Raw genomic sequence first — 57,671 nt, forward strand, 5'->3', positions numbered from 1 at the left:
CAGTTCACCTGGATGAGCCCGTTTATCGGGACGGCGATGATCGTCGCACCGATGAACACCCGCAGCAGTCTGCGCGGCGCCAACCAGCCGATGCGACGCATCAGCGGATCCAAGAGCCTGTCGTGCAGCTTCAAGAACCCCAGACCGTTCAGCAGATAGTAGGCGGCGTAGCCGCCCAGGAACGCCAGCGCCGGTTCGAGATTCGGTGAGATGTTCACGTACGGCCAGGACAGCGGGAAGTGCAACATGCGCGGATCGAATATCGCGAACGTCGCCCAGTTCGCCAGTGGATCCAGCACTCCGGTGATCAGGCCGGCGAACGCGATGATGACCGCCCAGTGCACCTTTCGCTGCCGCCACGACAACCACACCAGGACGGTGATCAGACCGATCGCCAACGGGATCGAGCTGATGGAGACGGCCAGCGGCCAGTTGTCGAAGCCGAGGAGCGGCGGATACGGGTCGGGGCCGGGATTCGGGTTCGCTTTCTTCGGGTCCCCGTGCAGACCTGTCTGAATGTTCGCGATGGTCACGATGGCGAACGCCAGGTATGCGATGAAGAACAGCGACCACCCAATCCTGGCGGGCCACGGGGAGAAGTGGGCTTCAGCCGGCTCTGCCGAAGCGGAGTTCGGCGTCCAATCAACGGTATTGGTCACCTCACACCGCCACGGGAAGCGTGGACCACCCTCTGACGCTGGAGGTGTGAGCGCGTTTGGCCGCAGCGTAATCGACCTCCCAGTCGGGCCATCGCTTCAGCACCTCCTCGAGCGCGACCCGCGCTTGCATCCGCGCGAGCGCGGCGCCGAGGCAGAAGTGAATGCCGCGACCGAATGACAAATGAGAGGCCTGCCGGTGGATGTCGAACCGGTCCGCGTCCGGGTACTGTCGCTCGTCCCGGTTCGCTGAACCGTTGATCAGCAGCATCACCGAGCCCTCGGCGACCGTCTGACCATGGAATTCGACATCACGAGCGACGTGTCGTGCCTGCACGGGCGATGGCGCCTCGAAGCGCAGCACCTCCTCGATCGCCGTGGGAATCAGGCTGAAATCGGCCGCCAGTTCGCGGCGTTGGTCGGGGTGATCCGACAGCAGTTGTCCGGCAAAGCCGATCAGCCGCGTCGTCGTTTCGTTTCCTGCGCCGACGAGCGTGCCGGCGTAGGTCAACACCTCTCCGCGAGTCAACCGCCTGCGGCTACCGTCACGTTCCTCGATCTCGGCGTTGACCAGTTCGGTCATCAGATCGTCTGATGGGTGGTCGTATCGCCAATCGATGAACTCCTCCAGCATCGAGCCTTGTCGCGTCAGCATGTCATCGGCCGCATCGACAAGTTCGCCGTCTTTGAGTTCGAGAAGCCGGTCGGTGTTCTGACGGATGGCGATCTGCTTGTCCTCCGGTATGCCCAACAGATATCCGATGGTGCGCATCGGCATCCATGCTCCGAGGTCGGCGATGAAGTCGAACGTCTCGGCGTTCTCGAGTGGCTCCAAGGCGCGCCGGCAGAACTCTCGCGCCAACGGTTCGATGGCAGCCATGCGCCGTGGCGTGAACACACCCGACAACAAGCTGCGATGAAAGTCGTGGATCGGAGGGTCCTCGAACAGGATGATGCCCGGCGGTACCTCGACGCCGTTGAGGATGATGTCGATGGTGGTGCCTTTGCCCGAGCGATAATCCTGCCAGTTGGCCAGCTCTCGGGCGACGTCGGTGTGCCTGCTCAGCGCGTAGAAACCGTATTTGTCGTTGCGGTAGAGCGGCGCTTCGTCGCGCAGCCTCTTCCATACGGGGTAGGGATCGTCGTCGATGTCGAAGTCGAACGGGTCGTAATACGGCTCAACCTTCACCCTGTAGGTCACACCGTGAGAATAGGCTTTATCGGTCGCCGTTTTGGCGGATTTCTCCCGGCTCGGCCTCCCGGTGGGCACCGCCGAGCACCCGCGTCATGGCCGCCTACCGCCACAAACGCCCGTATGAGAATATGAATTCTCGCATCGCGTGACGTTGGGTGCACCTGCTTAGAACGGGATCGAAGGAGGCGGCAATGGCTCCAGCCGCCGTACGCAGCTTCATCTTCGCCGTCGAGTTCCGGATCGCCGAATCCGAGCGCGTGGGACCGGTGCTCGCGCAGCACGAAGAAAGTCTTCGCGATCTCGGCGCGCGGTATGCGTTCGTGTACGAGTCGGTGGTCGACCCCGGGAAGGTCCTGGTCGTCATCGGGATCCGAACCGAGCGGCCGCTGCTCGACCTCCTCCGCTCCCCGTACTTCTTCGACTGGTTCGACGCGGTCGGCATCGACGACCTTCCCGCCGTCTTCGCCGGTGAGGTCGTCGAACGATTCGACCTCGGCGAGCCCCCCGAGCCGGGTACCGAGGTGGTGGTTGCCGCCGTCACCCGGGTCCAGAACGTCGAGGTCTTCATGGCTCGCGTGCGCGAATCACTCGCCGACTTCGCCCGCGAAGGAATCCGCCGAACACTCGTGTACCGCGCCTTCGACACCCCTCGCGAAGTGCTCTTTCTTCATCAGCTTGCGTCGGCCCGTACCGCGTTGCAGTGGATCGCGGACTCCGACATCGCTTCGGAGTGGCTGACCTCCGCCGGCGTCGGCGCCTATCCGCCCGTCTTCGTCGGGCGGTTCGTCCATGCGATGCGGCTGGCCGAGACGGCCGGGACGGATCTGCACTGATGTATGTCTGCTTGTGTCTGGGCATAACGATCGAGGCGGTCTCCGATGCCGTCGCCTCAGGAGCCAGGACGTCGCGTCAGGTGTCCGACGCGTGCGGTGCCGGATCGGACTGTGGCAGGTGCCGACGAACGATCCGCTCGATCATCAAATCCGCGGAAGCGGAAACTCAAGTCAGGTAGGAGAAGCACGGCATGAGCGATCGACACTCCAATATCGAGGGCACGAGGATGCTCGTGATCGGCGCATCCTCGGGCATCGGTCACGCGCTTGCGCGGGCGGCTCACACCAGGGGCGCCCGTGTCGCGCTCGCGGCCAGACGGGTCGAGCTCCTGTCCGGTCTGGCCGAAGAGCTCGACGGTTCCGCGCACGAGCTCGACGTCTCCGATCCACGCGCGATCGAGCGGGTCGTCGACGAGGTGGCCACGACGTTCGGTCAGCTCGACGCGGTGGTATTCACCAGCGCCGTGGTGCCGTTCGCGTTGATCGAGGAGACCGACGTCACGACGTGGTTGCACGCCTACGCCGTCAACGCGGTAGGCGCATCGCATGTGCTGCGTGCAGCGCTCCCCCACCTCGCCGACGACGCGGTCGCGCTCGTCGCGTCCAGTCACGATGTCGGTAGGCCACGCGCGGGCGTCGCGGCCTACCACGCCAGCAAGGCCGCGCTGGACGAGATCCTGCGATCATGGCGGGCCGAGCATCCGGAACTGGCCGTCATCCGTGTCAGCGTCGGCCCGACGGAGGGCACCGAGATTCTCCGCGGGGCGGACCGGGATCTACTGGCCGATCTCTACCGGGCCTGGGCACAGGAGGGTCAGATTCCGGCGAAGATGTCCGCCGTCAATGACGTGGCCAACGCCATGCTGTCGTTGATCGCCATGTCCCGCGCCAATCCCACGGTCGTGAGCGACATCGTGAACCTGGCCCCCCGCCTGAGCGCCGGCCGATAGATATTGCCAGTCAGGGGATTTGGATCCGTCGGCTGGGCTCCATCAGGGCGCTCAGCTGTTCTTCGACATCTCTGCGGCTGCCGTGTCGGCCCACTGCGCGTGATGCCTGCCCATCGTCATGGCGCCGTTCCACCCGCCGTCGGTCCACAGCACCTCACCGCCGACATAACTGAACCGCGGGCTGCCGAGACAGACCAGCGGCCAGGCTTGTTCCTCGGCAGTCGAATAGCGTCCGACCGGTCCGACCGCCTCATCGACGGTCTCCTTGCCCATCAGGTTCTGGAAGGCCGGCATCATCGCCGTCTCGGTCGGGCCGGGGTTGATGCAGTTGATGCGGATGCCGCGGCGGCCGAGTTCGGGATACCACCAGCCCACCCACGCATCGATGATGTACTTCGAGTAGGCATAGCCGCTCCACGACCACAACTTTTCGTTGGCGGTGAGCCATTCGACGGCGGACTCGAACCCCTTGGTTTCGAGCAGGCCTGTGATGACCTTGATGTGGTCCTGCCAGCCGATCGCGGCCGACGACGAGATCACGCTGATCGCCGACCCTTCGGGCATCTTCGGCACGAGCTGCTCGGCCAGGTGACGTGCCCCGACGAAGTTGACCAGAATCGTGTCCCATTCGCTGAACGGCGGACCGGGCAGCCCCGCACAGCTGAAGAGCCCGTCGACGGGGCCGTCGATGGACGCAGCGACCTCTTCGATGCTCTTGGCGTCGCGCAGATCGATCTGTAGCGCGCGGGCAACGGGAACGGTCGTCGGTTGGATGTCCAGGGCGGTGACCGTCGCACCGAGATCGGCGAGGATTTGCGCGGTCGCCTGGCCCATGCCCGACGCCGCACCCGTTACAACCACCGACTTGCCCCGGTACCTCAGCACATCGTCCACGGCGCGCTCCTGTAGAGAATTTCATTTACCGATTGTGAGAACCTACGTTATCACCGGTGTACTGTCGCACTGTGACGGTTTCGAACGGGGCCGCCCCATGACCGCCGGCAGCCGCCCACTGCGGATCATTCAATGGGCCACCGGCGCTGTCGGCTCCGAAATGATCACCACCATCCTCGATCACCGCCCCGACCTCGAGTTGGTCGGAGCCCGCGTGTATTCCGACGCCAAGAACGGGGTCGACATCGGGACCCTGGTCAACAGAGCCCCCATCGGCGTCACCGCCACCACTGATGTCGCCGCAATCCTCGAGTTGGACGCCGACCTCGTCTTGTACGCACCGTCTTTCACCGACCTCGACGATGTCTGTGCGTTGCTCGAGAGCGGAAAGAACGTGGCAACGCCGTCATTTCTGTTCCACCCTCGGCGCATTCCCGAGGCCGACCGGGACAAGGTCCTGGCGGCGTGCGAGAAGGGCAACAGCACCATCCACGGCAGTGGGCTCAACCCGGGCAATCTGTCTGGTGTGCTGCCGCTGGCGCTGTCGGGCATGAGTCGCACGATCGATCGCCTGACGCTCCAGGAGAGGGCCGATTGGACGCTGTGGGAGAGCACCGGTATCACCTTCGATGGAATGTGGTTCGGCCGACCGGTTGACGAGGTGACCCCCACGGCCAACACGTACCTGAATTTTCTGACGAAGCTGTTCGTCGAGCAGACCTGGTTCATCTCCGACAGCTTGAATGCCGACATCGACGACGTCTCGGTGACCCTGGAAACGGTGCCGGCAACCAAAGACCTCCAGATCTTCGATCACGTGGTGCGGCAGGGCAGCACGGCCGGGCAACGCTGGAATTTCATCGGCCACCGCCACGGTGAACCGCTCATCGAATTCGAAACGCTCTGGACGGTCGGCGGCGAGTATCCCGACCACTGGCCCCGACCGCTCGATGGCTGGACATTGACCATCGAGGGCGACCCGTCCATGCGCACACACTTCTTTCCGCTGGCCAGCTTTACCCGCGAGGCATCGATCCAGGAGCACGTCCGCGCCGGCCTCGTCACGGTGGCGATGCAGGTTGTCAACGCCATCCCGGCGGTCTGCGCGGCCCCCGCAGGGTTCGCGACGATGGCGGACCTGCCACTCATTCGCAGCTACACAGGATTCGGAAACAAGCCCTGACATCGCTCGGCGTCAGTTAGCCGCTGCGGTTGGTCCAATGCGCGACAAACGGTGCGATGATCGATAGGTCATACAGCCCCGGCTCAGCCGCGACGACCGTGGGTATCGCGTTGATCGCATGCATCGCGGTGGCCAGGCACCCCTGTTCGGCGTGGTCTTCACCGGGAGAACCGATTTCGAGGTGTACTCGCATATTCGGCTCACCCTCGAAGGCGAGCTCGTATCCAATCTCGTTCGGCCAATGCGGGGCCAGATCGTCAGCCATGCGGGTGAGATGCTCGACCGATATCGTCGTCTCGACGCAGTCGACGACCACACCGAACCGCATGGCACCGACGGTGCCCGAGGGGATCTCGCCCGCGGCGACGGTCAGCGCGCGCGGCGTCGTCACGACCTCACGGAAGCCCTCGACCGCACGGATTCGCAGGCCGAGCGCCTGAGCAAGCACCGTCGCGCTACCGATCCATGCGCTCGCCGCGTACTCGGCGTTGGCGAGCAGTGGGGTGGTGTCGTCGGGTGCGTGCCCAAAACCCATGGCATTGAAGATCAGGTCGTGACTGGCGTAGGTGGAGTAGTTGAGCACTTCGCGGACGGTGATCCGGTTCGTCTGCTGTGTGAGCCGCGACAGTAGGGGCGCGATCGACTCGCCGAAGAAGCCTGGGTACAGGCCCACCCCGAGAAAAGACGATTTGCCTGCCTCACAGGCATTTTCGATGCCGTCGGCCAGCGAATCGTGCAGTGAGCGCGGATGGATGAACCGGCTGCCCGTGGCGACAACATTCTTACCCGAGGCGAGCAGGTCGCAGACGTCGGCGAAGCAGCCCGGGGTGTCGGTCTCGACCTTGCCCATGTAGAGCACCACGTCGGCATCGGAGGCGATGATGGCGTCGCGGTCGTCGCTGGCGACCACTCCCGCCTCGCCGACGCCGCACAACGTGCCCGCGTCGACACCGGCTTTTGCCGGATCGTAGACACGAACACCGACGACCGTGAGATCGGGCCGACCGAGGATGTGGCGTAGCGCCATCATCCCCGTCACTCCGGTCGCCCACTGAATCACTCGCGTCATACGGCGCTACCTCAATCCCACACGACGTCGAGTCGAGGGGGCGAGCGGAACATCGTCCCGGTGATGTAGGGCGCGGGCGCGTCGGAATCGAGCCGGAGCCCGGGTAATTCATCGAACAAGGCGTTGAAGATCTTCGTGGTCTCGAGCCGAGCCAGATGCATGCCCAGGCAGACGTGGGCCCCGTGCGCGAACCCGATGTGCGGCTTGCGTTCCCGGAATATGTCGAACTTCTCCGGATCGTTCCACCGTGTTTCGTCGTGGTTCGCGCTACCGAGGCTGAGCATCATCGTCGCGCCCTCGGGTACGCGAACTCCGCCGATCTCGGTGTCGCAGGTGACCTCGCGCATGAAGTTGAGCAGGGGGGTTTCCCAGCGGATGCCTTCCTCGATGGCCTGCGGCAGCAGGGTGCGGTCGGCGCGAACCGCATCGAGCTGATCGGGGTGGGTCAGCAAGGCGAATGCCAAGCTGGCGGTCGAGCGTGAGGTGGTCTCGGCGCCGGCGGGCAGCAGGTTGCGCATGAAACCGTAAATCTGTTCGTCGGACATCTTCACGCCGTTGACCTCAGCGGCCGCGAGGATGGACACCATGTCGTCCTTGGGTTCCTTGCGCCGGTCGGCAAGGATCCCGACGAAATACTCCTTCATCTTCGCCGATGCCCGCATCGCGCAGTCCATGTCGCCGCGGAAGCCCAGTAGGTCGATCGCGAGTCGGTGGAAGTGCAGGACATCGGAATCGGGAAGTCCCAGTAGGGCTGCGATCACTCGCACCGGAATCGGCATGAACACCGCGTCGACGAGGTCGGCACGCTTGGCGTCCTTGATTTTCGCGATTGTTCGATCGACCAGCGGGCCGACGAGTTCGGTATCCCAGCGCTTCATCGATGAGCGAGCGAAGGCGAACTCGTGGAGCTTGCGGTAGATCGCGTGTTCGGGTTCCTGCATCTCGAGGATGGTGGGGCCCTGCAGTGGCCGCACGACGTCCTCGTAGCAGCGGGTGCTGAAGGTGATGTTGTCGGTGAAGATCGCCTTGACGGTGTCGAACGTGTACGCCGTAAAGGTCGGTGGGCCGTCTCCCGAATTGCCGATCATGCCCATCTCGGGCCACCCGGCGTGCACCGGCGCCTGTGCGCGCAGCTCCTTGAGGAGGGGATACGGGGTGGCGTCACCGTCGGCGCCCATGCCTGCATTGAATTTGTCTTGGGCGTCTCGAATGCTCTGCTCGAGATCCTCGACGCTCGCCGGCTCGAACATGCGACGACTCCTCACTGCGGATCGGCCGCTATCAACATACACCCTGGTGGTTGCGAGCCTCCATCATGTACGTTTGGCCGAAGCCATGCCATAGCCTTTCGCGAAAAGCACACCGGGAGCGTTCGATTGGTAACTCGAGTTGTCCAATGGGCCACGGGCGCCGTCGGTCGCGCTGCACTGGCGGAACTCATTGAGAACCCTGATTTTCAATTGGTGGGCGTGCTGGTGTACGACCCGGCGAAGGCCGGTCAGGATGCCGGGTCGCTTTGCGGCCTTCCGGCGACCACCGGCGTGCTCGCCACCAGCGACAAGAATGAGATCTTCGGACTCGACGCCGACGTCGTCATCCATGCCGCCAGCAAGGCCCATGCCGTCGACACCAACGCCGACGACATCTGCCGACTGCTCGCGGGGGGCACCGACGTCATCACGACGACGTCCTACAACCACCTGCCCACCTACGGCGCCGAGACCGAAGCGGCCTTCGCGGAAGCCTGTCGCGCGGGACAGTCCCGGTTCCACGCCGCGGGCGAGAATCCGGGGTTCATGTTCGAACGCCTGGTGGCGACTGTGACGGGGCTGAGCAAGACGATCGATCGAATCGACCTCTACGAAGCGACCGATGTTTCGGCGGTCGACAGTCGACCCATGCTCGTGGATCTGATGGGTATGGGCAGACCGCCCGAAGACGTCAGCGTCGACTCGCCGATCATCAAGAAGCTCGACATGGCGTATCGCCAGGCGCTCAACGCCACCGCCGATGTTCTCGGCGTCACCCTGTCGCACGTCGAGGTCTCCGTAGAGGCCACCACGCTTCCGCACGACCTCGAGGTGCTGGCAGGCACCATCGAGGCGGGAACGGTCGTGGGTCAACGGTTCTCATGGGTCGGACACTGGTCAGGCCGTCCGCTACTGGCCATTCACGAGGAATGGGTCCTCACGCGGGATCTGCCCCAATGGGGCCTCACGCCGCTGGCCGCGGGCGAGAAGGCGCCGCTGATTCGCGCCGTCATCAAGGGCGAACCGAGTTTCGAGCTCGCGCTCGACGTCGGCTGGGACGGCAAGGTGCCCAACGGGCAGCACGCGCAACCGGGGCATCTGATGATCGCAATGGGCGCTGTCCGGGCGATCCCCTACGTGAGGGCTCAGCCGCCAGGGATCGTCACGGCGCCGGTGTTCGGTGCGATCCAGCTGGGGAGCCAGCGCCGGAACTGAGGTTCTGCACGCGATTTCACGACGTCATGTTGGTGCACAAGTTCAGTCTCGGCACGAGCCCACCGCGCGTGAGATGTTGTCGCTGGGCGCCGCGTGGAATACGTGTCCGCTTCCATCCGGTAGCACCCGCCGCGCGATCAGGTAATCGGAGCCGAGCCAACCCTGCCTGATGTAACGGCCGAACCGGAGGAAGGTACCCGGGGCTCCGCTCGCCGACGGCACGAGCTTCACCTGCTCGATTCCCTCTTTGACCCCTTCGCCGGTCAGCGGCCTTGCCGCCGCCAGGCCCCGGGCGATCACGGTCGCGACGTCGTGGCACAGGCCCGGCATCGAGTGCGCCGGTCGGCGGCCGTACCGCGCCTCGAACCGGTCGAGGAATGCCTGACCGACATGGTTGCGCTCGTCGTAGCTGTCGAGACCGATCCATCCGCGTAGGTGGCGCATCCACTCGGCGTTGATGTGTGCCATCTCGAATGCCGTCGTGGTGTAGCGCGGCGGATCCCAGCCGGCACTCTCCAGGGCGTCCGAGAAGCCCCACAACCCGTGGCCGAAGCCAACGTGGACAAGGGCATCGGGACCGGTGGCCCGGAGTTCGGCGACCACCGCCGCCTTGTCCGCTTCGACCTGCGGGATGGCCGCCGTGGCCACGACCTTCAATCCTGCTGCGGAATAAGCCTTCTCGGCGAACGCCAGATACTCCTTGCCGATGAGCGATGCCTCGTACGCGATGGCGATACGCGACCTTTCATCGCCGAGCATCACCGCGGCGAGCATGACAGGCTCCTCGGGCATCGACCCGTTGTTGAGCGCGAACGTCCACTCACCCAGCGCCTCCTCCGATCCCGAGAGGATGAGATTCGGGACCTTGGCGACCCGGTTGGCGTGCGCGGACAGCGGCACCGCGTTGTCGGAGACGTATGGGCCGAAGATCACCAGGCAGCCTTCGGTGACCAGCTCGTCGTAACCGCGTTCGACGGCGTGGTACGTGCCGTTGGGCAGGCCGATGACGTCGCGGCGTATCACCTCGATCGGCCGGTCGACGAGCCCGACGGAGACCGCTTCGTCGAACACCAGCCGTAACGTGTCGAGCGTGTCGTCCTCGGTGCCGGCCCTGGTCGGATAGTCGTTGAGCAGGCCGACTTTCAGCGGGGCGACCGATCCGTACGCGCGAACACCTTCGTCTGCCACATTCAGCAACATACAACATGCAGGTTGTGTGGCAACGCTAACCTACACGGTGAATGTTGCTACCATGCTCGGCATGGCCAAGCGTGGTGGCACGGACTCCGAACGACGTGCTCGCGGAGATCAAACCCGTCGCCATCTCATCGATGCCGGGCGCATCCTGTTCGTGCAGAAAGGCTACTTCAACACCAGCATCGGCGACTTGGTCGAGACCTCGGGCGTCGGCACCCGCGGCGCCTTCTATCACCACTTCAAAGACAAGGCCGAACTCTTCCGTGCGGTGTTCGAGGAGGTCGAGCGGGACCTCACATTGCGCTCGCTGTCCTCCCCGCCGCGCGGCGCGGACTCGTGGGAACGCCTCTGCGCAGGTCTTCACGGCTTCCTCGAGTCTGCACTCGAACCCGAGGTGCAACGCATCATGTTGGTCGACGGGCCTGTCGTCTTAGGCTGGCGGACATTGCGCGCGATCCAGGAGGACAACAGCATCGCGTTGATCAACGAGATGGTGCGCAATGCCATCGCCGAAGGCAGCATCGACGATCTGCCCGTTGCCGAGCTCACGCACATGCTCGTCGCATCGCTCGAGGAGGGCGCGCTTCTGGTGGCACACGCGAAAAGCCCCGGCCGAGCACGCGGTCGTGCGGCACGGATTCTCGACCGGCTTCTGCTCAGCTTCGCGACGGAGCCGCGCAAGGTGGTCAGGCGGTAGTGGTGGTTCATTCACGTCTCGGGGTGACGGCCTACCACATGGAAATGAGCGTTTCCATTTTTGATTATCGTTCTTCTACTGGACTGATAATGTTGCTTCGCCCTCGTCGCAAGGAGATCTGATGTCAGACGCGCCATCGCTGCGAGTCGCCGTAGTCGGAGCGTCTGCGGGCCTGGGCCGCTGCATCGGTATCGGGCTCGCGAAGAAGGGCGCCCGGGTCGCGTTCCTCGCGCGGCGTCGTGACCGCCTCGAGAACGCCGCCAAGGAGGCGGGCAGCGGCGCGGTGGCCGTCGCGTGTGACGTCACGGACGCGGACGCCTGTCAACGCGCCATGACAGCCGTGTTCGAAGACTTCGGCGGTCTCGACGCCCTCGTCTACACGACCGGCGTCGGTGTTCTCGCCCCGCTGACCGAGGTGACGGCCGAGCAATGGGCAAACCTGTTCGCCACCAACGTCACCGGCGCCTCACTCATCACCGCGGCTGCTGCACCTCACCTGGCCGCCAACGCGGGTTCGGCGGTCTACCTCTCGTCGCTCAGCGCTTCCTACTCCGCGCCATGGCCCCTGCTGGGTGCCTACGCCGTATCGAAGGCGGCGTTGGACAAATTGGTCGAGGCCTGGCGCATCGAACACCCCAACATCGGCTTCACCCGCCTGGCTGTCGGTGACTGCTTCGGCGGTGAAGGAGACTCCCAGACCGAGTTCAACAAAACCTGGGATCCGCACGCACTCGAGAACGCCATCCGGTTCTGGATGGACAACGGTTACATGCAGGGCGGTCTCGTCGAGGCGAATCACCTCGTTGACGTCGTGCACAACGTACTTCGCTGCGGTAACAGCAGTTTCATTCCCTATCTGACATTGGCTCCCCGACCGTCGGGCGCCGTGGCCGAACTTCGACAGTGGTGAAGGACACCCGGTGACACACGAATCACGCATGCTCATCGACGGCAAGCTCGTCGAATCCGAAACGGGCCGGAAGTTCGACAACATCAACCCCGCGACCGAGGAGGTCCTCGGGGGCGCCGCCGACGGCACGCGCGCCGACATGGAACGGGCGGTGGCGGCCGCGCGCCACGCGTTCGACCACAGCGACTGGTCGCGAGACGGTGAAGCCAGGGCCGCCGGACTGCGTCAACTGCAAGCGGCGCTGGAAGCCGAACGCGAGGAGATCCGCGCGGAGCTCATCGCCGAAGCCGGCTGCCCGCTGCTGAGCACATTCGGGCCGCAGCTCGACGTGCCGCTCAAGGAGGCCTTGAGTTGGCCGATCGACATGATCAGCCAATTTCCCTGGAAGCGAACGCTTCCCGACAAAGATGCCTTCGGTATGGGTACCCTCGCCGCGCGTGAAGTGTGGAAGGAACCCGTGGGGGTGGTCGGTGTCGTCACCCCGTGGAACTTTCCGTTCGAGATCATTCTCAACAAGATCGGGCCGATCCTGGCCATGGGCAACACGATGGTACTCAAGCCCGCTCCCGATACACCCTGGAACGCCACCCGCATCGGCCGGATCATCGCCGAGCAGACCGACATCCCGCCGGGAGTGATCAACATCGTCACCTCGTCGGACCATCTGGTCGGCGAGGTTCTCTCGACCTCTCCCCTCGTCGACATGGTGGCCTTCACCGGTTCCACGGCGACCGGGCGACGCATCATGAAGGCCGCGGCCGACACCGTCAAACCCACATTCCTCGAACTCGGCGGCAAGTCGGTGTACCTGGTACTCGACGACGACGGCGACATCAGCGCAACAGTCGGCGGCAGCGCGTTCATCTCCATGCACGCCGGACAGGGTTGCGCCATGCCGACCCGCCTGCTGGTGCCGAACAGTCGCTACGCCGAGGCGGTCGAGATCGTCAAGGTCGCGATGGAGAAGAACAAGTACGGCGACCCCACCGATCCCTCGGTGCTGCAAGGACCCCAGGTGTCGAAACGCCAGCAGGACAGGGTGATGGGGTATATCGAGAAGGGTAAACAGGAGGGAGCCCGACTCGTCACCGGCGGAAACATCCCATCACACCTGAAGAAGGGATTCTTCGTCGAGCCAACCGTTTTCGCCGACGTCGACAACCGGATGACGATCGCCCAGGAGGAGATCTTCGGTCCGGTGCTGTCGGTCATCGGATTCGAGGACGACGACGATGCGGTGCGCATCGCCAACGACTCCATCTACGGCTTGTCGGGCGTGGTGTTCGCCAACGACTTGGACCGTGCCAAGTCCGTAGCCGGCCGGATCCGCACCGGGACTCTCGGAATCAACGGCGGTCTCTGGTATGGCGCGGACGCCCCCTTCGGCGGCTACAAACAATCCGGTGTCGGACGGCAGTGCGGCATCGAAGGACTCGAGATCTTCACCGAAACCAAGACTGTCGGCTGGCCGAAGGAGTCGTAGATGAAATCACGTGCGGCCGTGTTGCGCGGAGTGGGCATCGACTGGGAAGTCACCGATATCGAACTGGACCCGCCCCGCGCCGGCGAGGTGGTGGTCAAGATGGCCTACGCCGGTATCTGCCATTCCGACGAGCACTTCTACACCGGCGACAGCGTGCCCAGTCCGGAGATGGAAGAGCTGATGCGGGCCTCCGGCGTGCCGGTGCCCGAATGGTTCCCGATGCTCGGCGGGCATGAGGGGTCGGGCATCGTCGAAGAAGTCGGCCCTGAGGTCAAGACGCTCAAACCCGGTGATCACGTGGCGATCTCGTTCTTCCCCGCCTGTGGGACCTGCCGTTGGTGCGTGACCGGACACACCTATCTGTGCGACGTCGGTGCCGACATCTACAGCAAGGCGATGACCACCGACGGCACGTGCAGACGCCATGTCGGCGACGAAGACCTGATGGCGATGATGCAGGTCGGCACCTTCTCCGAGTACGTCGTGGCGTCCGAACGCTCGCTGGTGAAGGTCAACGACTGGATCCCGCTGGAGGCTGCTTCCCTCGTATCCTGCGGCGTCACAACGGGTTTCGGATCCGGCTCGGTGGCGGCGGGAACCCAACCCGGCGACACCGTCGTGGTGGTGGGAGTGGGGGGAATCGGCATGAACGCCGTGCAGGGCGCGAGAGTCGCCGGGGCCAAGCACATCGTCGCCGTCGACCCGAACGAGTTCAAACGCGAGGTCGCGCCCACCTTCGGGGCGACGCACACCGCCGTCGACGCCGGCGCGGCCCTGGAACTGGTGAAGGAGATCACCTGGGGCGTGATGGCAGACCGCGTCGTGCTGACGCCGGGCGTGGTGCCGGTCGACCTCGTGATGGTGGCGCTGATGCTGCTGCGCAAGGGAGGCACCTGCGTCCTCACTGGCATGGCGAAGGTCAGCGACATGATGGTCCCGCTGAGCCTGCCCGACATGGTGAGTTCGTGTAAGACCCTCAAAGGGGTGCTCTACGGCGAGATGAATCCTCGCGAAGCCATGCCGAGGCTGCTGTCGCTGTACGAGGCGGGCACCCTCAAGCTCGACGAGTTGATCACCCAGAAATACAAACTCGACGACATCAACGAGGCGATGAAAGACCTGCGCGCAGGCAGCAACATCCGCGGGATCATCGCCTTCTGATGAAGCGTTGCCGCGCCTTTTCCAGACGTCGCAGAGCGCGTGCAGGGTAGAGTCGGTCTGATCAGGGGCTGAGCCCACGCCTCCCAGCGGTTTTTCTTGTCTGCAGGGGTGTGATGCTTTCGAGTTCCGACGTCGTCTTTCACAGTGACGACTTGAACGCGACCGAGGACTTCCTCGTGCGCAACTACGCGAAGATGTCTATCGGCGGTCAGGGCGAGTGTTCCTCGACCCGGATCAGTCGAAAGTGGCTCGGCGGGATCAACTACGACGAGGCCGAGTTCTCCTACGAGATGTCCTACGACTCCGAGCCTCTCGGCAAAGTGTGTCTGTGCCGCGTACTCGACGGGCACATCGACGACCACATCTTCGGCCAGCCCGCAGATGTGTTCGCCCCGGGCGATGTCGCGCTGGTGTCGCTCCCGCACCTGCCGTACTCCGGGCGGGTCCGCTCGGCCCGCTACGACCTGATCATGTTCGATCCCGAACTGCTCGGCCGTGTGGCTTCCTCCGCGTCAGGTCCGGGCGAACCGATCCGTCTCCTGAGCCATCGACCCGTCTCGGCGCAGGGCGCGCGGCTCCTCAACGCGACGTTCGACTTCGTCAAGCATGCGGTGGGGGACAACCAGGAGGCGTCTCCCCTGGTCCTGTCGACCGCCGCGATGCTGCTGGCCTCGGTCGTGGTGTCCGCCCTACCCACCGACGCGGTGGCGGCGCCGGAAGCGACGGACGGCGCGGCCAGGCCCGCACTGCTGCGCAAGGCGGTCGCCTATATCGAGGCCAAGGCTGCCGAAGAGGTCACGGTCACCGATATCGCCGCCGCCGTGCACGTCACCCCCCGTACCCTGCAGTACATGTTCAGGCGACACCTCGACGCGTCGCCGATGGAGTACCTGCGGCGGGTTAGGTTGGATCATGCGCATCGCGATCTGACCCGTGAGGACCCCACCACAGCGTCGGTGAACGCGATCGCCCATCGGTGGGGTTTCATCCACACCGGTCGTTTCTCGAGTTTGTACCGCCAGACGTACGGACGCACGCCCTCGGCCACGCTGCGGAGTTGACCGATGAGCGGCGATGAATGCGTGAGAACCGAGGCACCGAATGCGGCGGCGGGGTGGCAGTACGTGCCGCACCCGGTGCTGGTCATCGACCGCTCCGGTGTGATCCGCGGGCTGAGTGCGAGCGCCCAGTCGTTGCTGGCCGACGCCGAGGTCGGACGGAGCCTGGCGGACGCGGCACCGGGATGGCTGGTGCAGGCGCACGACCGTCTGATGCAACAGCGGTCCGGCGAGACGGCCGGCGGGGAGGTCGGCGGGGTCGCGTTCGAGGCGCGCCCCAGCTCACTGCCCGGCGGCGAAGTCGCGTGGTGGCTGATCGAGGACGCCAATCGATCAATGCGCGACGCGCAGAGGGACCTCGAGGTTCAGCGGGAGCGTGCGGCACTGCTCGACGACGTCTCGTCCGTGTTGATGGCGTCACTGAACTTCGATCGCTGCATGGAGGCCACGGTGCAGATGGCCGACCGCCATCTGGCCGACGCTGCTGTCGTCGTCGCCCCCGTCAGGGACGACCGGATGCCGGTGGTCTGCAGCGGGCCCGACGGCGCCGCCGAGCACCGCAGCGTCGAAGCCGACCCGACCGAGGTTTCCGGCCTCAGCGAGGCGCTCCGCGGGTTCCCCCCGGTGCCGTCGCGGTGGATTGATCCCGCGTCGGTGCCCGACTGGATGATTCCGTCGCACTTCGCCGGGCCCGTGGGTTCGGTGCTCATCACGCCGCTGCCCGGCCACGGCGTTCCGGCCGGCGCGCTGGTGTTGCTGCGCCACGTCTCGCAGGCGGCGTTCACCGAGAGCGAGGAGTTGTTCGCCCGCCTGTTCGCGACGCGCGCGGGTGCCGCACTGTCGGCCGCGCGGCTGTACGCCGAGCAGTCGGCGATCACCCGCACGCTGATGCGCGACCTGCTCCCGCCTCGGCTGGCACAGCATGGGGATTTCGAGCTCGCCGGCGGTTACCGCGCCTCCGACGACCACCAGCTGGTCGGTGGCGACTTCTACGACGTTCACCCCGCGCAAACACCGGACGGCGAAACGCTCGTGGTGCTCGGCGACGTCTGCGGGAAGGGCCTCGAGGCTGCGGTGCTCAGCGGCAAGATCCGCAACACCCTCCAGGCGTTGGCCCCGCTCGCCGATCAGCACGAGGCGGTGCTCAAACTGCTCAACAGGGCCCTGCTGAGCCCGGACAACAGCCGCTTCGCCACCGTGGTGCTGGCCTCCATCTCACGCCGGGACGGCCAGTTGTTGGTGCGCATGACCTGTGCGGGGCATCCCCCTCCCCTCATCGTGCGCAACGACGGAACCGTCGAGCAGGCCGATACCCGGGGCATGCTGGTGGGCGCGCTGCCCCAGTTCAAGGCGCGCTCGTGCGAGACGACGCTGGCACCCGGCGAGACGTGCCTGCTGTACACCGACGGCCTCACCGAGGCACGCGGCGGCCCGCTCGGCACGGAGATCTTCGGCGATGACCGGTTGGCCGACGCGATGGCGCAATGCGCGGGGTTGCCCGCAGAGGCGGTCGTCGAGCGGATGATGATGCTGGCGTCGCAATGGGTAACCGGTCGGGACCATGACGATATGGCCGTCGTCGCCATCTCGGCGCCGCGCCGGACACATCTCAGTGCCGTCGACGGCCGCACCCCAGGTAGGTACATCGCGTGAACAGTCAGAACGCCGACACAACGGCGTCGGCGACCGATCCGGCCGCCGTGCGCGACCGGTTGTGGCATGCGGCGCTCGACGGTGACGAGCAGACGGCGGTGACCGTCGTCTTTGGAGCGGTGGACGCGGGTCTGGCACCCGAGGACGCGCTGCTCGAGGTGATCGCCCCGGTTCAGCGCAAGGTCGGCACGGAGTGGGCGGCCAACCGGATCACCGTCGCGCAGGAACACGCGGCGACCGCGATCAATGATCGCGTCATCGCCGCCCTCTCGCAGCACACCGCCGATCGGTCAACCGGGGAGGCCGGCCGCGTCACCGTCGCCTGCGTGGACGGGGAATGGCACGCCCTACCTGCCCGCCTCCTCTCCGAAGTCCTGCGCTTGCGGGGTTGGCGGGTGGATTTCCTCGGCGCCCAGGTGCCGACGCCGCACCTGATCGCACATCTGCATCAGCACGCGCCGGACGCCGTCGCCTTGTCGTGCTCGATTCCGACCCGACTGCCCACCGCCCACGCCGCCATCACGGCGTGCCAGGGGGCAGGCGTCTCGGTGCTCGTCGGCGGTGCGGCGTTCGGGCCAGACGGGCGCTACGCGCGACTGCTCGGTGCCGATGCTTGGGCGCCCGACGCCCGTGCCGCCGCGCAATGCCTGAGCGAGGGCATCGGACGGCTTCGCCTGACGCCGAACAGGCAGGCCCACCATGACCTGCCGCATCTGGCCGATCAGGAGTATTCGATGGTCAGCGCGTCTAAACCGCAGCTGGTCAAGACGACCGTGGCAGACCTGGAGGACCGCTTCCCTGCGATGCGGAACTACACCGAGGCGCAACGCGAACGCACCACCGAGGACATCGCCCACATCGCCGACTTCCTCGCCACCGCTCTCTACACCGATGACGACGACCTGTTCACCGGTTTCATCGTGTGGACAGCCGAAGTGCTCAGTTCCCGCGGTGTCCCAGCCACGTCACTGATTCCCGGGCTGGAGTTGTTGGCCGCTCAGCTGCAAGACTTTCCGCGGACCCAGCGCATGTTGGCCGCCGCCCGCACCGCCCTCGTCCCCGACTCCACACCAACCGCATGAAACTCACCCTGAAGCTCGAGATCACGATTCCCTCGGCACGCATCCACGTCGCCGGCGACCTCGACTACGGCCACACCGCGCCGCTGTTGGACGCCGTATCCGAGCTGATTTCCGCCAACGCCGGTGTGCGAGAACTGCACCTGGATTTCACTGGACTCGGATTCCTCGACTCCACCGGGCTGTCGGCCCTGTTGATCGTCCATCGCGAGGTGTCGCGCTCCGACGTCGTGCTGCATCTCGACAACCGGCCACCCCACCTCGAGCGCGTCCTCGAGATCACCGGTCTTCTGGACCATTTCACCACCGTGCCACCCGCCGCGTCACAACGCTCGGACGAGATCGAGATCGGTTGACCGGGACGGCAGGCCGGGTGGTGGCGCTCAAGCGCTACCCGGTCAAATCGATGCTCGGGGAGACACCCCAGCGTATCCGGGTCGGGCCGACGGGTGTCGAAGGCGACCGGCGGTACGCGCTGATCGACGAGGAGACGGGTCGCGTCGCGACGGCCAAACATCCGCGCCGGTGGAGTGCCCTGTTGCGGTGCGCGTCGAGCACCGAGGAAACCGGCAGCGTCGCGGTCACGCTGCCCGACGGCCGCCGCATGCCGGTCACAGAGGTGGGTGCTCCCCTGTCCGAGATGCTAGGCCGCACCGTGCATGTCGCCGATGAACGGGCAGCGGGCGCGGTCCTCGAACGGTCCGATCCGCTGGAGGTGCTCGAGCACGGCATCGACGCCGAGTTCGATCCTGTGCTGCTCGAACTCGGACAGGGTGCGCCGGGCGGCGCGTTCGTCGACCATTCCCCGGTGCACTTGATCACCACGGCAACGCTCGACGCTATCGGCGTCGGCTTGAATGGGGCGCTGCGGTACCGTCCGAACGTCATCATCGAAATGGCCGACGGCTCGGAACCCTTCGGAGAGAACGATTGGGTCGGCTCCGAGATCACCCTCGGCGAGGTCGCGTTCCGTGTCACCTTGACCACACCGCGGTGCGCCGTACCGACGCTCAAACACGGTGATACCGAACGTCTTCCAAATGCCGTGCGGTACCTGCTGGACCACAATCGGGTCGAGGTGCCCGGGTCGGGAACACTGCCCTGCGCCGGGGTGTACGCCGAGGTCGTCGCCGCGGGCGCCGTCAGTGTCGGTGACGAGGTGCGAGTCGGTCCGCCGCAGCAGCGTTGACGGCGCCGGTGACCCGTTCGACTATCGGGCTGTCCAGTTTCCAGCACTGCCAGAACAGCGGCACGTCGAGGTGCGCCTTCGCGATCCGCACGAACGAGCCGTCGTCCAACCGCGGTCGTGCCAGCGCCTCGGGAAACATGCCCCAGCCCAGGCCGGCCTCGACCGCCACTCCAAAGCCCTCCGCTGTGGGCACGAAATGCTCCGGTCGGGAGATGTCGCGGCGAAATACCCTGCGCACCAACATGTCCTGTAAGGCATCGTCGCGGTTCCATGCCAATGACGGTGCGTGCGCGGCCGCGGCAGCGGTGAAGCCGTCAGGTAGATATCGGTCGCGGTAAGCGGGGCTCGCCACGGGGACATAGCGCATCACCCCCAGCGGTTGCACCCGGCAACCCGACACCGGTGCGCTCTCGGTCGTCACCGCGCCCATCACCACGCCCTCACGCAACAGACGCGCCGAGTGGTCCTGGTCTTCGATACGGATGTCAAACAGCACATCGCCGAGGGCAGCGAACACCTCGGTGAACCACGTGGCCATCGAATCGGCGTTGACTGCCATGGCAACTCGAGGCGTGGTTCCGCTACCCCCCGCCAACCCCGCGAGCGCCTCCGCCTCCAGCAGCGCGGTCTGTGCCGCCAGACGTAACAGCGGAATACCGGCCGCCGTTGCAGTACAGGGTTTTTCGCGGACGACCAGTACCTGCCCGACCCGTTGCTCGAGGGCTTTGATGCGTTGGCTGACCGCCGACGGCGTGACATGCAACTGTGTCGCCGCCGCGTCGAACGAGCCGTGCTCGATCACCGCCGCGAACGCCGCCAGCTGCTGACCGTCGATCGTCACATTAGGAATGCTAATGCATCAGTAGAAACATTAGCTGTACTGATCATGGCGGCGATCCTACCGTCGACTCCATGACCTCTCCCCTGGTGGTGGGCTTCCTGGCCTCGTTCGCGCTGATCGCGGCGATCGGCGCGCAGAACGCCTTCGTGCTCCGCCAGGGGATCCGAGGTGAGCATGTGCTGGCGGTCGCCGTCGTGTGCACCGCCTCCGACGTCGTGTTGATCGCCGCGGGCATCGCCGGGTTCGGCGCGGTGATCAACGCGCATCCCGGTGCCGTCGACGTTGCCAGATTCGGCGGGGCGGCATTCCTCATCGGCTACGGCGCGCTTGCGGCGCGGCGCGCGCTGCGGCCGTCGGCGCTGACGCCGTCGGAGAAAGGCCCGGCGCGACTGCTGGAGGTTCTCGTCACCTGCCTCGCGCTGACCTGGCTGAACCCGCACGTCTATCTCGACACCGTGGTACTGCTCGGCGCACTGGCCAACGAGCATCGCGACGGGCGCTGGCTGTTCGGCGTCGGGGCCGTCACCGCCAGCGCGACCTGGTTCTTCAGCCTCGGCCTGGGCGCACGCCGATTGGCCTGGTGGTTCGCCGCCCCGACGACATGGCGCGTCCTCGACGCCGTGATCGCGGTCGCGATGATCGGACTCGGGTTGTCGTTGGCGTTCACCTGACACCGCGCTGACGTGATGTTCGCAAGAGCGGGTATGAAGAGGTGATGACGATGCGCTCCACCTCCCACAAGACCGTGTTCATCACCGGCGCCGCCGCCGGCATCGGCCGCGCCACCGCGCTGACGTTCGCCCGCAACGGATACGTCGTCGGGGGATACGACATCGACGAGGTCGGGCTCAAGTCATTGGCCGACGAGATCGAGCGGTCGGGCGGTGTCGCGCACACCGGCCACCTCGACGTCACCGACCCCGACGAGATGGCTACGCGGGTGCGAGAGTTCGCCGAGGCCGCCGGTGGCCGCCTCGACGTGATGATCAACAACGCGGGGATTCTGCGGGCCGGCCGCTTCGAGGAGATGGACATCGCCGGTCATCACAAGGAGATCGACATCAACGTCAAGGGTGTCGTCAACGGCCTCTACGCGGCGTTTCCCTACCTGCGCAAGACCGAGAACTCCGTCGTCGTGAACCTCTCCTCGGCGTCTGCGATCTACGGACAGGCCGAGCTGGCCAATTACAGCGCGACGAAATTCTTCGTTCGCGGAATCACCGAGGCGCTCGACATCGAATGGAATCGGCATGGTATCCGCGTCATCGCGATGTGGCCGCTGTACGTGCAGACCGCGATGACCCACGACATCAAGACCGGCACGACGGACTCTCTCGGCATCCGGCTCACGGCCCAGGACATCGCCGATGCAATCGTCGAGGCCATCGAACCGACGCGGCTGCGACGCCTGATTCACCAGGTGCACTTCCCGGTCGGGACGCAGACCAAGGTGATGACCATCGCCTCCCGGTTCTCGCCGGGTTGGCTGACCCGTTACGCCAATAAGAAGCTGTCGCACTCCTGATGTTGGACTGAGGTTCGAGTCGCGCTGATCACAACGGGTGACCACAGGCGGCGCCCGACGTACGTTCCGCCCATGAACGAAGACTGGCTCGCCGTCATTGTCGGCCTGTCGCTGCTCGCGCTCGTCCTGGTCGGCGCGATTCCGGGAAGCCTGGTCCCGTGACGGAACAGGCAACGACCACGCCGAAGCAGCAGACCTCCGGGGTCGGCTATGCCGTCGCCGGGGTGCTGGTGGTGCTCGCGCTGGGCGCGGTGACGCGCTACCTGGAAGCGCAAGTGCCGCGGTGGGCCGACGGCACCGCGTTCGCAGGCGTCGCCAAGTCCATCGAATTTCCGGTCTACGCCATCGCTTTGGGCCTGCTGGGCAACGTCGTGCTGTCACGGCTGGCCCTGCGCGATGCGCTGGCGCGCGGATTCCGCACCGAGTTCTTCATCAAGACGGGCCTGGTGCTGCTCGGCGCGTCGATCAACCTCAAGGTGCTCGTCACCGCGGCGGGCCCGGCGATCATCCAGGCGCTGCTGCTGATCTCGATCGTGTTCGGCTTCACCTGGTGGCTGGGCGGTGTGCTGCGGCTCGAGGACAAACTGCGGGCGCTTCTCGCGTCGGCGGTGTCCATTTGTGGGGTGAGCGCGGCGATCGCGGCGGCAGGAGCCGTGCAGGCCAAGCGCGAACAACTCGCGTACGCGGCCTCGCTGGTGATCGCGTTCGCACTGCCGTCGATCTTCCTGTTGCCCTGGCTCGCAGACGTTTTCAACCTCTCCGATGCGGTGGCCGGCGCCTGGATCGGCGGCAACATCGACACCACCGCCGCCGTCGCCGCGTCGGGGGCCATCGCCGGCGAGGACGCGCTGCAGATCGCGACGATCGTCAAGACCACGCAGAACGCGTTGATCGGCATTGTCGCGATCGCTCTGACCGCCTACTTCGCGCTGAAGGTCGAGCGCAAGTCCGCGGCGGAGGCCAGGCCGTCGCTCGGGCAGTTCTGGGAGCGCTTCCCCAAGTTCGTGCTCGGCTTCATCGTCGCGTCGATCGTCGGCACGCTGTATCTGGCGTGGGGCGGGAACAAGTCGGCGATCAGCACGGTCAACGACCTGCGGACGTGGTTCCTGATCTTCGCGTTCGTCGCGATCGGCCTGGAGTTCTCGCTCAAGGGGCTCAAGGAGGCGGGTTGGCGCCCGGTCGCGTTGTTCGCCTCGGCCACCGTGGTGAACATCGTCGTGGCGCTCGGTCTCGCCGTCGTGTTGTTCGGGAACTTCCAGGTCGGTTAGCTACGCTCGCCGGGTGGCCAAGGGGCTGAATCGACGAGGCTTCCTGACGGTGAGCGCGGGCGCGGCGCTCGTCGCCGCCGGGTTCACCGCCGGATGCGGTTCGGACAAGCCCGGCACCGTGGCTCGAGACGGCTCGGTCACCGTCAGGCACGTCTTCGGCGAGACCAAGATCCCCGCGCCCCCCAAGCGGGTGGTCAGCGCAGGACTGACCGAACAGGACGATCTGCTCGCGCTCGACGTCGTGCCGATCGCGGTGACCGAATGGTTCGGCGGCGAACCGTTCGCGGTTTGGCCCTGGGCGCGGGCGAAACTCGGAATCGCGCAGCCGACCGTGCTCAGCCTCGCCGACGGCATACAGGTCGATCAGATCGCGGCGCTGAAGCCGGACCTGATAGTCGCCACCAACGCCGGGCTGGACGCCGACACCTACTCGAGGCTGTCCGAGATCGCGCCCACGGTCGCGCAGTCCGGCAGGGAGGCGTTCTTCGAACCGTGGAAGGACCAGGCCACCACCATCGGTCAGGCAGTCTTCAAACACGACGAGATGCAGGCCTTGATCGCCGGCGTCGGCGACAAGTTCATCGCGGTGTCCGAGGGCAATCCCGGGTTCGCCGGCAGGACGGCGGCGCTGTTGCGTGGTCAGCTGGCCGACGGGAAACCGCAGAGGTTGACGCCCGCATGGCGCGCGGAGTTCCTCACGGCGATGGGATTACAAGTCGTCGAGGGGCTCGACGCCGACGTGCTGATCTGGGCCACCGAGTCCGACGAGGAACAAGCCGCGCTGCTGGCCGACCCGGAGATCGCAGGGCGCAGCAAGGCCAACATCTTCACGGGCAAGGAGCTCGCCGGGGCGATCGCGTTCGCCTCCCCGCTGTCCTACCCCCTGGTGGCCGACCAACTGCCGCCGCGCATCGTCGAAGCCCTGGCCTGACCCGCCGGCGCCCCTGAGAGGATTGCCGGGTGACCGCCGACATCGAGACCGAGCACCGCGGGTTCGCGACCACGGGGTCGGCGTACTACCCGACGCTGGTCGCGGTGTTCACCGGTCTGGTGCTGATCTCCAACGTGGCGGCCACCAAGGGCATCGCGTTCGGCCCGCTCGTCGGGGACTGGTCGCTGATCACCGACGGCGGCTTCGTCGTCTTCCCGCTGACCTACGTGATCGGCGACGTGCTGTCAGAGGTCTACGGATTCAAGGCCACCCGGCGCGCCATCTACATCGCGTTCGTGATGGAGGCGCTGGCCGCGTTCACGTTCTGGCTCACCGCGGTGCTGCCGCCCGCCGACTTCTACACCAACCAGGCCGCGTTCGAGGCCGTGATGAAGCCGTTCACGCTGTTGATCGTCGCGGGGCTGGCGGGATTCCTCGTCGGGCAGACGCTCAACGCGTGGGTCGTCGTCAAGATCAAGATGCGGGTGGGCGAGAAACAGCTGTGGGCACGGCTGATCGGGTCGACGGTCGTCGGGGAGTTCGCCGACACCCTGGTGTTCTGCAGCATCGCCGCCGCCGCCATCGGGATCAACACCTGGCGCGACTTCATCACGTATGTCGCGCTCGGGTGGGTCTACAAGACGGCGGTGGAGGTGGTCGTGTTGCCCGTGACGTACCGGGTGATCGCGTTCATCAAGCGCCGCGAACCGACGTATCGGCCCGCCGCTTGAGGCATCGCTAAAACTCCTCTGGCAAGGCTCATAGAGCAGGCGTATTGATAGCTACTCGCGGGTAATTTCGAGTCATGACCGTGACAGCCGAAAAGGAACATGACGTGCGGGGCACCGGCGCCATTCCGATCCGCGACTACGGAGACCACGCGCTGCTGCTCGAACTCGAGGCCACCGCCGAGGTCCTGGCGTGGGCCGACGCGATCCGTAAGGCCGACCTGCCCGGCGTGCTCGACATCGTGCCTGCCGCCCGGACCGTGTTGCTCAAACTCGACGGTCCCCGTTACCAGGCTCCGACCCGGCAGCGCCTCGGCGGACTGCGGACCGACGTCGACCCGGAAGCCGAACTGACGCCGCCTGCCGACGGACGCGCCGACCTCACCATCGACGTCGTCTACGACGGGCCGGATCTCGACGAGGTGGCCCGGCTGACCGGGCTCAGTCGCGACGACGTGGTCGCCGCGCACACCGGCAGCCTCTGGCGGGTCGGGTTCGGCGGGTTCGCACCGGGTTTCGCCTACCTCGTCGGCGGCGACCGTCGACTCGAGGTGCCGCGGCGGTCCGAGCCGCGCACCAAGGTGCCCTCGGGCTCGGTGGGGTTGGCCGGCGAGTTCAGCGGCGTCTATCCGCGGGAGTCTCCCGGTGGCTGGCAGTTGATCGGCCGCACCTCTGCGGTGCTGTGGGACATCGAGCGGGAGAACCCCGCGCTGCTGACGGCCGGCATGTGGATCCAGTTCAAGGCAGTCGAATCATGACGACGACGCTCGAGATCCTGCGTTCCGGTCCGCTCTCGCTGATCGAAGATCTGGGTCGTCCCGGACTTGCGCATATGGGGGTCGGCCGCTCCGGGGCCGCCGACCGCCGCTCGCACACGCTGGCCAACCGGCTGGTGGCCAACCCCGGCGACCGGGCCACCATCGAGGTGACCTTCGGCGGGCTGGCTGCGCGGGTGCGCGGCGGTGATATCGCGATCGCCGTCACCGGCGCCGACACCGACCCGTCCGTCGACGGAGTGCCGTTCGGCACCAACAGCATTCACTACGCACGCGATGGCGAAGTGATTTCGCTCGGCTCACCGCGCTCCGGCCTGCGCACGTATCTGGCGGTGCGGGGAGGCATCGATGTCGAGCCGATACTCGGTTCGCGGTCGTACGACGTGATGTCGGCGATCGGGCCGCAGCCGCTGCAGCCGGGCGACGTGTTGCCCGTCGGCGATCACACCGAGGACTTCCCCGAGCTCGACCAGGCGCCGGTCGCGGCGATCGAGGACGACGTGCTCGAGTTGACCGTGGTGCCCGGGCCCCGCGACGACTGGTTCGTCGACCCGGACGTGTTGATTCGCACCAACTGGCAGGCGACCAACAAGAGCGACCGGGTCGGCATGCGGCTGGTCGGGATGCCGCTGGAATACCGGTGGCCGGACCGGCAGCTTTCCAGCGAGGGCACCACACGCGGGGCAATTCAGGTGCCGCCGAACGGTTTTCCGGTCATCCTCGGCCCCGATCATCCCGTGACTGGCGGATACCCGGTGATCGGTGTGCTGGCCGAGGAAGACATCGACAAGGTCGCCCAGGTGCGTCCCGGACAGACCGTGCGGATGCATTGGTCGCGGCCGCGCCGACCGTCCGGGGACCGTTAGTCACACCGCGCTGGTAGAAAAGCAGTGTGCATGTTCAGGACCCTCTCGTTTCCGTCGTGCGCATCCACAGCGCACGGCTGATCCACACATCCGACCTCGATCCGGAGACCCGCGAGGACGCCAAGCGCATGGTGATCGACGCCTTCGAAGGCGAGTTCACCGAGGCCGACTGGGAGCACTCGCTCGGCGGCATGCACGCGATGATCTTCGACCACGGCGCGCTGATCGCACATGCGGCCGTGGTGCAACGGCGCTTGCTCTACCGCAACACCGCGCTGCGGTGCGGTTACGTCGAAGCGGTCGCGGTGCGCGAGGACTGGCGCGGGCAGGGTCTGGCCCGCGCTGTGATGGACGCGGCCGAGCAGGTGATCCGCGGGGCGTATCAGCTGGGCGCGCTCAGCGCGACGGAGGCCGGCAGGCCCATCTACATCGCGCGTGGTTGGCTGCCGTGGCGCGGTCCGACGTCGGTGCTCGCGCCGGCCGGGTTGACCCGCACTCCTGACGACGACAACGCGCTGTTCGTTCTGCCGGTCGGTGTCGACCTCGACACCGCCTCCGAGATCACCTGTGATTGGCGCGAGGGCGACGTCTGGTGAGGCTCACACCTCGTTCCGGCGCGAGGTGAGGGGAAGTTCACGGCGGGGTCACCGCACGGCACGCTGACGCAATAACGCCTCGTTAACGTGCGATTCATGAGTGGGTGCAGGCTGCGGGCGGTGCCGACACACCTCCGAAATGGCCAAGTAATCGCTTGGAAACATGCGCTGCCTACACAGGTGCCATGACTGAGCCCGACTGGGCGCCGCTGACCGGATTCCGGGTGGCCGTGACCTCCGCCCGGCGCGCCGACGAGCTGAGCGCGTTGCTGCGCCGCCGCGGCGCGACGGTGACCAGCGCGGCGGCGATCCAGATGGTGCCGCTGCCCGACGACGACGAGTTGCGCGCCCACACCGGGGCCCTGATCGACGTGCCGCCGGACATCGTGATCGCCACAACCGGGATCGGACTTCGCGGCTGGATCGCGGCGGCCGACGGCTGGGGACTGGCCGGCGACCTGACCGCCGCCCTCGCGAAGGCGCGCGTGGTGTCCCGCGGACCCAAGGCGACCGGTGCGCTGCGCGCGGCCGGGCTGCCCGAGGAGTGGTCGCCGGACTCGGAGTCGTCGCGCGAACTGCTGCACTACCTCGTCGAGGGCGGTATCGCCGGGCAGCGCATCGCGGTGCAGTTGCACGGGGCCACCGAGGAGTGGGACCCGTTCCCGGAGTTCCTCGACGAGTTGCGCGCCGCCGGTGCCGAGGTCGTGCCGATCCGGGTGTACCGGTGGCACCCGGCGCCGCACAACGGCGAATTCGACCAGCTGGTGGCGGGCATCGCCGACGAGAAGTTCGACGCGGTGAGCTTTACCTCGGCCCCCGCGGTGGCCTCGGTGCTGTTACGGGCCAGAGAGATGGGCCTGGAGAACCGGGTGCTCGCCGCGTTCCGTCGCGACGTCCACGCCATGTGCGTCGGCCCCGTCACCGCGCGCCCACTGGTCCGGCTGGGTGTGCCTACCTCCGCACCCGAGCGAATGCGGTTGGGGGCCTTGGCTCGTCACATCACCGATGAATTGCCGTTGCTGTGCTCGCGGACCATCCGCGTGGCCGGACACCTGCTGGAGATCCGGGGCACCTGTGTTCTGGTCGACGGGGCCGTCAAGCCCGTCTCACCGGCGGGCATGGCGACGATTCGCGCGCTCGCCCACCGGCCGGGAGCGGTGGTGTCGCGCACCGACCTGCTGCGTGCTCTTCCGGGCACCGGCACCGACACCCACGCCGTCGAGACGGCCGTCCTGCGCCTGCGAACGGCGTTGGGCGACAAGAACATCGTGTCGACGGTGGTGAAGCGCGGTTACCGCCTGGCCGTCGAGGACAGTCTGGCGTACGCGCAATGAGCTATCTGTTGGTGGCGCACGGCACCCGCAAGCAGAGCGGTGTCGAGCTGATCGGAGGTCTCGCCGACCGGGTGTCGACGGCACTCGGCGGCCGGGTGCATGTGGCGTTCGTCGACGTCCTCGGCCCCACGCCGAGCGAGGTGCTGCAGACGCTGCCCGACCGGACAATACTGGTGCCGGCGTTCCTGTCGCGCGGGTATCACGTCAACGCCGACATCCCCGCACACGTCGCGGCCAGCGGACATCTCGGCGTCACCGTTACCGAGGCGCTGGGCCCCAGTCCGCAACTGACCCGGGTGCTGATGGACCGGCTCATCGAGTGTGGTTGGCGGCCGGGCGATTCAGTGGTATTGGCTGCGGCGGGGACATCGGATGCGGGCGCGCTGTCGGACCTGCGCCAGATGTCGGCGTTGCTGTCGGCGGTGACCGGCGACCGGGTCGAGCTCGCGTACGCCGCCACCGGCGAGCCGCGGGTGGCCTCTGCGGTCGAGCGGCTGCGTCGCGAAGGCGCCCGGCGAGTGGTTGTGGCGTCGTATCTGTTGGCCGAAGGGCTTTTTCAGGACCGTCTGCGCGACAGCGGTGCGGACGCGGTGGCCGATCCGCTCGGCACCCATCCCGCGATGGTGCGGTTGATCGCCAACCGTTTCCGCCGCGCCCGCGTCCCGCTAGCGGCCTGATAGTCTCCCCGCGAGCAGATCAGCCGCGGACTTCGACCTGGCCGTCGGCGGTGAGGCGCGTCTCGTAGACGGGAAGTGACACATCGGGGTCGTCGAGGCACACGCCGTCGTCGAGCGCGAAGGCCTGCTTCTTGATCGGCGACTGCACGGTCGGGCGACCACCGCGATCGCCGACGATGCCGCGCGACATCACCGCCGCGCCGGAGAACGGGTCGATGTTGCTCACCGCGTGCAGCGAGCCGTCGTCCAGACGGAACAGCGCCGCCTGGCTGCCGTCGGCGAGCAGCACGCCGACGCCGCGGTTCGGGATCAGGAAGTCGTAATGGCAGGCGGCGGTCCAGAGCTGAATCTCGTTGAGCAGTGTCATTTCTGAGGCACCTTCGGCATTCCGATGGACACGGGCACCTTGCGGCCGGACCGCTCGGTGAACTCGACAGTGGGATCGGCGACGTCGGGGGCGTTGACGAACGACACGAAGCGCGACAGTTTGTCCGGATCCTCGAGTACGCCCTTCCATTCGCAGGCGTAGCCCTCGACGTGGCGGGCCATCGCGGCCTGGAACTCGTCTGCCAGGCCCAGCGAGTCGTTGCACACGACGTCGCGCAGATGCTCGACGCCGCCGTCCATCGCCTCCAGCCACGGCGCCGTGCGCTGCAAACGGTCAGCGGTGCGGATGTAGAACATCAGGAACCGGTCGATGTAGCGGATCAGCGTCTCGTCGTCGAGGTCGCCGGCCAGCAGTTGCGCATGTCGCGGCGACATTCCGCCGTTGCCGCACACGTAGAGGTTCCAGCCCTGTTCGGTGGCGATGACGCCGACGTCCTTGCTCTGCGCCTCCGCGCATTCGCGGGCGCAACCCGACACCGCCATCTTGATCTTGTGCGGGGCCCGCAATCCGCGATAGCGCATCTCGATTCGGACGGCCATGTCGACGGAGTCCTGTTGCCCGTAGCGGCACCAGGTGCTGCCGACACAACTCTTGACCGTACGCAGCGCCTTGCCGTAAGCATGGCCGGATTCCATACCGCCCTCGACGAGGCGGCGCCAGATCTCGGGAAGCTCGTCCACGCGCGCGCCGAACATGTCGATGCGTTGACCGCCGGTGATCTTCGTGTACAGGCCGAAGTCCCTGGCGATTTCGCCGATCAGGATCAGCTGCTCCGGTGTGATCTCGCCACCGGGCGAGCGCGGCACGACCGAGTAGCTGCCGTTCTTCTGGATGTTGGCCAGGAAGTGGTCGTTGGAGTCCTGCAGCGACGCCTGTTCCCCGTCGAGGATGTGATCGCTGCTCGTGGAGGCCAGGATCGACGCCACCACCGGTTTGCATATGTCGCAACCCTTTCCGGTGCCGAAGCGTTCGATCAACCCCGAGAACGTGCGGATCTCGGTGGCGTTGATGATCTCGAACAGCTCGGCGCGCGACTGGCTGAAGTGCTCGCACAGCGCCTTGGACTGTTCGACGCCCTCGGCTTCCAACAGCTGCTTGAGCAGCGGCACACAGGAGCCACACGAGGTGCCCGCCAGCGTGCACTTCTTCAGGCCGGGCACATCGGTGCATCCCCCGCCGATGGCTTCCTTCAGGTCGCCCTTGGTGACGTTGTTACACGAGCAGATCTGCGCGATGTCGGGAAGCGCTCCGACACCCAATCCCGTTGCGCCACCCTCAGAAGCGGGAGCGATCAGCGACAACGGATCCCCGGGCAACTCGCTGGCGACCATCGGTCGCAGCACGCCGTAGGCCGACGCGTCGCCGACCAGGATTCCGCCCAACAGGGTCTTCGCGTCGTCGGAGAGCACGAGCTTGGCGTAGGTCTGCTTGACCGGATCGTTGACCACGACGTCGAGGCAGTTGGGTGTGCGGCCCTGGGCGTCGCCGAAGCTGGCCACATCCACGCCGAGCAGCTTGAGCTTGGTCGACATATCGGCTTCGGGGAACTCGGCCGCACCGCCGAGCAGGCGATCGGCAACCACCTCCGCGCTGGTGTAACCGGGGCCGACCAGTCCGTAGCAGCGGCCTTCGATCGCGGCGACCTCACCGATGGCGTAGATGTCGGGATCGCTTGTGACGCAGGACAGGTCGGTCAGGACGCCACCGCGTTGTGCGATGTCCAGTCCGGCTTCGCGCGCGAGTTCGTCGCGGGGGCGGACACCGGCGGCGAATACGACGACGCCGGTGTCGATGTGGCTTCCGTCGTTGAGCGAGAGCCGCACCGAGTCGTCCTGTTCGGATTTGCGCAGCGGTTTGTTGCGTTGCACCGGCGCGATGCTTTCGGTACCGACGCCGGTGTGCACCTCGATGCCGAGGCTCTTGATCATCCGGCTCAGCAGCGCGCCGCCGGCCTCGTCGAGTTGCGCGGCCATCAGATGCGGCGCCATCTCCACGACGTGGGTCTTCAACCCGAACGCGCGCAACGCGTTCGCAGCCTCCAGGCCGAGCAGCCCGCCACCGATCACGACGCCGACCGGCGTCTTGGAGCCGAGCGCCGTGCCCGCACCGGCCCGGATCGCGTCGAGGTCGTCGAGCGTGCGGTAGACGTGGCAGACAGGAAGGTCGCGGCCCGGCACCGGCGGCACGAACGCATACGACCCGGTCGCCAGCACCAGGACGTCGTACGCCACCTCGGCGCCGTCGGCGGTCGTCACCGCCTTGGCCGTTCGGTCGATCGCGGTGACCCGGGTATCCAGCCGCAGCTCGACGAGCTCGTCATCCGGGTAGTCGTTACCCGTGAGCGCCAGCCGGCCGCGATCCCAGTGCTCGGTGTATCCGGTGAGCCCGACCCGGTCGTAGGCGGCATCTGTTTCCTCGGCGAGGATCGTCACCCGCCATTCGCCGTCGGCGTCGCGCGACCGCAACGCCTCGACGAACCGGTGACCGACCATGCCGTGGCCGACCACCACCACGTTTCTCGTTGACCGCATGCCGCCGACGCTAAGCAGCCGATATTGCCGCAATGTCGCCCCGTGTGAAGCACCGATCACGGTGTGCTCACATCCGCCGACGCCCGCTGTGAGACCGACGAGGGGCTTCGCTGACAGCGAACGATCATCGGGAACATGAGCGTGGGCGACTCAAGTTTTAGGGGATGAGCGACCGGCACCGGGCCGGTCCGAACAGCGAGGAGGACAGGTTATGAGCACGTTGGCATTGCGGACTCGTCCCGCGTGGGATCTGGACCGGTGGGTACGCGACTTCTTCGGCCCCGCGACCGCCGACAGCTGGGGCACGGGTGTGTTCACCCCCGCCGCGGAGGTCATCAGGGACGGCGATGACGCGCTCGTTCGCGTCGAACTCCCCGGCCTCGACGTCGAGAAGGACGTGAACGTCGAGGTCGACCGCGGTTACCTCGTCATCCACGGCGAACGTCGGGACGAGTGGTCGGAAGACAAGGACGGTCGCACGCTGCGTGAGGTGCGCTACGGGTCGTTCCGTCGGTCGTTCAAGCTCCCCGAGCACGTCACCGGCCAGGACGTCAAGGCCGAGTACGACGCAGGGGTGCTGACGGTCCGGATCGCCGGTGCCCATCGGGGCAACGAGACGCAGCGCATCGCGATCGAAGCCAAGAAGTAAGCAAACCGACCCCGCAGCCGGTGGAACCCCCGAGGTTCCACCGGCTGCGTCGCATCACTCCTGCGTCGGAGTCGTGGTGGGTTCCCCCGACGGCTCGGGCGTCCTGACCTCCGGCGGCGGCTCGGGCGCCCTGACCTCTGTGGTCTCCACGCTGGGCATCGTGTAGCTGGGGGTGGTCGTCGTTGTGGTGGTGTACGTCAACGGAATCGACGTCGCCGCCGGTGGCGGCACGGTCGCGGGAACCTTCGCGGCGTCGGATGTGCGCAGCACCGCGTAGATCAGGATCGCGACCAGCACGGCCGCGACCACGCCGGCGGCCATGACCAGCGACTGGTCGTCCTGCCAGTTCAGATCGTCGTCGGACACGTCGTCCCCTCTAGACCCAGCGCAGCAGTATCTCTTTGGCCTGCGCCGACAGCGCACGCTGCAGGAAGGGCCCGAAACTGACCCGCGCCACGCCGAGCGGTCCGAACGACGCGGGGTCGTCCTGATCGGGCAGGCCGATCGCGTTCACCGGAAGCGGTAGCTCGGATGTCAAGCGCCGCAACGCATCCGGATCATGTCGGCCGACGGGGTAGAGCACGTCGGCGCCCGCAGCGGCGGCCTCGGTCAGCCGGGCGATCGCGCGGTCGACGCGATCGGACTCCTGCCCGTCCTGGCGCAAAAACAGGTCGGTGCGCGCGTTGATGACGACATGCACACCGGTCGCGTCGGCCGCTTCGCGGAGCGCGCCGACGAGTTCGGCGTGTTCGCTCGACGAACGCAACCGGCCGCCCTCGCTGTGCACGGTGTCCTCGATGTTGAACCCGACGGCGCCGGCCTCGAGCAGACCGTCGATCAGCCGCGCGGGCGGTTGGGCGTAGCCGGATTCGAGGTCGACCGACACCGGCACGTCGACCGCCGCGGTGATCTGCTTGACACGGGCGACCACATCGTCGAACGACATCCCCTCACCGTCGGGCTTGCCCACGGAATCGGCCAGCGGATGGCTGCCGACGGTGAGCGCAGCAAATCCTTCGTCGACCGCGAGCCGGGCCGACCAGGCGTCCCAAACGGTCGGCAGAATGACCGGGTTGCCCGGTTGATGCAATGCCAGCAGGGCGTCGGCCCGCTGTTTGAGGACCTGGTCGGGCATCGGGCCTTCTCCTTCGGTTTGACGTGATCTGTCTCACGGTGCACTGCATGATGTAGCTAGCATCGGGTGTCGTACTGTGATGCCTGACACCCTTCAGCCCAAGGAGGTCAATTGTCCAGCACTACCGAACTTGCCGAGCTGCACGAGCTAATCGGACGGCTCCGGCGGTGCGTGACGTCGCTGGCGTCGAGGTACGGGGACACCCCGGCGACGCGTCGGATCGTCAACGACGCCGAACGCCTCCTCAACGACATCGACCGTCTCGACATTGACGCCGAAGAGCTGGAGCTGGCCCGAGGCGTGGTGCACCACCACGCCGGAGACCGCATCCCTATCCCGGACACCCAGTACGACACCGATTTCTGGCGCGGTGTCGACGACGAAGGGCTCGGTGGCGTCCGCTGATGCGGCCAACCGATTAACCGGGACAACTCAACACCGAAAGGCAACAGTGAGCGCACCCACCGCCGACCGCAAGGCGACCGGCGTCTTTTCGCCGAGCCGTGCCGAGATTCCGCAACGCACCCTTCGCACCGACCGGTGGTGGCAGTCACCGCTGATCGTGAACCTGGGGTTCGCCGCGTTCATCATCTATGCGACGGTGCGCGCGTTCCTGCAGAACAACTACTGGGTCGCGGAGTACCACTACCTGACGCCGTTCTACTCGCCGTGCTTCGTCAAGTGGAACGAGGCGACGCAGAGCGGATGCATCCCGGAGGCCAGCCATTTCGGGCAGTTCCTGCCCGACGTGTGGTGGCTGCCCTACGCCGCGGTATCGCTGCCGTTCCTGCTGCTGTTCCGGCTCACCTGCTACTACTACCGCGGCGCCTACTACCGGTCGGTGTGGCAGTCGCCGACGGCCTGTGCGGTGCCGGAGCCCAGGGCGCACTACACGGGCGAGACACGCCTGCCGCTGGTCATCCAGAACACACACCGCTACTTCTTCTACATCGCGGTGCTCATCTCGCTCGTCAACACCTACGACGCGATCGCGGCGTTCCGCTCGCCGTCCGGTTTCGGATTCGGTTTGGGCAATGTGATTCTCGTCGTCAATGTGCTGCTGCTGTGGACGTACACGGTGTCGTGCCACTCCTGCCGTCACGTCGTCGGCGGACGGCTCAAGCACTTCTCGAAACACCCGTTCCGGTACTGGATGTGGACACAGGTGAGCAGGCTGAACACCCGGCACAAGACCTACGCCTGGATCACGCTCGGCACGCTGATGCTGACCGACTTCTACATCATGCTGGTGGCCAGCGGGACCATCTCTGACCTGAGATTCATTGGCTGACGCCCTAATTCGATCGGTAGTGAGGTTTATTTAATGGCGGAATCTGATGCTCTTCGCGCAAGCGGCTCATCGGAAATAGAGCGACATTCCTACGACGTCGTCGTCATCGGTGCCGGCGGCGCGGGTCTGCGTGCGGTCATCGAGGCCCGCGAGCGCGGCCTGAAGGTCGCGGTGATCACGAAGTCGTTGTTCGGCAAGGCCCACACGGTGATGGCCGAGGGCGGCTGCGCCGCGGCGATGGGTAACGCGAACCCGAAGGACAACTGGCAGGTCCACTTCAAGGACACCATGCGCGGCGGCAAGTTCCTCAACAACTGGCGCATGGCCGAGTTGCACGCCAAGGAGGCGCCGGACCGCGTCTGGGAGCTCGAGACCTACGGCGCGCTGTTCGACCGCACCAAGGACGGGCGGATCAGCCAGCGCAACTTTGGCGGCCACACCTATCCGCGGCTGGCCCACGTCGGTGACCGCACCGGCCTTGAGATCATCCGAACCCTTCAACAGAAGATCGTCTCCCTGCAGCAGGAGGACAAAGAGGAGTTCGGCGACTACGAGGCCCGTATACGGGTCTTCCACGAGACGACGATCACCGACCTGATCAAGGATGGCGACCGCATCGCCGGGGCGTTCGGTTACTACCGCGAGGGCGGCAACTTCGTCCTGTTCGAGACGCCCGCCGTGGTGCTGGCCACCGGCGGCATCGGCAAGTCGTACAAGGTGACGTCGAACTCCTGGGAGTACACAGGCGACGGTCACGCGCTGGCGCTGCGCGCAGGCGCGACGCTGATCAACATGGAGTTCGTCCAGTTCCATCCGACCGGTATGGTCTGGCCGCCCAGTGTCAAGGGCATCCTCGTCACCGAGGGTGTGCGCGGCGACGGCGGAGTGCTGAAGAACTCCGAGGGCAAGCGCTTCATGTTCGACTACATCCCCGCGGTGTTCAAAGGCCAGTACGCCGAGAGCATCGAGGAAGCCGACCAGTGGCTCAAGGACAACGACTCCGCGCGCCGCACCCCGGACCTGCTGCCTCGCGATGAGGTGGCCCGCGCGATCAACTCCGAGGTGAAGGCCGAGCGCGGAACGCCGCACGGCGGCGTCTACCTCGACATCGCTTCGCGCCTGCCCGCAGAGGAGATCAAGCGACGGCTGCCGTCGATGTATCACCAGTTCATGGAGCTGGCCGAGGTCGACATCACCAAGGAGCCCATGGAGGTCGGGCCGACGTGCCACTACGTGATGGGCGGCATCGAGGTCGACCCGGACACGGGTGCGGCCAAGACGCCGGGGCTGTTCGCCGCGGGTGAGTGCTCCGGCGGCATGCACGGCTCGAACCGGTTGGGCGGCAACTCGCTGTCGGACCTGCTGGTGTTCGGCAGGCGCGCGGGAATGGGCGCGGCGGACTACGTGCGCGCACTCGGCGACCGGCCGACGGTGTCCGACGCTGCCGTCGACGAGTCGACCAAGCTGGCACTGCACCCGTTCGAGGGGCCGTCCAACGGCGATGCCGCCGAGAACCCGTACACCCTGCAACTGGATCTGCAGGACACGATGAACAGCCTGGTCGGCATCATCCGCAAGGCCGAAGAGGTCACCGAGGCCATCGACAAGCTCAAGGAGTTGCGCGAGCGGTACAAGAAGGTGCGGGTCGAGGGTGGCCGGCACTTCAACCCGGGCTGGCACTTGGCGCTCGACCTGCGCAACATGATCCTGGTCAGCGAGTGCATCGCCAAGGCGGCGCTGGAGCGTACCGAGAGCCGCGGCGGGCACACCCGCGACGACTATCCGTCGATGGATTCCAAGTGGCGCAAGACGCTGCTGGTGTGCCGGGCCGAAGGTGAAACCGTGGTCCCGGACATCAGCATCACCCCGCAGGATCAGGTGCCCATGCGCGACGACCTGCTGGAGCTGATCGACATCGAAGAGTTGGAGAAGTACTTCACCTCCGAAGAACTCGCCAACCACTCGTCTAGGAGAGGCGCATGAGCTACCAGGCAAAGATGCGGGTCTGGCGTGGCGACGACAACGACGGCGCGCTGCAGGACTTCGCGGTGGAGGTCAACGAGGGCGAGGTGGTCCTCGACATCATCCACCGGCTGCAGCAGACCCAGGCCGGCGATCTGGCCGTGCGGTGGAACTGCAAGGCGGGCAAGTGCGGGTCCTGCTCGGCGGAGATCAACGGCAGGCCGCGGTTGCTGTGCATGACGCGGATGTCGACCTTCGACGAGAACGAGGTCATCACCGTCACCCCGCTGCGCACCTTCCCGGTGATCCGCGACCTGGTCACCGACGTGTCGTTCAACTATCAGAAGGCCAGGGAGATCCCGGCGTTCACGCCGCCGAAGGATCTCCAGCCCGGCGAGTACCGGATGGCGCAGGAAGACGTCAACCGCTCACAGGAGTTCCGCAAGTGCATCGAGTGCTTCCTGTGCCAGAACGTCTGCCACGTGATCCGTGATCACGAGGAGAACAAAGAGGCGTTCGCCGGTCCACGGTTCCTGATGCGTCAGGCCGAGCTGGACATGCATCCGCTCGACGTGCACGCACGGCGCGCGGAGGACGCGCAGGAAGTGCACGGACTGGGCTACTGCAACATCACCAAGTGCTGCACCGAGGTCTGCCCCGAACACATCAAGATCACCGACAATGCGTTGATCCCGATGAAGGAGCGGGCCGCCGACCGCAAGTACGACCCGGTGGTGTGGCTCGGCGACAAGCTCTTCCGGCGACGGTAGGAGCCGGAACAAACAGCTTGAGCCGGCGACGGTAGGAGCCGGAACAAACAGCTTGAGCCGGCGACGGTAGTCGTCCCGGCGTCTCAGGACACCCACGCACACGATTCCGCAGGTACCCTGCGGATAAGCGGCCAATCAACGACGAAAGGTTGCAATCGTGACACTTCGACACCCGCAAAGCATTAACGACATTCGTACCGCGATCCGCGAGCTCAGCACCCGCGCGGCACTGGCCCGCAAGGAAGGTCGCGCCGCCGACGCCGACGAACTGGAGCGACGGGTGGCTAGGTATCGCGACGAGCTCAGCGAGCGGCCCTGATCGAACGGCTTAGGTGCGCTTCCGATCGCTGAGCGACCGGTTGCGCACCGACATCACCCGTTGCCGAGGCGGCGGAACGTGCTGCGGTGGAACACGATCGGCGCGACATCGGCGTGCACCGTGATGTCGCAGACCCGCAGGATCACGATCGTGTGATCGCCCGCGGGGACCAGCTGCTCGATCGCGCTCTCCAGCCACACCGCGGTGCCGTCGATGAACACCGCACCCGATTCGCGTGACACCGTCGCCAGGCCGGCGAACCGGTCGCCGGTCTTGGCGGCCAGGGTCCGCGCGGCTTCGTCGTGGGCCTCCCCCAGCACGCTGATCCCGAGCGACGGAAGTTCCTTCAGCTTGGGCCAGGTCTCGGAGGTGTTCTGAACGCAGAACGACACCAGCGGCGGGTCGAGCGAGACCGGGACGAACGTGCTGGCCGCCAGCCCGACCCGCGCACCATCGACCTCCGCGGCGATCGCGATGACACCGGACGGGAAGTGCCCGAACGCTTCGCGCAGTGTCGCCGGGCTGAGATCAGTTGCGCTCATATCTCGTCCATCTTCACACGCGGCCGCCATCGGTGACCACGTCCGGACCACCCAGCGGACCGCAATCGACCGTGGCCACGGTGGAATAAGGATCGAAATCGTGGTGAGCGGAACCGGTAACCTGACGCCCATGCTCGAGCCACCCGCGGATGACCGGTAGGCCGAGGACGACATATGTGGATCCCGCTCCTGCTGATGGCCGTTGCCGTCAGCCTCGAGCCGTTTCGCGTCGGCATGACGGTCCTGATGCTCAACCGCCCGCAACCGACCCGCCAGCTACTGGCCTTTCTCGGCGGCGGATTCGCGATGGGAACAGTCGTGGGTGTCGTCGTGCTGTTCGTGCTGCGTCCCGCGTTGGGGACGGTCCGGTTCACCCTGCCAATGGTGCAGATCGTGGTCGGCGCCGTCCTGCTGCTCAACGCGCTCCTGGTGGTCACGGGCGTGTGGGCACGCGGGCGTGAGGCAGCGAGCGTGGCAGATGCCAGGGTCGGACCGCTCGCGGGTCGCGCCCGGCGGGTGCTCGAGGGCCGGTCGCTGTGGCCGGCGGGAGTCGCGGGCCTGGGCATCGCACTACCATCCGTCGACTACCTCGCCGCGCTCGCGCTGATCGTCGCCTCCGGCGCCGCCACCGCCACCCAGCTGAGCGCGCTGGTGCTATTCAACGTGGTGGCGTTCGCGCTCGTCGAGATCCCCCTGCTGTGCTACCTGGTGGCCCCCGACCGCACCCGCGCCGCCCTGACGTCGCTTTACGACTGGCTGCGTGCGCAAGGCCGTCGCGGGGTTGGCGCGCTGCTCGCCGTCATCGGGTGCGTGCTGCTCGGGGTCGGGTTCGCCGGGCTCTGAAGGTTCAGGGTTTGGGCTGGTTATTCAGCACGTACTGGAGCCCGGAGAGCAGCTGCGACACCGGGTCGGCGGCACCGCCGAACGCGGCCTGGGTGGCGGGTGCCGTGACGGCCGCGGGATCGTAGCCGTTCACCGGATCCACCGTGATGGGCGCGGTCAACGGATTGTCGTTGCGTGAGTAGCCCGCGTCCACGTACGGCTTGAGCACCCCGTCCAGTTTGTTGAGCGTGTCTTTGTCCACTCCGAGGTACTTGAACGGCAGCACCAGCGGCAGATGCTCCTCTGGGATCATGAACGTCGTCGTCTTCGCCCCGCGAGAGTTGACGGTGGTGCGGATGTTCTGCGGCGGCACCATGCTGGGGCCGGTGAACGCGACCGCCGTGTGCCCGGTCGCGAGCCCGACGATCGCGTTGGCGACCGACATCCAGTTGTCCGGCCGGTCCGGCCAATCGGCGATGCTGTCGTAGGCCGAGACGAATTGATAGGTGTCGTACTGGCTTTCGACCGGCGGCGGGATGCGGTAGTCGAGCGACGGCACGACGCTGCCGACGGGGAACATCTGCGTCAGGAAGCTCTCGCCGAAGGCGTGCCGGGCCACCGGGTCGCCGTAGGTCGCGAAGCTCAGCTCGTTCGGTGGCGGCGCGGCCGGGTCGTACGCCAGGCGCGCCTGCACGTCGTTGAGCACCATGGCGCCCTCCGACAGGCCGATCGCGGTTCCCGAGCCACCCGCCTTGATGGCCGCGATCAGGTTGGGCGCCCCGATGTCGACGGACTCACCGACGCTCGGCCCGTCGATGCCCAGACCCGGGAAGTCGTCGTCCAGCCCGCCGATGCCGGGGAACAGCCGCTCCAAGGTGTGGCCCTGGACCTGCCCGGCGGGGTAGTCGACGATCTGGCGGTCCAGTCCGGGGAACCAATCGGCTCCTGTGCGCATGATGTATTCGTCGTACGGGATGCCCAGCACGTGTGCGCCGCCCAGGGCGTACGCGCGGCCGGGGGTGCCCAGCGGCGGACCCTCCTTCGGCGGGGCGGGTTTCGGCGGCGATGGCGGCTCGTCGGCCACCGCGATCCCGAGGCCCAAACAGCCCGTCGCGCCGAATGTCGTCAGCGCGGCACCGAAGGCGAGCAACCGCTTCATCGCACGTCCAATCGCGTGAACCGACGCTGTTGATAATGCTCGACGCAGGCAGCGCGCCGGATCTTGCCGCTCGTCGTCGTGGGGATCGAACCGGCGGGCACCAGCACGATGTCCTCGACACTGACCCCGTGTGCATTCGAAATCGCCGCGGTAACATCGGCTTTGATCGTGGCGAGCCGGCGCATCGTATCCTCGTCGAGGTCGGCCGGTTTCTTGAGTTCGACGACGGTGACCAGGCGCTCGCTACCGTCCACCGGGACCGCGATCGCCGCGGCCCTCCCGCGGGTGACCTCCTGCACCGTCGCCTCGATGTCCTCGGGATAGTGGTTACGGCCCCGGATGATCAGCAGGTCCTTGATGCGGCCGACGATGAACAACTCACCGCCGTGGACGAACCCGAGGTCGCCGGTGCGCAACCACGGGCCGCCCGGTGTGCCGGCCGACGGATCGACAAGCGTTGCGCCGAAACAGCTTTGCGCATCAGGTGGCCTGCCCCAGTAGCCGTCGGCAACGTTCTCACCATGCAACCAGACCTCACCGACCGCGTCCGGCGCGCACTCCCGGCAGGTGTCGCTGTCGACGATGCGCAGCGACGGCGATTGCGGCACACGGTATTTCACCAACGCCACGCCTTTGCCTGCGCCGCAAGGCCGGACCCTTCCCGCGCCGAGTTCTTCCGCGTCGAAGTGGACGGCGGGCGACGCCTCGTCCCACGTTCCCGTCGCGACGAAGACCGTCGCCTCCGCCAGGCCATAGGCGGGTCGCATCATGTGATCACGAAAGTCGAAGTGCGCGAACCGGTCGACGAAGCGGTGCAGCGTCGCGGGCTCCACCCGTTCGGCACCGCTGATGATGCCGACCACCCCGCCGAGATTGAGTCCGGCCAGGTCCTCGTCGGTCGTCTTGCGAGAGGCTAGGTCGAATGCGAAGTTCGGCGCCGACGACCATGCGTGCGGGTTCTCGGCCAGCGCTCGCACCCACCGGCCGGGCTCCTCCAGGAATGCGACCGGGCTCATCAGCACGGCGCGGCGTCCGCACAGGATCGGCGCACAGACCCCCAGCACCAGACCCATGTCGTGGTAGAACGGCAGCCACGACACCAGCGTGGCGTCCTGGGGCAGCGGCGACTGGGCGAAGAACTCCCGCATCAGCTGCTCGAAGTTCACCGTGAGGTTGCGGTGGGATATCTTCACCCCCGTCGGCAATCTCGTTGAGCCGGAACTGTATTGCAGATACGCGACGTCGGGCAGATCGACGGACTGGAGAGCGGTGTCCGCGTCGGCGTCCAGGTTCAGCGCGTCGATCTCAATGAGCTTGGGTACGATGTCCAGGCGCGACCGATCGATGACGTCGCCGACGTCACCCGCGACGGCAGAGGTCGTGAGGACGACGGCGGGCTGGGTGTCCGCGAGCACCGAACTCACCCGGTCGTGGCCTGAGCCCGGATGAGGCAGCGGCAGCGGGACCGCGATCAGGCCCGCCTGCATCGAGCCTAGGAACGCCAGGATGTAATCCAAGCCCTGCGGGGCGAGGATCACCGCCCTGTCCCCGAAAGAGCCGTGCCGCCGGAGCTCGCGCGCGACGTTGACGGTGCGCCTTGCCAGTTGCGCCCACGTGAGGGTCTCCCCCACACCCGCCGGGTCGCGCGAGTACTCGGTGAAGGTGAACGCGGTGTCGTCGGGACGCAGGCTGGCGCGACCGTGCAGCATCGACAGGATCGAGGAATCCGACGGGCTCATGGGTTATCCGTTTCCATTCCGCTTGACGACATGGCCGGGGTGCGTCGCCGCGGAACCGCCACTCGCGACGGCCACCAGTTCGCCCGCCCGACCAGTGCGGCGACCGCGGGCACGGTAATCGTGCGAACCACGAAGGTGTCCAACAAGATTCCGACGCCGATCACAAAGCCGCCCTGCATGACGATCCCGATGCTGGAGAACAGCAGGCCGGCCATCGAGGCGGCGAAGATCAGGCCGGCCGCGGTGATTACGCCGCCCGTCGACCCCAGCGTCCGGATCACGCCGTAACGCACACTGTGCGGTGACTCGTCGCGTAACCGCGACACGAACAGCATGTTGTAGTCGGCGCCCACGGCGATCAGCACCACGAACGCCAAAGGCGGCACGCTCCAATGCAATTCCTGGCCGAGGAGCAGCTGGAACGTGAGCACTCCGATGCCCATCGCCGCGAAATACGACACCACCACCGACCCGACCAGATACAGCGGCGCGATGATCGCGCGCAGCAGCACCATCAACGTCAGCAGCACGACGATCAACGTCGCGGCGATGATGAACCGGATATCCTGCTGGTAGTAGTCGCGGGTGTCGCGCAGCGCTGCCGGGAAGCCGCCCATGGAGATCGTGGCGTCGGCCAGCGCGGTGTTGGGCTGGGCACCCCGGGCCACGTCGTAGATCTGGTTCACCTGATCCATCGCCTCGGCGCTGAACGGATTCAGCTTGGTCTGGATCAGGTAGCGAACCGATCGTCCGTCGGGTGAGATGTACGCCGCAGCAGCCTTTTTGAAGTCCGGGAGGTTCAGCACCTCCGGTGGGATGTTGAATCCGGCTTGCGAGGAATCCGAGGCGTTGCTGCGCATGGTCAGGAGGAAGGTCGACGCCTCGTTCAATCCCGCGGCGATCACCTTGACCTGTTTGACGAGTTCGTCCACCCCGCCGGCGACTTCCCGGCTTCCCGTGGCAAGGCGGTTGGCGCCGCGCTGCAATTCGGTCATGCTGCGCTGCGCGCCGCCGGGTTGGTCAAGCCCCATCGTGTTGACCGCCTTGGCGACGCTCGCCATCGCGGTGTTGAGCTTGGCCACGGCCTGGTTGAGGGTCTGACGGTCCTCGACACCTTGAAGCTCCTGTGCCAGACCGTTGATCTCGTCGAGGCTTCCGTCCTCGCGCGCGGCGACCAGCTTCTGGAACTGCATGCGGGTGTCGACACAGGAGGGGTTGGCGTCGCACACCGCGTTGCCCTGCAGCGCGGTCAGGACGGGGCCGATCCAGGCGAAAAGGTCTTTGACCGCTCGGAAGTTCAAGCCCATCGAGTTGCCGAGCGCGTTGATGCTCGCGACGAGTTTGGCCGTGGTCTCGACGTCGCGCACCAGCTTGTCGCCGCCATATTCGGTGCGCACCGAGGAGAACATGTCGACGAGGTTCTGGATGCTGGGCGCGATCGCGTTGATCTGCCCGCGCACGTCGGCCAGGCTGTCAGCGAGCGTGTCGGCCCCGTCCCTGAGCTTGTTCAGATCCCCCGTCCGTTGACCGATCTGCGCGGAGCCGTCGGCCAGCCGGTCACCGACGATGCCCGCCTGGAACGTCGCCCGGAACTCCTGCGGCACCTCACCGAGCGGGCGGGTGATCCCGCTGATGAGACCGATGTCCTCGAGTTGGGTGATCCGCGACGCCAGCTGTTCGAGGTCGGCGAGGGCCCGCGGGTTGCGCAGATCGTGCGGCGACTGGATCAGGATGTACTCGGGAATGGACTGATTGATCGGGAAGTGGCGTTCCAGCGCGGCATACCCGACCGAGCTCGGCGCCTCGGCCGACAGCACCTTGCGGTCGTCGTAGTTGTAGTCGGCGAACACCGCGATGCCGGCCAGCAGCGCCAGCACGAGCAGGCTGGCGACGAGGTGGGGCACCGGCCTGCGCACGATGCGGATGCCGGAGCGCCGCCAGAACCGGGCGGTCAGTTCCCGCCGCGGTTTGACCCAGCCGCGAGGTCCGGCCACCACCAGGATCGCCGGGAGCAGGGTCAGTCCGGCGAGGTAGGCGATGCCGATCCCGATCGCTGACGAGACACCGACGGTCCGGAACACTCCCATCTGCGCGAAGCTCAGCAACAGGAACGTCACGCCCACCGTTGCGGCGGACGCGGTGATGACCTTGCCGATCGAGATCAGCGCCGCCTTGACCGCCTCGTCGAAACCATGGCCCGAGCGCAGGTAGTCGTGATAGCGGCTGATGAGGAACACCGCATAGTCCGTTCCCGCGCCGGCCATGATCGCGCTGAGGAACACGATGGACTGGTTGGAGACCCCCGCGCCGGTGAGTTCCGAGAACCCGGCGACGGCGGCCTGCGCGATCAGGAGCGACGATCCGATCGTCGCCAACGGCAACAGCATCGTGACCACGTTGCGGTACACCAGCAGCAACACGCCGAGGACCAGCACCGCGATCGCGATCTCGATGGGCAGGCGGTCGTGTTCGCCGGCCACGGTGAGATCCGCGACTGTCGCGGCGGGCCCGGTCAGGTAGGCGATGACCGAACTACCGGCGACGTTCTGTTTGATCACCTCCGCGACGCGGTTGAAGGAATCGAAGGCCCGCGGTGTGCCCAACTCCCCCTCGAGGCTGACCGGCAACACCCACGTCGTCTTGTCCTGACTGGTCAAGAACGGCCGCAGCTGTGGTGTGCCGATGAAGTCCTGTACGGACTCGACGTCGGTGACGTCGTCGCGCAGCGCGTCCACCAGCTTGCGGTAGGTGGCCTCGTCCGCGGGAGTGAGGCCGTCCTCGTTGATCAGCGCCACCAGCAGCAGGTCGTCGTTGCCGGATTCGCCGAACGCCTCGGCCATCTTCGTGGCGGTGACACTCGACGGTGCGTCGGCGGGCAGGATCGCGAGCGGATGCTTCTGGGCCATCTCGCCCAGTGATGGAACGGTGAGCGGGAGCGCGACGAGCATCGCGACCCAGACGCCGATGACCACCCACGGCCACCGCACCACCAGATCGGCTAGTCGACGCATATCGTCCTCATCTCGACCGGCCCCACGCTATGCGACGCGCCCCCACTGACCGGTGTCGGCGACGCGTTCGGCCACCGATCTCATCGTGTTCATGTACCGCGCAACGGATTTTCTGGCCACCGCATTGTCGGGATGCATGATCGCCATGACGGTGCCCTCGCCGTACCGGAATATGTAAATGGTCAGCTGATAGGAGAATCGTCCGTCGGGGTAAATCCCGATATTGTCCGCGAGTCCCATATCGGCGGCGGCCAGAACTGCATTCAGCGGTGCGGCGCCGGAGTGAAAGAAATTGGACACCGGGAAATTCGGTCGAGGCCACCTCAGGTCGGGCGCCAATTCCAGCACGCGGTAGTAGGGCACCTTGGCCATGCTCAAATTGGAATCGAACGACGACTGCGCCGACCACGCCGCCTCGGCGAACGAGGCCGCCCCGATCGGCACCGTGATCGGAATCAATCCGGTGAACCAACCCTGGGTCATGAAGTTGTCGGTGGCCGCGCGCGAATCTCGCGGGGTGAGGCCGTAATAGGTAAGCGCACCTGTCAATTCGTGCTCGACCTGGGCGAGGCAGGCGAACAGTCCACCAACGAAGCGCGCGCCTGCCGCTGAACATGTGGCTTCGAAACGTTCGGTCTGCGCGGGGGTCATCAGTACTTCCGACGTCATGTCGCTGCTTGTCGCTTCGCAGGGGTTCCCCAGTGGCAGCGGAAATTCGGGGAAACCACCACCGTTGCTTTCGGCGAATTCGACCCACACCTGGACTTCCGGCGAATTCAAGCTCAACTCCGAGGTGCGCTCGCGTTCGCGGATACAGAAATCGTCAAAGCTTCCCGGCTCGGGCAGCGCGAGCGCCTCACCGCCGCCACTCAGCGCCGAGTACATTCCGTTGGCCTCGAGCATCGTCGTTCCGATCAACGTGGCGTCGCCGTGGATATGATCCATCGCCGCGAAGAATGTGAAATGGTCTTCGTGCTGAACGACTCCGAAGGTGAAACATCCCCATTCCAACGGGTTCGGTATCCCGACGACGTGGGCGCGGATACCGTCGGCCGTCATGCTGCCGTGGTCGACCGGAACGAATTCGATGACCGACGGATCCTCGAGGGCGTGGCGGACGAACTCGCCGTCACCGGCGTCCTCGAACCAGCTGCGGAACGTGTCGTGCCGGCGTAGGTAGGAGTTCACGGCCTGGTCCATGGCCGCGATATCGCATTGGCCGGCCACCTCGCAGCTGGCGATGATCTGCCGGGAGAAGTTGAGTCCCGCCGCGGTCCGCTCGCAATAGTTCCGCAAATGCTGGCGCTGCATATAGCTGACCGGCACGGTGCTGACCGGCGCTTCCCGCGCGTGTTCGCTAGCCGCGGCTGTCGGACGCCAGGAGGTTACGGAGCCCGGCTTCAGCGACCATTCATCAAGTGCGCCAACCGTTATTTTGCCGATGCGCAAGACTCAGTCCTCTACAGATTGCTTCGTTTAGCTGGACTCCTGATCCTGTGAGGAGCCGCTGCCGCATCAACATACTCTCGCTTCTCCGGCAGCTGCGGAGCGTCGGCAGAACCCGGGGCGATCGAGCTATCGCATACCCGCCCACTCGTGCCATAGTGGGCCTCGGGGGTCTCTTTTTACGGGTGCGTCAGGCGTCCAAGAGGCGTGTCCTGGCCACAATTGCAGGAGGGCAGCAAAGGCATGGGTCCAGCCGCGCAGCCAGTAAGTTTCGCAATCATCGGGTACGCGGCACGCTTTCCCGGAGCCACGGACGCCGACGAGTTCTGGGACTTGCTGCGCGAGGGCCGCGACGCGATCTCGGAAGTGCCGGCGGACCGCTGGAACGCCGACGACTTTTTCGACCCGGAACCGGGGTCGCCAGGCAAGGTGGTGACCCGCCGCGCGGGTTTCATCGACGACGCGACGGGGTTCGACGCGCCGTTCTTCGGGCTGTCGACGCGCGAGGCCAGAATGATGGACCCACAGCACCGGCTCCTGCTCGAGATGGCATGGCGGGCGGTGGAACACTCCGGTGTTGCGCCGTCGGCGCTGGCCAACACCAGAACCGGTGTTTTCGTGGGGCTGGCAACGCACGACTACCTGGGCATGGCCTCCGACGAGCTGACATATCCCGAGATCGAGGCCTACATGGCAATCGGGACATCCAACGCCGCGGCTGCGGGCCGCATCAGCTATCGGCTGGGGCTGCAGGGTCCGGCTGTTGCCGTCGACACGGCCTGCAGTTCCTCGCTGGTCGCCATCCATCAGGCGTGCCAAGCGCTCCGCCTCGGTGAATGTGACCTTGTGCTGGCGGGCGGGGCAAACGTACTACTCACCCCGGCGACCATGATCACGTTCTCTAACGCCCGCATGCTCGCACCCGACGGCCGGTGCAAGACTTTCGACGCGGCCGCAGACGGCTATGTACGCGGTGAGGGCTGTGGCGTCATCGTCATCAAGCGCCTCGAGGACGCGCTCCGCGACGGCGATCGAATCCGGGCAGTGATCCGGGGAAGCGCGGTCAACCAGGACGGCGCATCGGGCGGGTTGACTGTTCCGAACGGCGTCGCGCAGCAACAGGTCATCGTGGACGCGCTCAAGCGCGCCGACCTTCAGCCCAGCGACGTGGAGTATCTGGAGGCGCACGGTACCGGAACTTCGCTGGGCGACCCGATCGAAGCGCAGGCCGCGGGTGCGGCCTTCGGCCCGGGACGTCAACCCGGCCGACCACTGTTGATGGGGTCGGCGAAGACCAATATCGGGCACCTCGAGGCGGCAGCGGGCATCGCCGGTGTCATCAAAGTCGTCCTGGCGCTTGAACACGAGGCACTGCCCAAGCACCTCAATTTCGAAAACCCGTCGCCGCACATACCGTGGGAACGGCTCCCGGTCGAGGTCGTGACCGAGACCATCCCCTGGAAACGTAACGGCCGGCCGCGGATCGCCGGCGTGAGCTCGTTCGGGTTCGCCGGCACCAATGCGCACGTCATCCTCGAAGAGGCTCCGGAGGTGCCCGCTCCCGCGCCGGAGCCGGCGGAGACGGCGCAGCGGTTCAGCGTCCTTCCGTTGTCGGGTCGCACACCAGCAGCGCTGCGGCTGACCGCCGACCGCTATCGCAGGTGGATGACCGAACACCCCGACGCCGCAGTGAGCGACGTGTCCTTCACGGCGGGCGCGGGCCGGGCACACCTGCAGCACCGCGCCGCACTGGTGGTCAACTCGACCCAGTCGGCCGCCGACCTTCTCGAGGCGCTCGCCGAGGACCGCCCCGCGCCGGGCCTGGTCCGCGGGGAGTGCTACGAGCCGCCGAAGACGGCTTGGCTGTTCACCGGCCAGGGCAGCCAGTACCCCGGCATGGCGCGCGAGCTGTTCGACACCGAGCCGGTCTTCGCCGACACGATGCGCCGGTGCGCAGCGGCCGTCGCCGACGCGCTCGAAAAGCCTTTGCTCGACGTCGTTTTCGACGTCGACGGTGCGGGGTCCGACGAGACGCTGCGGCAGACGTCGTACGCGCAGCCCGCCCTGTTCGCGGTGGAGATCGGCCTGGCCCGTCTCTGGCAGTCGTGGGGTTTCGAACCCGACGTCGTGCTGGGCCACAGCGTCGGCCAGTACGCGGCAGCATGTGTCGCGGGTGTGTTCAGCCTCGAGGACGGCGCACGGCTGATCGCCGAGCGCGGACGGCTGTTCGGCAGCCTGCCCGCGGGTGGCCGGATGGCCGCGGTGTTCGCCGCGGCCGAGCGGGTCGAGGATCTGACCGATGACTTCGCGAGCCTGTCGGTGGCGGCCTACAACGGCGCCAACACCGTACTGTCCGGTCCCGGAGCGGATCTGGAGGAGGCGGTCGCGCGCCTGGCGGGTGACGGTGTGCGGTGCGAATGGCTCGACACCAGCCACGCTTTCCACTCGGCGCTGCTGGATCCGATTCTCGACGAGTTCGAGTCGTATGCGGAACGATTTACTTTCGCTGCGCCGCAACGGATCTTGATCGATAACCGTACGGGCGCCGCGCTTGGCCGGAGCGTCAAGCTCGACGGCAGTTATTGGCGCCGGCATGCGCGTCAGCCGGTGGAGTTCGCCAAGAGCGTTCGCACTCTCGCCGATATCAACTGCAAGGTGCTGGTCGAGATCGGACCGCGCCCGCTGCTCGCTGCCGCCGCGCTGGCGGCATGGCCCGATCCCGCGACCGCCCCGAAGGTGATCGCGTCGCTGCGGCCGAACGTCGCCGACCACCGGCAGATCTCCGAAGCGCTCGCCGACGCCTACGTCGCGGGTCATCTGCCCGCATTCGGGGCTCTGCGCCAGCCGAACGCGCGGAAGGTCGATCTGCCCACCTATCCGTTCGAACACCGCGAGTACTGGTTCCGCGACGACCGGCGGCCGGCGGGTCAGAGCGCTACCAGCAACGCGCCGGCACCCGTGCGTGCCGTCGAAGCGACCGTCGACGATCGCTACGAAATCCGTTGGGAGAAAGCCGCTGCGTCGTCGCACGGTGATGGCCAGGAATACGAGTGGATCGTCATCGCCGACAACGCCGGTGCCGTCGGGCCGTTGACCGATGCCCTCGCGAACCGGGGTGGCACGTACCGGATCGTCGGGCTTCCGGCCACCGATGCCGACGAGGACGCGCTGGCGGATGCGTTGCGCGCTGCGAGTGCGCCTCGCATCGTGCACGCCGCGGCGCTGGGATCCCCAGCTACGCCGTCCATGCGGTCGCTCCTGCGCATCCAGCACCGGGTCCTGGGCGGCACGCGGCGCCTCCTGCGCGCAGCGGCGGCCGCCGAACAGCGGGCGTCAGTCTGGATCGTCACCCGCGGCGCCCAATGGGTCACCGACGGCGACAGCGTGGTCCCCGACCAAGGCTGCGTGTGGGGGTTCGGTCGGGCCGCGGCGCTGGAACTGCCGCAGGTGTGGGGCGGCCTGGCCGATCTAGCGGAGTGCACCGCCGACGAATGGTCTCACCTGCTCGACCGGATCACCACCTCCGCGGGGTCCGGCATCAGGGACGACCAGCTCGCGGTGCGCGGTGCGGACGTCTACGTACCGCGTTTGAATCGCCGACCGGGGCGTACTGCATCGCTGCATGTGCGTAGTGACGCAACGTATCTGGTGACGGGCGGCCTCGGTGCGATCGGCCTGGAGATCGCCGCGGCCGTTGCCGCGCAGGGCGCCAAGCACTTGTTGCTGACCAGCCGCCGGACGCCCGACGACGACACCCGACAGCGCATCGACGCTCTGGCCGCACAACACGGCGTCGACGTGCGTGTCGTCGCGGCAGACGTCGCCGACGCACACGACGTCGCCCGCCTGATAGCCACCATCGAAGACGAGCTACCGCCGCTGGCGGGCATCGTCCACGCCGCCGGTGAGATCGGCACGATGCCGCTGGACAGCCTCGACGACGCCGAGGTGGACCGGGTGTTCGCCGGGAAGGTCTGGGGTGCATGGCATCTGAGTGAGTCGGCGGCCGACCTGCACCTCGACTTCTTGGTCTTCACCTCGTCGATCGCGTCGGTGTGGGGCGGATTCGGGCAGACCGCCTACGGCGCCGCCAACGCCTACCTCGACGGGCTGGCCTGGCGGCTGCGCGAACAGGGCGTGCCCGCGGTGAGCGTCAACTTCGGACCGTGGTCGACGGGCATGGCGGACGCGGAGTCCCGCACGCGCCTGGAACAGCGTGGAGTGCAGACGCTTTCGCCTGCCGAGGCACTGGCCGGTTTGGCCGATGTTGTGTCGGCTTCCACCGCCCAGGGCGTCGTGGCCCGGATCGACTGGGCCCGTTTCCTGCCGCTCTACCAGCAGGCGGGCCGACGCGGTTTCCTGGCCGAGCTGGAACGCGAACTGCCCACCACGTCCGCCGCCGCGGCCCCCGCGGCGCCGTCGGGACCGACCGAACTGGTCGAGCGTCTTTCCACGGCGCCCGTGCAACAGCGCAAGCGACTGCTGACCAATTACCTTCGTGACGCGGTCGCGGAGGTGACGCGCGTCGATGCCGCGGAGATCCGGGAGGATGCAGGGTTCTTCGACCTGGGAATGGACTCGCTGATGGCCGTCGAGCTCCGCCGTCGCCTCGAACAGGGTGTCGGCCAGGAGATTCCGGTCACGTTGGTGATGGACCACCCGCGGCTCTCCGACGCAGCCGACTACCTGCTCGGCGAGGTACTGGGGCTGAGCAAGCAGGCCGGTGCGGAGACCCGTCCGACGGCGCCCACCGCGCCGCCGCGCACGGACGAACCGATCGCGGTCGTCGCGGTGTCGTGCCGTTTTCCCGGCGCGCCGAACCCGGAGGCGTTCTGGGAGCTGCTCTCCGGCGGCGTCGACGCGATCCGGGAAGTTCCCGACGATCGGTTCGACATCGACGAGTTCTACGATCCAGACCCCGAGGTCGCCGGTAAGACGTACACGCGCTTCGGCGGATTCCTCGATGGGATCGACGGATTCGATCCCGAGTTCTTCGGCATCTCCCCGCGTGAAGCCGTCTGGATCGAGCCGCAGCAACGCCTGATGCTCGAGACGGTATGGGAAGGTCTGGAAAGGGCGGGCTACTCCCCTGCAAACCTTCGCGGTAGCCGGACCGGCGTCTTCGCCGGTGTCGCCGCCAACGAGTACGCGCACCTGCTGTCCTCGGAGTCGGTGGACAAGATCGAGCCGTACTTCATCACCGGCAATGCGCTGAACGCGATCTCCGGCCGGGTGGCGTTCGCCCTCGGACTGGAGGGACCCGCAGTCGCGGTCGACACCGCGTGCAGTTCGGCTCTGGTGGCCGTCCATCAGGCCGTCCAAGCGCTGCGGTCGGGTGACTGCGATATGGCGCTGGCCGGCGGGGTGAACGTCCTGCTGAGCCCGGTCACAGTGATCGCCGCGTCCCGTGCGCGGATGCTTTCGCCCGTCGGGCGGTGCAAGACCTTCGACGCCTCCGCGGACGGCTATGTGCGCAGCGAGGGCTGCGGGATCCTCGTGCTCAAGAGGCTGAGTGACGCCGAGCGCGACTGCGACCGGATCTGCGCGGTCATACCCAGCAGCGCGGTCAACCAGGACGGTGGTTCGAGCGGTCTGACCGTGCCCAACGGTGGCGCGCAGCAACGGCTTATCAACACGGCGCTCGCGCGCGCCGGCCTGACGGGTGCCGACATCGACTATCTCGAGGCGCACGGAACCGGCACTCCACTGGGAGATCCAATCGAGGTTCAAGCGGCCGCGGCGGTTTACGGCGCCTCGCGCGAGCCCGATCACCCGCTGCTGATGGGCTCGGTGAAGACGAACATCGGCCATACCGAATCGGCATCGGGGGCTGCGGGTCTAATCAAAGTCGTGTTGTCCCTGCAGCGCAAGGCGATCCCGCAGAGCCTGCACTTCCACGACCCCTCTCCCCATATACCTTGGGAATCACTGCCGGTCCAAGTCGTCGATAAGACGAGGCCCTGGCAGACGAATGGCAAGCCCCGGCGGGCCGGCGTGAGTTCTTTCGGCTTCACCGGTACGAACGCCCACGTGATCGTCGAGGAAGCGCCGCTGTCGGCCACCGAAGACGAATACTCGTCGGACGGTGCCACGTTCGAACCCGCCGATCTCCGAGAACCGTTGCATGTGTTGCCGCTTTCGGCGCGGTCGACCGATGCACTGGTCGCGTTGGCAAAGCGATACGGCGACTGGCTGGAAGCGAACCCGAAGGCCGACATCGCCGATCTCTGTCACACGGCCGGCGTCGGTCGCACGCATTTCGAGCACCGGGGCGCGCTGGTAGTCGACTCCTTGGAGGACGTCGGTGAGCTGCTGACCGACCTTGCCGGAAACCGCCTCCGGCCGGGCGTGGTGCGCGGTGAGTGCACCGACGCGCCGACGACCGCATGGCTGTTCACCGGGCAGGGTAGCCAGTACCCGGGGATGGCGCGCGAATTGTTCGACTGCGAACCGGTTTTCGCCGACACCGTCAAGAGATGCGCGGAAGCCGTCGATGGGATCCTGCCAAGGCCGCTGCTCGAGGTCCTGTTCGCTGTTGATCGGGAAATAGGGGCGGCCCTGCGGCACACGTCGTACGCGCAGCCTGCGCTGTTCGCCGTCGAGATGGGGCTGGCCCGGCTGTGGCAGTCGTGGGGCATCGAACCCGACGTCGTGCTGGGACATAGCGTCGGCCAGTACGCCGCGGCATGCGTGGCAGGGGTGTTCGACCTCGAGGACGGGGCGCGGTTGATCGCCGAGCGCGGACGGTTGTTCGGCAGGCTGCCCGACGGCGGGCGGATGGCCGCGGTGTTCGCCGACGCGAAGCAGATCGAGGACGTCGTCGGCGAGTTCCCGCGGGTGTCGGTCGCCGCCTACAACGGGCCGAACACGGTCGTGTCGGGTCCCGCCGAGGACGTCGAACGGATCGTCGAGCGATTCACCGACGACGGCGTCCGCTGCACCGCGCTGGAAACCAGCCATGCCTTCCACTCCGCGCTGCTGGATCCCGTCCTCGACGAATTCGAGTCGTACGCATCCCAATTCGAGTTCACCGCTCCGACCATCCCGCTCGTGTGCAACCGCACCGGGGCCGTGCTCACCGGCCACGCCAATCTGAACGCCCAGTACTGGAGGCGCCATTCGCGCCAACCAGTGCAATTCGCCGAGAGCGTGCGCACGGTCGCGGCGCTGGGCTGCTCGGTACTGATGGAGATCGGGCCGCAACCGGTTCTGACCGGCGCCGCGGTGCAGGTGTGGCCGGAGCACGTGACGGCGCCGCGGCCAATCGTCTCGCTCCGTAAGGGCGTCGCCGACCGTCGCCAGATCGCCGACGCGCTGGCCGCCGCATACGTCAGTGGTCTGCAGCCCGATTTCGCTGCGCTGCAACCGAAGCCGAGCCGTCGGCTGGAATTGCCCACCTATCCCTTCCAGCGGCGCCGATTCTGGCCCAAGACCGTCGGCATCGCCATGGACGGGACGACCAGCGCCGCGGCCTCCGGAATCCTCGGCACCGCGAAGGATCTGGCCTCGGGCGACACCGTCTACACCAGCAGGCTTTCGGTGAGGTCGCAGCCGTGGCTGTCTGACCACGTCATCTACGGAACCGTCGTCGTCCCAGGCGCGACTTATGCCGTTATGGCACTCACCGCGGTCGGTGCCCCGGCGCGGGTGCGTGACGTCTTCTTCTACGAGCCGATCATACTGCCGGAGAAGGCTTCCCGTGAGGTACAGCTGACGTTGCGGCCGAGCGGAGACGCCGACGAGTGGCGGTTCCAGGTGCACAGCCGCCCCTACGGTGAACGCAGCGCGGAATGGTCGCTGAACGCCGACGGCACGGTCGTGAGCGGTTCGGACAACGAGCCGGCCCCGGAGGATCCGATCGACGAGACGATCGAGCAGTGCAACCGCATGCGCCCGCAGGAGCTGTTCGAGACCTTCGCGGACATGGAGCTGGCGTGGGGACCGACATGGTCCGGTTCGCTGAAATCGTTGTGGCTTGGCGACGGTGAGGCGATCGGCGACATCATCGTCGGCGAGGAACTGGCAGAACAACTGGGCAGCGAGCCGATGCACCCGGTGCTGATGGACCTGTGCACCGGGGTCGCCTTCCCCGCGTTCCCGGCGCTGCTGGCCGCCGAGAAGGGCGTCAACGACCTGTTCCTGCCGCTGCGTTACGGGCAGGTGGCGCTGCGCGAGAAGATGCCCCGACGGTTCTACTGCCGCGCCCGGTGGCACACCAGCGAACTAGACAGCGAGACACAGGTTTTCGACCTGGACTTCGTCAGTCGCGACGGCCGCCCGCTCGGCGGCATCCGCGAGTTCACGGTGAAACGGGCCCCGCGCGAGGCCCTGCTGCGGGGCCTAGGCGGCGACGCCACCCGCCTCGTGTACACGCTCGGCTGGCACGAGGTGCCGCTCCCCGACACCGAGGCGGCTCCCGAGGGCACTTGGCTGGTCGCCGGATTCGGCGAGCTGGCCGCGACGCTGCCGGGCTGTGTCGCGTACGACCGACGGGCCGATGCGCAGTCGCTGGGCCTCCAGCTGACCGATGCGCACGGGCGCGGAATTCCGTTCTCCGGGGTGGTGTGGCGCGCGACCGCGTCGCACCCAGACGAGTCGAACGCCGAAGCGGCGGCTCGGATCGAGGGCGACATTGCCGACCTTCTCGACGCGGTGCACACCGTGCAGCGGGGCAAGGCGAAGCTGCCGAACGGTCTGTGGATCGTCACCGAGCGTGCGGTGGCCACCGAATCGGGTGAGCCGGTGGACCCGGCGCAGGCGGCGCTGTGGGGCTTCGGGCGCACCACGATCAACGAGGAGCCCACGCTGCGGTGCACACTGGTGGACTGCGACGGCTCGCCGGAAGCGGTGCGCGCGGTGACTCGCCTGCTGGCGGCACCGGTCGGTGAACCGGAACTCGCGCTGCGCCAGGGGAAGTTGCTGGCTTCGCGGCTGTTGCCCTGGGCACGCAGCGGCCACCTCACGGTGCCACGCTCGAGCGATTACGTCCTGGCGCCGACCGAACGCGGCGCCATTGACAACCTGCGGCTGAACCAGGCCGAGGTGCCGGCACCCGCCGAGGGCTACGTCCAGGTTCGCGTCGAGGCGGCGGGTCTGAATTTCCGTGACGTGCTCAACGTGCTCGGCCTGTACCCGGGTGACCCCGGGCCCATCGGCGGCGACTTCGCCGGCGTGGTCACCCAATTGGGCGACGGCGTCGCGGGTCTCGAGGTGGGTCAACGCGTCTACGGCTTCATGCAGGGCGCGTTCGCCAGCCGGTTCAACGTTCCGGCGCAGCTCGTCGCCCCGATACCCGAGAGCCTCGACGCCGTCGCGGCGGCCACAATCCCCGCCGCGGCGCTCACGGCGCGGCTTGCGTTCGACTGGGCGATACTGCGACCCGGTGACCGCGTGCTCATCCACGCCGCGAGCGGTGGTGTCGGGCTGGCCGCAATCCAGATGGCGCAACAGCACGGCGCCGTCGTCTTCGCGACCGCCAGCACCTACAAGCGTACGACGCTGCGCGCGATGGGCGTGGAGCACGTATACGATTCGCGCACCACCGATTTCGCCGATCAGATCCTGGCCGACACCGACGGCGCGGGCGTGGACGTCGTGCTCAACAGCCTGACCAACGAGGGCTTCATCGAGGCGACGGTACGGGCCACCGCGCACAACGGTCGTTTCGCCGAAATCGCCAAACGCGACATCTGGACGCCGGAGCAGATGGCGGCGGTCCGGCCGGACATCGCTTACGAGATCGTCGCGCTGGACACGGTCACCTTCCAGGAGCCCGAACGCGTCCGCGGCCTGCTGACCGAGGTGTCGGACGGGCTGGCGAGCGGCGAATGGGCGCCGCTGCCCGCGGAGGTCTACCCGCTGACCGAGGCGAGGAGCGCCTTCCGCCGCATGCAGCAGGCGCGCCACGTCGGCAAGATCGTGCTGCAGATACCGAATCCCTTGCAGCCGAAGCACGATCGGAGCTATTTGATCACCGGCGGCCTAGGGGCGATCGGCCTGCACACCGCCGCGTACCTCGCGCAACTGGGCGCCGGCGACATCGTGCTGACCAGCCGCCGCGAACCCGACGCGGATGCGCAGCGCGTGATCGACGAGACCATCGAGCGCTACAAGTGCCGCATCCACACCCTCTGTGCCGACGTCGGCGACGAGGCTGAGGTGTCGCGGTTGCTCGACCGGATCCGTGCGGAGTTGCCGCCGCTCGCCGGTGTCGCGCATCTGGCCGGGGTGCTCGACGATGCCCTGCTGTCCCAGCAGGATCTCGACCGCTTCCGGACCACGCTGCGGCCCAAGGCTTTCGGCGCCTACCACCTGGACCGGTTGACGCGGGACGACGACCTCGACTTCTTCATCGTCTCGTCGTCGGTGTCCAGCGTGTTCGGATCGCCCGGACAGGCCAACTACGCGACGGCCAATGCCCTGCTCGACGGCCTGGTCGCGCGGCGGCGTGCGCGCGGCTTGCCGGCCACCGGCGTCAACTTCGGGCCGTGGGCCGACGGCGGGATGGCGTCGTCGGAAGCCGTGCGCGCCAATCTCAATGCGCAGGGCCTGGTGCCGCTGGAACCGTCGACGGCGCTGAGCGCGCTGACCGAGGTGATCGCGAACGGCACCGGCCAGGCGACCGTCGTCAAGGCGAACTGGCAGCGGGCCGCGAAGTTGTTGGGCCCCGCCCGGCCGCCGATCCTCGATCTCG

47 protein-coding genes and 1 pseudogene (1 of these 48 running past the window's edge) are annotated in these 57,671 nt (G+C 66.7%); 32 read left to right on the top strand and 16 right to left on the bottom strand.

Features of this window, described 5'->3' with window-relative positions:
• Together A5650_RS14580 and A5650_RS14585 are read right to left on the bottom strand one after the other, a co-directional pair.
• Positions 1-659: pseudogene (locus A5650_RS14580) on the bottom strand (spirocyclase AveC family protein); the annotation flags it as partial.
• A 1-nt stretch (position 660) separates the two neighbouring features.
• A complete protein-coding gene (locus tag A5650_RS14585; protein WP_067292565.1) occupies positions 661-1,857 on the bottom strand; it encodes a cytochrome P450 in 1,197 nt (398 codons plus the stop codon).
• Positions 1,858-2,042: 185 nt separating this feature from the next.
• Between A5650_RS14585 and A5650_RS14590 the strand changes: the two genes are divergently transcribed.
• The 3 genes from A5650_RS14590 to A5650_RS14595 are packed head-to-tail and all read left to right on the top strand — an operon-like array spanning position 2,043 to position 3,634.
• Positions 2,043-2,684: a hypothetical protein gene (locus A5650_RS14590; protein WP_067292569.1), complete on the top strand. Its 642-nt coding sequence runs from the start codon at positions 2,043-2,045 to the stop codon at positions 2,682-2,684.
• Positions 2,684-2,863: a (2Fe-2S)-binding protein gene (locus A5650_RS26430; protein WP_082691064.1), complete on the top strand. Its 180-nt coding sequence runs from the start codon at positions 2,684-2,686 to the stop codon at positions 2,861-2,863. The genes A5650_RS14590 and A5650_RS26430 overlap by 1 nt, the downstream gene beginning before the upstream one ends.
• A gap of 12 nt (positions 2,864-2,875) precedes the next feature.
• On the top strand, positions 2,876-3,634 hold the full coding sequence (locus A5650_RS14595) for an SDR family oxidoreductase (RefSeq protein ID WP_067292573.1): 759 nt from the start codon (positions 2,876-2,878) through the stop codon (positions 3,632-3,634).
• A 51-nt stretch (positions 3,635-3,685) separates the two neighbouring features.
• On the opposite strand, the gene A5650_RS14600 is transcribed toward A5650_RS14595, so the two are convergent.
• Entirely contained in the window at positions 3,686-4,528 is an 843-nt protein-coding gene (locus A5650_RS14600; RefSeq protein ID WP_067292576.1) for an SDR family oxidoreductase, read from the bottom strand.
• Between the two features lie 97 nt (positions 4,529-4,625).
• Between A5650_RS14600 and A5650_RS14605 the strand changes: the two genes are divergently transcribed.
• Positions 4,626-5,711: an NAD(P)H-dependent amine dehydrogenase family protein gene (locus tag A5650_RS14605; protein ID WP_067292580.1), complete on the top strand. Its 1,086-nt coding sequence runs from the start codon at positions 4,626-4,628 to the stop codon at positions 5,709-5,711.
• Between the two features lie 16 nt (positions 5,712-5,727).
• Here A5650_RS14605 and A5650_RS14610 read toward each other — a convergent pair whose 3' ends face one another.
• Both A5650_RS14610 and A5650_RS14615 read right to left on the bottom strand, forming a co-directional pair.
• Positions 5,728-6,780, bottom strand: a complete 1,053-nt coding sequence (locus A5650_RS14610; RefSeq protein ID WP_067292583.1) for an NAD(P)H-dependent amine dehydrogenase family protein — start codon at positions 6,778-6,780, stop codon at positions 5,728-5,730.
• A gap of 11 nt (positions 6,781-6,791) precedes the next feature.
• Positions 6,792-8,030 carry a cytochrome P450 gene (locus tag A5650_RS14615; RefSeq protein ID WP_067292586.1) on the bottom strand — a complete coding sequence of 413 codons (1,239 nt, stop codon included), beginning with the start codon at positions 8,028-8,030 and terminating at the stop codon, positions 6,792-6,794.
• A 126-nt stretch (positions 8,031-8,156) separates the two neighbouring features.
• On the opposite strand from A5650_RS14615, the gene A5650_RS14620 reads away from it, so the two are divergent.
• The gene (locus tag A5650_RS14620) at positions 8,157-9,245 is read left to right on the top strand and encodes an NAD(P)H-dependent amine dehydrogenase family protein (RefSeq protein WP_067292590.1); all 1,089 of its coding nucleotides are present in this window, start codon (positions 8,157-8,159) and stop codon (positions 9,243-9,245) included.
• A gap of 42 nt (positions 9,246-9,287) precedes the next feature.
• Here the strand turns inward: A5650_RS14620 and A5650_RS14625 are convergent, their stop codons facing one another.
• On the bottom strand, positions 9,288-10,433 hold the full coding sequence (locus A5650_RS14625; protein WP_067292730.1) for an ABC transporter substrate-binding protein: 1,146 nt from the start codon (positions 10,431-10,433) through the stop codon (positions 9,288-9,290).
• A gap of 73 nt (positions 10,434-10,506) precedes the next feature.
• On the opposite strand from A5650_RS14625, the gene A5650_RS14630 reads away from it, so the two are divergent.
• The 9 genes from A5650_RS14630 (at position 10,507) to A5650_RS14670 (ending at position 19,672) form a co-directional block, all read left to right on the top strand.
• On the top strand, positions 10,507-11,139 hold the full coding sequence (locus A5650_RS14630) for a TetR/AcrR family transcriptional regulator (RefSeq protein WP_064414040.1): 633 nt from the start codon (positions 10,507-10,509) through the stop codon (positions 11,137-11,139).
• Between the two features lie 121 nt (positions 11,140-11,260).
• Positions 11,261-12,049: an SDR family oxidoreductase gene (locus tag A5650_RS14635; protein WP_067292593.1), complete on the top strand. Its 789-nt coding sequence runs from the start codon at positions 11,261-11,263 to the stop codon at positions 12,047-12,049.
• Between the two features lie 28 nt (positions 12,050-12,077).
• Positions 12,078-13,532, top strand: coding sequence for an aldehyde dehydrogenase family protein (locus tag A5650_RS14640; RefSeq protein ID WP_067292733.1), 1,455 nt, complete (start codon positions 12,078-12,080; stop codon positions 13,530-13,532).
• Complete coding sequence (locus A5650_RS14645) at positions 13,533-14,693, top strand: NDMA-dependent alcohol dehydrogenase (RefSeq protein WP_067292595.1); 1,161 nt, start codon at positions 13,533-13,535, stop codon at positions 14,691-14,693.
• A gap of 152 nt (positions 14,694-14,845) precedes the next feature.
• A complete protein-coding gene (locus A5650_RS14650; RefSeq protein WP_231992624.1) occupies positions 14,846-15,754 on the top strand; it encodes a helix-turn-helix transcriptional regulator in 909 nt (302 codons plus the stop codon).
• A 3-nt stretch (positions 15,755-15,757) separates the two neighbouring features.
• Positions 15,758-17,404, top strand: coding sequence for a PP2C family protein-serine/threonine phosphatase (locus A5650_RS14655; protein WP_067292602.1), 1,647 nt, complete (start codon positions 15,758-15,760; stop codon positions 17,402-17,404).
• Positions 17,401-18,486, top strand: coding sequence for a cobalamin B12-binding domain-containing protein (locus tag A5650_RS14660; RefSeq protein WP_067292606.1), 1,086 nt, complete (start codon positions 17,401-17,403; stop codon positions 18,484-18,486). Before A5650_RS14655 ends, A5650_RS14660 begins: the two co-directional genes overlap by 4 nt.
• A complete protein-coding gene (locus A5650_RS14665) occupies positions 18,483-18,839 on the top strand; it encodes an STAS domain-containing protein (protein ID WP_067292609.1) in 357 nt (118 codons plus the stop codon). The genes A5650_RS14660 and A5650_RS14665 overlap by 4 nt, the downstream gene beginning before the upstream one ends.
• Positions 18,836-19,672: an MOSC domain-containing protein gene (locus tag A5650_RS14670; protein ID WP_067292612.1), complete on the top strand. Its 837-nt coding sequence runs from the start codon at positions 18,836-18,838 to the stop codon at positions 19,670-19,672. The genes A5650_RS14665 and A5650_RS14670 overlap by 4 nt, the downstream gene beginning before the upstream one ends.
• Here A5650_RS14670 and A5650_RS14675 read toward each other — a convergent pair.
• The gene (locus A5650_RS14675; RefSeq protein WP_067292617.1) at positions 19,626-20,513 is read right to left on the bottom strand and encodes a LysR family transcriptional regulator ArgP; all 888 of its coding nucleotides are present in this window, start codon (positions 20,511-20,513) and stop codon (positions 19,626-19,628) included. The genes A5650_RS14670 and A5650_RS14675 overlap by 47 nt on opposite strands.
• 71 nt (positions 20,514-20,584) lie before the next feature.
• Here A5650_RS14675 and A5650_RS14680 point away from each other — a divergent pair, with 71 nt between their 5' ends.
• The 10 genes from A5650_RS14680 (at position 20,585) to A5650_RS14725 (ending at position 29,214) form a co-directional block, all read left to right on the top strand.
• Positions 20,585-21,184 carry a LysE/ArgO family amino acid transporter gene (locus tag A5650_RS14680; RefSeq protein WP_067292620.1) on the top strand — a complete coding sequence of 200 codons (600 nt, stop codon included), beginning with the start codon at positions 20,585-20,587 and terminating at the stop codon, positions 21,182-21,184.
• A 50-nt stretch (positions 21,185-21,234) separates the two neighbouring features.
• Entirely contained in the window at positions 21,235-22,038 is an 804-nt protein-coding gene (locus A5650_RS14685; RefSeq protein ID WP_197501884.1) for an SDR family oxidoreductase, read from the top strand.
• 158 nt (positions 22,039-22,196) lie between these two features.
• Positions 22,197-23,306, top strand: coding sequence for a YeiH family protein (locus tag A5650_RS14690; protein WP_067292626.1), 1,110 nt, complete (start codon positions 22,197-22,199; stop codon positions 23,304-23,306).
• A gap of 13 nt (positions 23,307-23,319) precedes the next feature.
• The gene (locus tag A5650_RS14695) at positions 23,320-24,237 is read left to right on the top strand and encodes an ABC transporter substrate-binding protein (RefSeq protein WP_067292629.1); all 918 of its coding nucleotides are present in this window, start codon (positions 23,320-23,322) and stop codon (positions 24,235-24,237) included.
• A 29-nt stretch (positions 24,238-24,266) separates the two neighbouring features.
• A complete protein-coding gene (locus A5650_RS14700) occupies positions 24,267-24,968 on the top strand; it encodes a queuosine precursor transporter (RefSeq protein WP_067292635.1) in 702 nt (233 codons plus the stop codon).
• Between the two features lie 74 nt (positions 24,969-25,042).
• Complete coding sequence (locus A5650_RS14705) at positions 25,043-25,723, top strand: 5-oxoprolinase subunit B family protein (RefSeq protein ID WP_067292647.1); 681 nt, start codon at positions 25,043-25,045, stop codon at positions 25,721-25,723.
• Entirely contained in the window at positions 25,720-26,607 is an 888-nt protein-coding gene (locus A5650_RS14710; RefSeq protein ID WP_067292652.1) for a 5-oxoprolinase/urea amidolyase family protein, read from the top strand. The genes A5650_RS14705 and A5650_RS14710 overlap by 4 nt, the downstream gene beginning before the upstream one ends.
• 26 nt (positions 26,608-26,633) lie before the next feature.
• Positions 26,634-27,203, top strand: a complete 570-nt coding sequence (locus A5650_RS14715; protein WP_067292656.1) for a GNAT family N-acetyltransferase — start codon at positions 26,634-26,636, stop codon at positions 27,201-27,203.
• A gap of 185 nt (positions 27,204-27,388) precedes the next feature.
• Positions 27,389-28,537: a uroporphyrinogen-III synthase gene (locus A5650_RS14720; RefSeq protein ID WP_067292659.1), complete on the top strand. Its 1,149-nt coding sequence runs from the start codon at positions 27,389-27,391 to the stop codon at positions 28,535-28,537.
• Complete coding sequence (locus A5650_RS14725) at positions 28,534-29,214, top strand: sirohydrochlorin chelatase (protein ID WP_067292662.1); 681 nt, start codon at positions 28,534-28,536, stop codon at positions 29,212-29,214. The genes A5650_RS14720 and A5650_RS14725 overlap by 4 nt, the downstream gene beginning before the upstream one ends.
• Before the next feature lie 19 nt (positions 29,215-29,233).
• Here A5650_RS14725 and nirD read toward each other — a convergent pair whose 3' ends face one another.
• Positions 29,234-29,581 (bottom strand): nitrite reductase small subunit NirD, encoded by a 348-nt coding sequence (gene nirD, locus A5650_RS14730; RefSeq protein ID WP_067292665.1) that lies wholly within the window; start codon positions 29,579-29,581, stop codon positions 29,234-29,236.
• Positions 29,578-32,133 carry a nitrite reductase large subunit NirB gene (gene nirB, locus A5650_RS14735; protein WP_067292668.1) on the bottom strand — a complete coding sequence of 852 codons (2,556 nt, stop codon included), beginning with the start codon at positions 32,131-32,133 and terminating at the stop codon, positions 29,578-29,580. The genes nirD and nirB overlap by 4 nt, the downstream gene beginning before the upstream one ends.
• A 211-nt stretch (positions 32,134-32,344) precedes the next feature.
• Between nirB and A5650_RS14740 the strand changes: the two genes are divergently transcribed.
• Complete coding sequence (locus tag A5650_RS14740; protein WP_067292670.1) at positions 32,345-32,782, top strand: Hsp20/alpha crystallin family protein; 438 nt, start codon at positions 32,345-32,347, stop codon at positions 32,780-32,782.
• A gap of 54 nt (positions 32,783-32,836) precedes the next feature.
• Here the strand turns inward: A5650_RS14740 and A5650_RS14745 are convergent, their stop codons facing one another.
• Complete coding sequence (locus A5650_RS14745; RefSeq protein WP_067083327.1) at positions 32,837-33,148, bottom strand: hypothetical protein; 312 nt, start codon at positions 33,146-33,148, stop codon at positions 32,837-32,839.
• Positions 33,149-33,158: 10 nt separating this feature from the next.
• Entirely contained in the window at positions 33,159-33,917 is a 759-nt protein-coding gene (locus A5650_RS14750; RefSeq protein WP_067292673.1) for an isocitrate lyase/PEP mutase family protein, read from the bottom strand.
• A gap of 111 nt (positions 33,918-34,028) precedes the next feature.
• On the opposite strand from A5650_RS14750, the gene A5650_RS14755 reads away from it, so the two are divergent.
• The 5 genes from A5650_RS14755 (at position 34,029) to A5650_RS27130 (ending at position 38,259) form a co-directional block, all read left to right on the top strand.
• On the top strand, positions 34,029-34,322 hold the full coding sequence (locus A5650_RS14755; RefSeq protein WP_067083331.1) for an Rv0250c family protein: 294 nt from the start codon (positions 34,029-34,031) through the stop codon (positions 34,320-34,322).
• A gap of 46 nt (positions 34,323-34,368) precedes the next feature.
• Positions 34,369-35,208, top strand: a complete 840-nt coding sequence (gene sdhC, locus A5650_RS14760; protein WP_067292676.1) for a succinate dehydrogenase subunit SdhC — start codon at positions 34,369-34,371, stop codon at positions 35,206-35,208.
• 33 nt (positions 35,209-35,241) lie between these two features.
• Positions 35,242-37,191: a fumarate reductase/succinate dehydrogenase flavoprotein subunit gene (locus tag A5650_RS14765; RefSeq protein ID WP_067292680.1), complete on the top strand. Its 1,950-nt coding sequence runs from the start codon at positions 35,242-35,244 to the stop codon at positions 37,189-37,191.
• Positions 37,188-37,940, top strand: coding sequence for a succinate dehydrogenase/fumarate reductase iron-sulfur subunit (locus tag A5650_RS14770; RefSeq protein WP_067292683.1), 753 nt, complete (start codon positions 37,188-37,190; stop codon positions 37,938-37,940). Before A5650_RS14765 ends, A5650_RS14770 begins: the two co-directional genes overlap by 4 nt.
• A gap of 157 nt (positions 37,941-38,097) precedes the next feature.
• Entirely contained in the window at positions 38,098-38,259 is a 162-nt protein-coding gene (locus A5650_RS27130; protein WP_197501885.1) for a hypothetical protein, read from the top strand.
• Positions 38,260-38,312: 53 nt separating this feature from the next.
• On the opposite strand, the gene A5650_RS14775 is transcribed toward A5650_RS27130, so the two are convergent.
• Entirely contained in the window at positions 38,313-38,801 is a 489-nt protein-coding gene (locus tag A5650_RS14775; RefSeq protein ID WP_067292685.1) for a flavin reductase family protein, read from the bottom strand.
• 174 nt (positions 38,802-38,975) lie between these two features.
• On the opposite strand from A5650_RS14775, the gene A5650_RS14780 reads away from it, so the two are divergent.
• Entirely contained in the window at positions 38,976-39,644 is a 669-nt protein-coding gene (locus A5650_RS14780) for a GAP family protein (protein ID WP_067292688.1), read from the top strand.
• A gap of 4 nt (positions 39,645-39,648) precedes the next feature.
• On the opposite strand, the gene pe is transcribed toward A5650_RS14780, so the two are convergent.
• The 4 genes from pe to A5650_RS14800 are packed head-to-tail and all read right to left on the bottom strand — an operon-like array spanning position 39,649 to position 46,981.
• Positions 39,649-40,782: an acyltransferase PE gene (pe, locus tag A5650_RS14785; RefSeq protein WP_067292691.1), complete on the bottom strand. Its 1,134-nt coding sequence runs from the start codon at positions 40,780-40,782 to the stop codon at positions 39,649-39,651.
• A complete protein-coding gene (locus A5650_RS14790) occupies positions 40,779-42,521 on the bottom strand; it encodes an AMP-binding protein (protein ID WP_067292694.1) in 1,743 nt (580 codons plus the stop codon). The genes pe and A5650_RS14790 overlap by 4 nt, the downstream gene beginning before the upstream one ends.
• Entirely contained in the window at positions 42,518-45,532 is a 3,015-nt protein-coding gene (locus tag A5650_RS14795; RefSeq protein WP_067292697.1) for an MMPL/RND family transporter, read from the bottom strand. The genes A5650_RS14790 and A5650_RS14795 overlap by 4 nt, the downstream gene beginning before the upstream one ends.
• 27 nt (positions 45,533-45,559) lie before the next feature.
• Positions 45,560-46,981, bottom strand: coding sequence for a condensation domain-containing protein (locus A5650_RS14800; RefSeq protein WP_067292700.1), 1,422 nt, complete (start codon positions 46,979-46,981; stop codon positions 45,560-45,562).
• Positions 46,982-47,221: 240 nt separating this feature from the next.
• On the opposite strand from A5650_RS14800, the gene A5650_RS14805 reads away from it, so the two are divergent.
• Positions 47,222-57,671 carry the 5' portion of a type I polyketide synthase gene (locus A5650_RS14805; protein ID WP_067292704.1) on the top strand. The gene runs 335 nt beyond the window's last position, so 10,450 of the gene's 10,785 nt are visible here — the first part of the coding sequence; it begins with the start codon at positions 47,222-47,224; the stop codon falls past the right edge of the window.

It is taken from the genome of Mycobacterium sp. 1164985.4, from assembly GCF_001668575.1.
Classification (GTDB): domain Bacteria; phylum Actinomycetota; class Actinomycetes; order Mycobacteriales; family Mycobacteriaceae; genus Mycobacterium.

Bases quoted from the DNA above. Each gene is read 5' to 3' on its own strand.
- A5650_RS14615 (WP_067292586.1), bottom strand. From the start codon at position 8,030: ATGTTCGAGCCGGCGAGCGTCGAGGATCTCGAGCAGAGCATTCGAGAC.
- A5650_RS14590 (WP_067292569.1), top strand. From the start codon at position 2,043: ATGGCTCCAGCCGCCGTACGCAGCTTCATCTTCGCCGTCGAGTTCCGG.
- A5650_RS14705 (WP_067292647.1), top strand. From the start codon at position 25,043: ATGACCGTGACAGCCGAAAAGGAACATGACGTGCGGGGCACCGGCGCC.
- A5650_RS14795 (WP_067292697.1), bottom strand. From the start codon at position 45,532: ATGCGTCGACTAGCCGATCTGGTGGTGCGGTGGCCGTGGGTGGTCATC.
- A5650_RS14685 (WP_197501884.1), top strand. From the start codon at position 21,235: ATGCGCTCCACCTCCCACAAGACCGTGTTCATCACCGGCGCCGCCGCC.
- A5650_RS14770 (WP_067292683.1), top strand. From the start codon at position 37,188: ATGAGCTACCAGGCAAAGATGCGGGTCTGGCGTGGCGACGACAACGAC.
- A5650_RS14665 (WP_067292609.1), top strand. From the start codon at position 18,483: ATGAAACTCACCCTGAAGCTCGAGATCACGATTCCCTCGGCACGCATC.
- A5650_RS26430 (WP_082691064.1), top strand. From the start codon at position 2,684: ATGTATGTCTGCTTGTGTCTGGGCATAACGATCGAGGCGGTCTCCGAT.
- A5650_RS14595 (WP_067292573.1), top strand. From the start codon at position 2,876: ATGAGCGATCGACACTCCAATATCGAGGGCACGAGGATGCTCGTGATC.
- A5650_RS14710 (WP_067292652.1), top strand. From the start codon at position 25,720: ATGACGACGACGCTCGAGATCCTGCGTTCCGGTCCGCTCTCGCTGATC.
- A5650_RS14790 (WP_067292694.1), bottom strand. From the start codon at position 42,521: ATGAGCCCGTCGGATTCCTCGATCCTGTCGATGCTGCACGGTCGCGCC.
- A5650_RS14635 (WP_067292593.1), top strand. From the start codon at position 11,261: ATGTCAGACGCGCCATCGCTGCGAGTCGCCGTAGTCGGAGCGTCTGCG.
- A5650_RS14640 (WP_067292733.1), top strand. From the start codon at position 12,078: ATGCTCATCGACGGCAAGCTCGTCGAATCCGAAACGGGCCGGAAGTTC.
- A5650_RS14750 (WP_067292673.1), bottom strand. From the start codon at position 33,917: ATGCCCGACCAGGTCCTCAAACAGCGGGCCGACGCCCTGCTGGCATTG.
- A5650_RS14630 (WP_064414040.1), top strand. From the start codon at position 10,507: ATGGCCAAGCGTGGTGGCACGGACTCCGAACGACGTGCTCGCGGAGAT.
- A5650_RS14680 (WP_067292620.1), top strand. From the start codon at position 20,585: ATGACCTCTCCCCTGGTGGTGGGCTTCCTGGCCTCGTTCGCGCTGATC.
- A5650_RS14775 (WP_067292685.1), bottom strand. From the start codon at position 38,801: ATGAGCGCAACTGATCTCAGCCCGGCGACACTGCGCGAAGCGTTCGGG.
- A5650_RS14645 (WP_067292595.1), top strand. From the start codon at position 13,533: ATGAAATCACGTGCGGCCGTGTTGCGCGGAGTGGGCATCGACTGGGAA.
- A5650_RS14655 (WP_067292602.1), top strand. From the start codon at position 15,758: ATGAGCGGCGATGAATGCGTGAGAACCGAGGCACCGAATGCGGCGGCG.
- A5650_RS14725 (WP_067292662.1), top strand. From the start codon at position 28,534: ATGAGCTATCTGTTGGTGGCGCACGGCACCCGCAAGCAGAGCGGTGTC.
- A5650_RS14605 (WP_067292580.1), top strand. From the start codon at position 4,626: ATGACCGCCGGCAGCCGCCCACTGCGGATCATTCAATGGGCCACCGGC.
- A5650_RS14610 (WP_067292583.1), bottom strand. From the start codon at position 6,780: ATGACGCGAGTGATTCAGTGGGCGACCGGAGTGACGGGGATGATGGCG.
- A5650_RS14720 (WP_067292659.1), top strand. From the start codon at position 27,389: ATGACTGAGCCCGACTGGGCGCCGCTGACCGGATTCCGGGTGGCCGTG.
- A5650_RS14780 (WP_067292688.1), top strand. From the start codon at position 38,976: ATGTGGATCCCGCTCCTGCTGATGGCCGTTGCCGTCAGCCTCGAGCCG.
- pe (WP_067292691.1), bottom strand. From the start codon at position 40,782: ATGAAGCGGTTGCTCGCCTTCGGTGCCGCGCTGACGACATTCGGCGCG.
- nirD (WP_067292665.1), bottom strand. From the start codon at position 29,581: ATGACACTGCTCAACGAGATTCAGCTCTGGACCGCCGCCTGCCATTAC.
- A5650_RS14740 (WP_067292670.1), top strand. From the start codon at position 32,345: ATGAGCACGTTGGCATTGCGGACTCGTCCCGCGTGGGATCTGGACCGG.
- nirB (WP_067292668.1), bottom strand. From the start codon at position 32,133: ATGCGGTCAACGAGAAACGTGGTGGTGGTCGGCCACGGCATGGTCGGT.
- A5650_RS14765 (WP_067292680.1), top strand. From the start codon at position 35,242: ATGGCGGAATCTGATGCTCTTCGCGCAAGCGGCTCATCGGAAATAGAG.